We start from the raw sequence: 41,104 nt of genomic DNA on the forward strand, positions 1-41,104 counted from the left end.
CAGCCTCTGCCAATAGCTGCGCTTTGATCTCTGCACGGGTGCGTTTCATCTTAGATTCCTTTCTCTTGAGCTTCGATTCTTCCCTACATTATGCCCCAAATTTGCCCCCAAATTGAAATACACCCCTCTGCCCGATATGAATTCCATGCAGCCCGATTTGTCGGAAATGGACAGGCTATTGTACAATTGCAGCGCATGCAACCTGTGCCATTGCCAGGGAATAAACATCACGGGAGGAGACTACTAACGATGAAGGTACTCGTCTTTAATCCTCAACTGTGCGATGGCTGTCGCATCTGCGAGGAGACCTGCTCACAGACGTGGTTTAAGGAAACAAACGCAGAAAAATCAGCTATTCGCATCTCCCCATTAGAAGATCAGCCAGGCCGATATCAGGCAACCGTCTGCAACCAATGTGGTGAGTGCATAGATATTTGCCCTACGCTGGCTCTTACGCGGGACAGACACGGCATTGTGCGCGTCAATAAGAAGCGGTGTACTGGTTGCCTCTCTTGTGTCGGCTTTTGTCCAATCCTAGCTATGTACATACCCCCCGACTATGTCGTACCCTTCAAATGCGTTGCATGTGGTGAATGCGTCAAGGCATGCCCCACAGGAGCACTAGCCATAGAGGATTTACCTAAGGCGCCATTAACCGAAACAGAAAAACGAATGAAGGTGGTGGCATTATGAAAGCTACAGATAAGAAGCAAGTCGTGCTGGAAATCCTGGCAGAGTATCGCTACACCCCTCCGAAGGTAGAACGAGGCTATGCAAACCAGACGCTCTATGTCAATGTGTCGGATAACACTATCGCGGCAAAGCCCGTAGATGAAAAAATGAAACACACCTTTGTTGGCGGACGCGGATTTGGGCTATGGCTGCTCTGGAATGCGGTGCGGGGAACCACCAAGTGGAACGACCCAGATAACGAAGTGATCCTCTCCTCAGGCCCTATAGGCGGGACGACTGTTTATCCAGGATCAGGCAAATCCATTGCCGTTAGCTTGTCACCGCTCACGGGCACAGTAATGGATAGCAATGTGGGCGGACACTTTGGTCCCTTGCTCAAATTCTCAGGTTGGGACGCGATCGAGGTGCAGGGCAAAGCAGATAGAGAAGTAATTGTCTTCGTGGATGGCAACAAAGGCGTGGTACAGATCATAGCTGCTCCCGAACTGGCTGATGACAGCTATGCCTTGCCCGAGCAACTCCTGGATCTCTTTGCCGAGACCGACGAGGAACGAATCGGCATTTCTTCCGTCTCTACAGGCCCAGGTGCCCAACATACGCTGATGGGTTGTCTGAACGTGAGCTTCTACGATCCACGGCGCAAGTTCGTCCGCCTCAAGCAAGCCGGACGTGGTGGCATCGGCACCGTCTTTCGCCATAAGAAGATCAAAGCCCTGGTAGTAAAGTACATCGGGGTGAAGGGAGATTCGAATGGTCCGGCTAGCTGGGCCGAATTGACCGAAGTGGGCAAACGGATGCACCGCGAGATCTATGAACAAGATCCCATCATGAACGACATGCGCGGTAACGGCACGCCCTATCTAGTCAGCATCATGAACGAATTTGATTTGCTGCCGGTACACAATTTCCGCTATGGTTCGCACCCGGAGGCCAGCAATCTCTACCACACGGAATTCAGGAAACACTATAGCCTAGGCATCCCGGATGGTTGCTGGTATGGCTGTACACTGGCTTGCTCAAAATGCGTGGAGCGTTTTCAGCTACGCACCGGACCATATAAAGGCCAGTGGGTGCATGTAGATGGTCCGGAATACGAGACCATCGCTGGCGTTGGTTCGAATTGCGGCATCTTCGACCCATACGCCGTGCTGGAAATAAATTTTTACTGCGACACATACGGCATTGACACCATTTCCTTCGGCACGGCGATGGCTTTCTGCATGGAATGCTACGAGACAGGCATTCTCAACAAAGAAAGAACGAATGGGTTGGAACTGCGCTTTGGCAATGCAGAGGCCATGCTGGAAGCTCTGCACCAGATGGGTCGTGGCGAAGGCTTTGGCACTGTTGTGGGGCAAGGTGTGCGTCGCATGAAGCAGTTTTTTGCCGAAAAGTACGGCGCTGATCCCGCATTCTTGCAGGACATTGGCATGGAGTGCAAGGGGCTGGAATACTCGGAATACGTATCAAAGGAATCCGTAGCGCAGCAAGGAGGCTACGGCCTGGCCAACAAGGGGCCACAACATGACGAGGCCTGGCTCATCTTCATGGATGCCGTGACCAAGCAAATACCTACCTTCGAAGACAAGGCCGAGGCGTTACACTACTTCCCCATGTTCCGCACCTGGTTCAGCCTCAATGGCTTGTGCAAGCTACCCTGGAACGACGTAGAACCCGCGGATAACAAGAGGAAATATCCGCCGCGTATTGCAGCCAGAGTCCCTGAGCACGTGCACAACTATATCGAGCTATTCACTGCGGTGACTGGTCGCGAAGACATCAAAGAGCCAGAAGACTTGGTGCTGATGTCAGAAAGAGTCTACAATTTCCAGCGTATCTTCAACCTCAAGATGGGGTTTGGCACGCGGGAACACGATGCTATTCCTTACCGCTCGATGGGACCAGTCACGATCGAGGAGTATGAATCCCGCGCCGAACGCTATGATCAGCAACTGCGCGAGATTGGCTTCGATCCAGAAGCTAAGAGCACTAAGGAAAAGCTTGCCGCTCTGCGCCGGCACCGTGAACAACGCTACGAGTCGCTGATCGATGCAGTGTACAAACGCCGTGGCTGGAACTCGCAAGGCATCCCTACTCTGGAGACAGTAAAACGCCTGGGCATCGACTATCCTGATGTTGTGGCTTTGCTGAAGGAGCACCTCCAATGAGCGAGGCTGCTCTTCCTACAGTTGGTGCCACTGCAAAGACAGCACTGCCCATGAGAGAGCAAGAGTCTCTGCATTGGCGCCAGTGAACCCATATTCCAACCAAAGAACGTCCATGTCCAGAATTGCGGTTGCTTTGTTGCTACTTGTTATTTTGATCGCTGGTTGTGCGCTCAGCACTTCGACTCCTTTGCCTATTCCCACTTATACTCTTGCTCCCAGTGCAACCGCGACGGCTACTCCAATCCCGCCTACGCCTACCCCTGCTCCCTTGCGTATTTGGCTGGATCCAGCCGTGCCCGTCGCCATACGGGATGAGATTGCCGAAGCACTCACTCTCCCATCGAGTACGGGTCAAGAGAGACACAGTATCATCATCGGTTCCTCTGCAGAAGAAGCAGATTTGCGCGTGGGACTGAACCTCCCGATTACGCTGGCTCATTGGGTCTATGCGGTCGTGGCCCCGTTTCCAACGCTGGCAGACGGTGTGCGGTGGACCGACATAGAACGCTTCTGGGCGGGGGAACCTGACGCTCTAGCAGCGATCTCCAATAGCGAGACATCCCCTACCCTTTTCGTCTCGCCTGAGACGTTGGGGGTGCTTCATGCTCTGCTTGGGCCATCGAGTGCTAAGGTGCCCATCACGGTGACCGACGCCTCTGACCTGCTCGATGCGGCTTGGGCTGCCCGCCCCTATGCCTGGGCCATCGTGCCTTTCCACGAACTGGAGCCACGTTGGAAAGTGCTCACCGTGGACGAGGCAAGCGTACTCGACAAACAGCTCGATGTAGAGCACTATCCCCTGTCCGTGTCCATCGGTGTAGAAGGCGATGGAGCCGCAGAACTGGCCATGGCAATGCTCCAAGATGGAAAGCCTCTCACTAACCGCGCCACGGAGCGCATGACTGTGCTGGTGATGACCGGCGTAACTGCATTGGTACGCGGTATCGCACACCGCATGGAACTCAATGGTATCCTCTATCCCGCCGAAAAGATTGGCACAGTGCTCCGGGAGGCTGACCTCACCCACATCAGCAATGAGGTCCCTTTTACCGAAAATTGTCCAACGCCCGATCCGCAACAGAAATCGCTGGCCTTTTGCAGTGCGCCGCGCTATATCGAGCTCTTACGTGCTGTTGGTACGGACGTGGTTGAGTTGACCGGCAATCATGTAAAAGACTATGGCTCGGAGGCGCTGCTGTCCACGCTGGAAATATTGCGCAAGGAAGGATGGCCTTACTTCGGCGGTGGAGAAAATTTGGAAGACGCCCGCAAGCCACTGGTGATCGAACACAATGGTAACCGCTTCGCATTCATTGGCTGCAATCCTGTTGGCCCTGAGTATGCCTGGGCCACTGCAGATAGCCCTGGGGCAGCGCCATGTGATATGGATTACCTGCATACTAAGATTGCGACGCTAAAGGCCAAGGTGGACGTACCTATTGTAACCTTGCAGTACTGGGAATTCTACCAATATGAACCCACACCGCAACAGCAAGATGACTTTCGCAGCATGGTAGATGCGGGGGCTGTGATTGTCAGCGGAAGCCAGGCCCACCATCCCCAGGCCATCGAATTCTACAAAGGCAGTTTTATCCACTACGGCTTGGGCAACCTCTTCTTTGACCAGATGTGGTCACTTGGCACACGGCAAGAGGTGGTAGACCGACATGTAATCTACAATGGACGCCATATTGCAACAGAGCTGCTCACCTTCATGCTGGAAGACTACAGCCAGCCACGACCAATGACCAAGCAAGAGCGAAGGGCATTGCTCCAGGCTGTGTTCAAAGCCAGTGGGTGGTAAGGAAGCCGAGTGACGTGACAGGCTGCCTGGAAAAAGCAATGACAGGAATCACCCTCGCGGCTGCTGCTGGGTAATGCAGTGAATGTTGCCTCCACCTAGAAGGATCTCGCGTGAAGATACCCCGACCACTTTACGCGTGGGGAAAAGTTCTTGTAATCCCCGTAGCGCCTCCTCATCGTGAGGGTCATTAAAGGTGGGCACAATAACGCCATCATTGGCAATGTAGAAGTTGATGTACGACGCTGGCAAGCGGTCCCCCGCTTTGCGGCAGCGCGTGCCTTCCACAAAGTCAATGCCTTTGCTCTCTTCCTGGGTCACATACAGCGGCCCGGGCTGATGGATCTTGTGAATTTGCAGCCTACGGCCTTTGGCATCTGTAGCTGCCCTCAATCGTTCGTAGGCATCGCATGAGATCTCGTACTGTGGATCCGATCGGTCATCGGTCCAGGTAAGCGCTACCATACCTGGGCGAATGAAACAGCACAAGTTATCCACATGACCGCTAGTTTCGTCACCACAGACACCCCTGCCCAACCAGATAATCTTCTCAACACCAAGGTATCTCCGTAGATTTTCCTCAATCTCTTCTTTCTTCATGTGCGGGTTGCGGTTGGGATTTAACAGACATTCTTCTGTAGTCAGCAGCGTGCCTTCGCCATCTACGTGGATAGAACCACCTTCCAGCACCATGGGAGCCTTGTAGCGTTCTACTCGCTCGATTTCCAGCACTTTGCGCGCAACCAGCTCATCCTGATCCCAAGGGAAATAGGCACCGCCGTTCAGACCACCCCAAGCGTTGAACTCCCAGTCAACGCCTCGAACCTCGCCCTTATCATTCACGACAAAGGTAGGTCCACAGTCGCGCATCCAGCAATCGTTGTAAGATATCTCGACGACACGGATATGGCCAGGTAGAATACAGCGTGCATGAAGGAATTGTTTCGATGAGACTCCCACGGTTACCAGTTCATATTGGGCAATCGCTATGGCTACAGCGGCGAAAGCACGCTGTGCGGGCTTGGCACCTAATCTCCAGACATCTGGTCGCTCTGGCCATAGCATCCAACAACCAGCGTGCATCTCGAACTCGGCTGGCATGCGGAAACCGTCTTCTCTTGGCGTGCTGGCAAGGGTTACAGACACAGCCTGCTCCTTCGCGATCCCATCATTCAAAACAAGTCTGGTGCAGGCTTTAACTATTCCGATCTATTGTCGCTCTCGCGGCAAGCGCTTCTGCACCTGCGGCATGAGCCATGACAGAAAAGCATCTGAGCTGCGCGTCTGCATCAACATTCTGCCTGGCCCTGTTAGGTCCGCTACCAGACCCTCACCGCTGAAGAGGGTGGATTTCAGGCCACCTACTGTACGCACCTGGAAGCCTACATCTGCTCCGAAAGCAACAAGGTGACCTGTATCCACAGTGTACTTTTCGCCGTGACCGAGATTGCGCTCGTGGATTGCCCCATAACTGGACAAAATCAACGTTCCTGAGCCACTGCACTTGAGCAGGAACAACCCTTCGCTGGCAAAGAAGGTCTTTGCACCACCCCATTTGGTATCAATCTCGATGCCGGCCGAGGATGCGACATAGGAACCGGATTGCACCAGCAGTGTCTCATCCTTTAGCTCTAGCACCGCCATATCTCCGGGCAGAGGCGGCGCCAGCATGATTTCCCCACCAGAAGCTGGTGCCTTGTACTCGTTCACGAAAAAGCTCTCGCCACCCAACACGCTGCGCTTAAGCGAAGCAAAAAGTCCACCCGCTGCTTTCGTTTCCAAAGTCATCCCTGGTGACATCCCGACCATGGAGCCAGCCTCCACGCGAATTGTCTCGTTTGGTTCCAAGTGGGCAATGGCAATCGAATATGACGGTTGATATTTGATTTCTACTTTCACTCTGTTTTCCTTTCTGAATTGGTAAATTGTTCAGCGACTCATAATTTGGCTTCTACGTCCTGCAGAATCTTTTCCTTCAGTTCTGCTTTACCCTCTAAGAGCGCATTCAGCCGCGCGCGTTCCTGCTGCACAAACGCTTCGTCTTTGATACTACCCAGGTTGATCAGCACGTTGAGTGCAGCAGCGCGCAGCGCTGCTTCAGCCATCAACGCTCCTACGCCCACATCGCTGACGGCACGCACATTGCCTTTTTCTGCGCTTTCGGGACAGAGGCTCAGGATCTCAACGCAGACTTCTGCCAGCTCCATCGGCACGGCAGTGGCAGCCTTCAACGCCTTTTGGATGGCTGCGTTGCGCGTTGTCTTCTCCTCTTCCGTATCACGGGGCATTTTGTAGGCACGTGATACCTCGGTATACGCAGCTACATCGCTCTCCAATAACTCCAGGCATTTGTGGCGGAGTTCCTCGGAACGCTTCAGGATACGATGAATGTCATCCTGGACATGGGCATAGTCCTTCTTACCTACAGTCAGGTTAGCTACCATACTCACCAACGCCGCTCCAATAGCTGCGGCTAGTGCTGCCGCGCTGCCCCCGCCGGGGGCTGGAGCCGAACTGGCAAGTTCATCAAGAAAGACACGAACGGATTTTTCGCTGAGCATTTTGACCTCCTTTGTCTAGTGTTCGTCGTCTATGAATAACAAGCCTATCTCTGCCCTATTCTACAATCAAACTGATTTGCGAGACCAAGCTTTCATAACTCCAGCCTGAAGCGTACACGCGTATCCACAGTATACGGCGAGGGGCAATAGGTAAGACGTCAAGTAGATTCTCCGATTCATAGAAATACCATTTGTTCTGGGGTATCTCCTGACCATTCATGGTAGGGTTGTTGTTTTCGTTCTGGTAGTAAAAGCCGCGAATCCATTCGTTCTCACTGAGATACATGTCACGGTATCGGATGCGTATCATCAAGGGATATTCGGAACTGAGATAGCCCCCACCGGACAGACTTTGATGGACCAATTTGATGGTTGCACGCACTTTGAGTGTAGTCAAGGGATCGGGCAAGTCCCGGTTGAGCTCCTGTTCGATAATTGTTTCGCAGTGATTATACTCACCGCCGATGCGATAGAAGCGAACCGCACGACGCCCTTCGTCCACAACAAGCGACCACGTGCCATCCACTTCACCGCCATCCCCGCCCTGATCGTTGAATGCGGTCCAACCAGTGCTCAACGGGGCTGTAAAGTCGCCATTGATGAGCAAATCGCGCTCTGCCTTTAGTGGTGCCAGTGGAGGTTGGCCAATTTCCACAACCGTGCGCTGCCGCGAACTAAGCGTTACTTTGGCTGCTTCACTTGACGTTGACAGCGAAGCTGCTGCAACCTCTGCCATACCGCGATGCACGATGACTTCTGTGCGCTCGTTGCTCACTTCTATGGCATAGCCACCGTCTTCGGCGAGCAATGTATGCGCCTGCAAGCTTTCCACGCGGAATTCTACGGGCGAAGAACCGCGGAGCACTGTGTTTGCCCACAGCCTTCCCCCTTTGGCATAGACGATGATTTGTGCGGCGCGTGGGCTTGCACTGAAACGAGGCATCCGCATACGCTGTAGAGCGATGCTAGAGCGTGGGAAAAGACGCACAAACGATTGATCGAAGAAAGTGACCACGGCCTGGGCGTTTTCATCTACACTGACCACCGTGCCTTCCGGTACGGAGATCGTTTCACCTTTCAGCACAGGTTTTGCTGTAGCGTGGCGGGGATCTTCCACGACGGCTGTACCTTCGAGGCAGGTCACTTTGGCTTCGTATGCTCTAGTGGCATGGGTGAGGTACCAGCGGATGCTCAAAGGGATGGAGACAGTCAAGGTACAGAAGAGCGCGAAGGCGATCCACAGGACTGTCCAGGCTAAGCGTTCGGGGTTGCGACGCATTAGAATTGTACCTCAAACTGCCTGAATTCGCCCCGTGGTTTCTCCCATTCGAACTCGACTCGTTCCACTTCAGCAGAAGGTGGCCCTATGTGCAACCAGGACAGCAGTTGGTCTACTGCCTCGCGTTCGCCTTCTGCTACCACCTCGACTGTGCCATCCCAACGGTTCCGCACGAAGCCGGTTAGTCCCAGCGCTTGGGCTTTGCGTATGGTATAGTAGCGGAAATTCACACCCTGAACCAGGCCGTATACCTTGGCATGCAGTCGCACTATATCAGGCATATTCATCCTCTCACAACTGGTGAGGATTATAGCAAAGTTGCAGCTTCTTGCCAAAAGGGGTACAAGATCCAAGATACAGGACTTTTTCAATGTCTTTCTATGTCCACAGGAAAATCAATCTAGCTTGTCGGTCATCGAGTCGGTGCAAACCAGATTCCTGGGCCAGGCGAACTGCTTCAGCGTACTCATCCGATGTGATGCGGCGGTTCAGTTCCGGATATTCATGTGCTTTGTAGCAGGGGCGGTATTGATCCATGAGATTGAGATAGGTGTTCAGAGAAATTTCCTCGGCCAAAAAACGCACGATTTCCGCTGTTCCTGCTAATCCCCCAGGTAGCACCAGATGGCGTACCAGCAGACCACGCAAGGCGATGCCCCGCTCATCCAGATGCAGGTCTCCAACCTGCCGATGCATTTCGGCAACAGCAGCACGGTTGATAGCTGGATAGTCCTTGACCTTTGAAAGACGTTGTGCAGTGGCTTCATCGGAGTATTTCATATCAGGCATGTAGATATCGAACACACCATCCAGTAAGGCCAACGTTTTGAGCGAATCGTAACCACCTGTGTTATAGACTAATGGTACATGCAACCCAGCCTGAGCAGCAATTAGCACGCCTGCCAAAATCTGCGGCACGACATGCGTGGGTGAAACAAAGTTGATATTGTGGCACCCCATTTCCTGCAAGTGTAGCATCATTGCTGCCAATTGCTCTGGTTCGACTTCGCGGCCCTCGCCGAGTTGACTGATCTCATAGTTCTGGCAGTACTGGCATTTTAGATTGCACCAAGCGAAGAAAATGGTGCCAGAACCCCTCATTCCAACCAGGGGTGCCTCCTCGCCAAAGTGCGGGTTATAGCTGGAAACGAGAGCACGCTCTCCAGTGCGGCAAACAGCGCCTTTAGGGCTTTCCCGCCGGTTGATGCCGCACTCACGGGGGCAAATGTCACAGGCTTCCAAGCGACGATATGCCTCCATGACACGCTTTTTCAATTCTCCGCTGCGCAGTAGCCGCAGATAGGCAGGCTCGAAACCCATGGCTAACTCCCGAACGAACACGAGTTGGCTATTTTATATCTGCTCGCGACCCACGCCTCCAATTGAGATCACCAATTGACCAGAACTTTTTGTCGTTGGTATTGTTTATCCCAATAATACACGATTTTATGGCGCTGACCGTATTCGTATAATTGCTTTGTTATCTCCACATCATGCTGACAGTAGTCAAGCACCTTGTCAATCAGACCTTGGCGATACCACCGTATGGCCTGCAATCCGTCGGCAGACTTCTGAACTCCCAGTGTAGCAGTCGCAACGGATTGGAGTGAAGGGCGAAAGCCTAGCCGGTGCGCCAGGTGCTCCATCATATCCACAGTGGTCAACTCTGCGAAAGGCTCATTACTGTAAGCGCGAAGCACCTCATAGTCAAACTCCAGGATGTTATAACCTACTACTAAGTCGGCGGATTTGAGCTCTTGGATGAGTTCTTGGACCTGGTCCTCCGTGTAACGATGATAGGCAGCCAGCGCAGTGTTATAGGTTACTGCAGCAGCCATGCCTAGACTTCTTATGTTAGATCGTCCACCAACTTCGTCAATCGTGCGTTGTGTTTCGAGATCAAAATAAACAATGTAAATTGGTTAACCTCCATAGATACGTACGCGTCAAAATGAAAGCAGGACATCTACCAAAAGGTATGATACGGGAATAGAGTACAGGATGCAAATGTTACATGCTGTGTGTTGCATATCTTGTCTACAGAGGCTATATCTAGGCAAGCGGCAGGCCCAAAGAGGCTTAGCTCAGCTTCTTATAAAACACAATGAGGTCGTCGCCTGGACAATAGAAATCGGGGACTCGGGCGCTGCTCGTGTAGCCCATGCGCTTATAGAATCTGCGTGCGGGCCTGTACTGTGGCGTACTACTGGTCTCAAGGATCAAAAGCCGGGCGCCAGACGCCCGGAGATGCCTCTCTGTCCAATCAAGGAGTGCATGTCCGACTCCCTGCCGTTGGGCAGTTTTGTTAACCGCAATCCAGTAAAGGTCATAAGTACCCACCGTCAGTGGCGTGGGGCCAAAGCAGACATAGCCAAGGAGACAATCTGTTTGGTCATAAGCGCCCACGAAGGTATAGTCGCGCTGTCCGGATTTGTACAGATACACTTGTAAAAGTTCATCTATGCATGCCACTTCTTCCGGGGTGAATACCCCCACTTCTTGCGAAATGGCTAGGATGGCTTCACGATCTTGTTCTTCTACTAGACGAATAGTGAACAAAGAGGTCCTCCATGACAAACGAAAGTATTTTCAGAATCATGTGTGCATAATCAAAGCCCGCGGCAAGAGCGGCACGCGCAAAGCCAGCATCCGGTGCCAGCGAAGGGTTGGGATTCACTTCGAGTACATATACTTGTTCGTTGCGCACACGCATGTCTACACGTCCATATCCGCACCGTCCGCCTACGGCTTGCCATGCGAGCAGAGCCGTGTCTCGAATGCTTTGGGCTAATTCGTCCGATACGATAGCTGGGCAAATGACCGGGGTGTGCGTATACTCGAATGATGTTTCCTCCCATTTGGCGGCAAAGGAGACGATACGCTTTTCGGGACTGCCCAAAGCGCTCAGGTCCACTTCAGCCAGAGGCAGCACTTGAGGCGGATTGCCCCATATGGATATGTTGAACTCTCGACCATCAATGAATGTTTCTACCAGCACGTGCTGATGGTAGCGCTGGATGAGGTAAGCCACTCTAGCCCGCAGGGCTGATAGATCGTTCACTACCGCATTCTCATCAATGCCAAGGCTGCTGTCCTCGGCCACGGGCTTGACGATGACAGGAAAGGTCAAGCCTTCTACACTGCTTGCCGATACTTCATCCGGATGGGCAAAGACACACCAAGGAGGAGTGAGCACTCCGTGCCGTTGTAAGGTACGCTTGGCCTCCGCCTTGTTCAGAGCGAGACCTAATGTGTGACCATCAGCGCCGGTGAAGCGATAACCTAGTTCCTGCAAAGTGAAAGCAGCACGAGCTTCTTCGTCCCAAAAGCGCTCGCCTTCTACCTCTGCGGGGCTATCCAGGCCCTCAAAGAGATTGAATACCACATAGTCATCAGGTGGATATGCAGCTAACTTCCTTTCGACATGATGGGCAACGGGGAGCAAATGAACTTCCAGTTGAGTGTGTTGTTGGAGCACTTTAGCAACCGCCTGGGCAGTGGCAATAGTTTCCAGGTCAGCCAGGATGTCTTTTGAGCTATCCTCGGGTAACTTGTCTGCCGCACTATACAGGATGACAATGCCTCGAGGCAGGCTTAGGGCACGAGCCGAGGGCGACGCAGGGTCCTGTATTAAGCCTGGTTCACCTGGTCCGTTTGATGAGGAGGGCACAAGAGCAGAAAGCTTCTTGCCAGGGTTCCCCTGCTCGAGGGGAGGCTCTGTTTCTATGCTCTGCGCTATCAAGGAGCACGCCATGGCGGCTTCACAGGCCTTTCCTTTCGCATTTCGTGGACAAGTATAATGGCCATGGCTGGTTAGATACTGTAGTATAGGTGTAAGAGGTGCATATTTTCGGTGAAATTTTGGTGCAAAAATGCACTCGCTATTTCCTATCTATCATTTATTGTTGACCTTCCGCTTCTTTCAACTTATAATGGCAAACGTACAGGTGGGACAGAAATGGGCAAGATCAAGGAACCGCCGCCAGTCAAATTGATTGCCAGTATATTTACTGCAGATGAGACTCTGCTGGCTGTAGCCAGAGGGGCTCTGGTCAACCGCTTTGGGCCTATTGACTACCAGAGCGAATTATTGCCCTTCAACCACACTTCCTACTACGCCCGCGAGTTTGGCGAAGGATTGGTGCGCCAGATCATCGCTTTCACCGAACTAATCCCGCCAGATCGATTGGCGGAGATCAAACGTATCACCAACGATCTGGAAATGACCTGGGTCGTGGATGGGCGACGCCGTGTGAATGTGGATCCTGGCTATGTCTCATTGGGCAAGCTCGTGCTGGCTACCACAAAAGACTACTCACATCGTATCTATCTGGGGCAGGGCATTTATGCGGAAGTAACCCTGCAGTACCGGCACGGTGCTTTCCAGGCCTGGGAGTGGACCTATCCAGATTATGCCAGCCAACGCTATATCCAGATTTTCACAGAGATTCGGCGCATCTATGCCGCACAATTGCGCCAAGCTAAGAGCTCATGAAGCGTACAGAGTCGTTGGTTTGTAGGTCGTGGGGTTACGATCCTACAATTTTGGCCGTGGCAGCAGTCCCGCTAGCTCCAGAATCTGCGGCACAGCCTCTTCCCATTCGATGGCCATGACATGCACACCAGCGACGCCTGGAATTTCGCGTATCTCAGAGATGATGTCGGCACACTGCTTGATACCTTCTTGGCGCACTTGATCCTTCGGCACGCCCTTCAGACGGGCTACAATCTCTTCAGGCACATCCATGCCAGGTACGCTGGTCTGCATATAGCGTGCCATACCAACGCTTTTGATAGGGCCTACCCCCGCTAAAATGTAGCACTTTTCATGCAAGCCCAGATCACAGACTCGTTTCATGAATTCTCTGAACTTGGCCACGTTGTAAATGAGCTGTGTCTGGATAAAGTCGGCTCCTGCTGCTATTTTCTTGGCCAATCGGTAGGGTCGGTATTCAAATGGATCGGCAAAGGGATTTTCTGCTGCGCCGATGAAGAAGCGGGGCTCGACATCCATTTCTTCACCGCAGGCGAACTTTTTCTCATCGCGCATGATTTTGACTAGGTGGATCAACTGTATGGAATCCAGATCGTACACTCCACGCGCCGTGGGATGGTTGCCGAAGCGCTGATGGTCGCCCGTTAAGCAAAGCAGGTTCTTCACGCCATGGGCAGCAGCCCCCAACAAATCCGATTGAATCGCCAAACGGTTACGATCGCGGCAAGTCATTTGGATGGTAGGTTCCAGCCCCAATTGCAGGAGCATGATGCCTACCGCAATGCTCGACATGCGCACAATGGCCGTCTGGTTATCGGTAATGTTGACCGCATCCACATAACCCTTGAGCAAGCCGGCTTTGTGGCGGATCACTTCTGGGTTGGCACTCTTGGGAGGGCCTAATTCACCCGTAGCGGCAAAGTAGCCGCTAGTGAGCACTTTCTCGAGATTGCTGCCAACTTTCATAGTTTCAGATCCTCCCTAACAATCTTGCGCGGGCCACCGTCATAATCCTTCGACCAGTCCTTATACGGTATCAGGGTGGCCAGGCGGTCAAGTTGTCCCAATCGTGCTAGGCGATCATAGATGAGCTGCCAGGCGCAGTCAAGCTCTGAATTGACCTCGCACTTGCCATTCTGTGAACCACCACAGGGGCCATTGAGCAGATTCTTGGCACAGCGTGCGATGGGGCACACACCACCCGTTAGACCTAAGATGCAGTCACCACAGGCACGGCAACGTTCAACCAGGACACCATGCTCTACAGCCATGCCCAGGAAGGTGGTGTTCACACCGGGCAGGATCACCTTATCGGGATAGCGCTCTGCCAGGGCTTGCACGCCAATGCCACAAGCGAGAGAAAGGACGGCATCGGCTTGCTGAATCTGGTCAGCGACGGCGTCAATAAACTCCCATTCGCATTGGCGCTGCACGGTTGCTTCGGCAAAGATCTTGTCCTGACCCTCCATGGCTGAAGCAATACGCAGACTGGAAGCCAGCAATCCAACTTCTTTCTCGCCACCAGCGAAACTGATAGTAACGCATGTGCCGCAGCCGAGGATCAGGATCTTGTGGTACGAAGCAATCAATGCCTTGATCTCGGCGATGGGTTTTTGTTGTGCTTTGATCATATTAGCCTCTCCTCACAGGGCTGGGCCCCAGTTCTTTGACCTTCGTTGCCAGCGTGTCGACAATGTCCACCATGTTGGCGCATTGGGCTGGGGACATATGGAACATTTCCAACCGTGCGCTACCCAGGCCAATTTCGTCCAGCAATGCTTTCACATAGGCCACACGCTTTGCAGCATGTACATTGCCTTTGTCATTGTGGCATTCACCCTCCAGGCAGCCCGCCACAAACACTCCATCAGCGCCAAACTCGAAAGCTTTCACTAAGTACAATGCATCCACTTTCCCCGTGCACAGCACGTCAATGATTTTGACGTTCGTGGGCAAGCTGGTTTTGACAATGTTAGCATCCTCACCCGCATAGGCGCAGTAACGGCAGGCAAAGCCCACAATCGCTGGCGCACCATTGTACCTTGCACTATATACCGCATCGCGGATTTCTCTGATCATGTCTTCATCAGAATAGAGCTTCATCGAAATAGCTTTTGCTGGGCACTCTGTTGCGCAGATGCCACAGGCCTGACACTGATCTACCGGCACATTGGCGGTGCCCCGTGCCAGTACAGGCACTTCGTAGGGACAGACGCGGACACAAGTGAGGCAGGCAATGCACTTGTTCTCCTCCACTCGCGCGCCTGCACCACAGGTAAGGCAGCGATGAGCAGCGCGTATGGCCTGCGTTTCGGTATAGCCTAGGTATACTTCATCAAAGGTAAATTTGCGCTGCCCAGCATCTAGTATGGGCATCCCTTCGCGCTTGAGGTGGCGGATATGCGAGATGGTCTTTTCCTGTAGATCGTTCAGTTTCTGTGGTTCAGGAGGTTGCACGGAAGCTGGATCAAGGCCACGGAGGTAGGCATCTATGGAGCGGGCGGCGCGATGGCCAGCAGCGATGGCATCAATGATGAAGCCCACGCCAGTGACTGCATCCCCACCAGCAAAGACGCCTGGTCTGGTAGTAGCCAAAGTGACTGGGTTGACCTGAATGGTGCGCCGTGGTGTCTGGGCAATGGAACCATCTTGCGGCAGAAAGCTGAGGTCAGGCCCTTGGCCAATCGCAAATATGACCAAGTCCGCAGGAAGGGCGTGTTCCGTTTCTGGGAATTCATCCATGTCTGGCGCACCAGTTGGCAAAAAGCCGCGGAAATTCACTTTCACGCAACGCACACCCTTGACCTTGCCATTCTCGGCAACGATCTCCTTGAACGTGCGATCGTGGAACATCTGCACACCCTCTTCCAACGCTTCCTCGATTTCCCAGGGATGTGCCGGCTGTGTCGTGCAGCTTTCCAGGCAAGTCATAGAGACTTCGGCTGCGCCCAGGCGCAATGCAGTCCGTGCTACATCTATGGCTACATTGCCTCCACCCAGCACCAATACATGGCGCCCACTGAGGTCAATTTTCTCGCCCAAAGCTACTCGCCGCAGAAACTCGGTATTCAACCAGACATCGGGTAGGTCCGCGTTGGGAATGCGTAGCTTGCGGCCGACATGTGATCCCACGGCGAGGAACACTGCCTTGTAGCCGTCTGAGAGCAAGGCGTCTATATCTGTAATGCGCTGGTTAGTGACAAACTCAACGCCCAGCTCTTTGAGTGGTGCTACCTCAAGATCGATGGTCTCGCGCGGCAAGCGATACAGGGGAATGCCGTATTGCATCATGCCGCCAAGTTTTGGGTATGCTTCAAAGACGGTTACCTTGTAGCCCATGCGTGCCAGGTCATGGGCAGCAGTCAGGCCACCTGGACCTGAGCCTACGATCGCTACCTTTTCCTCCTTTGGCTCCGCGACAGTCAGCCCTGGTGCATGACCTTTGCTCAGGTCATGTTGCTCCGTAGCAAAGCGCTTCAACGCACAGATGGCGACAGGCTCGTCTACGTCACCGCGTCTGCATTCGGTCTCACATGGATGAGCGCATACCTTGCCACAAATGTAAGGCAAGGGATTAGGTTCGCGCGCCAACCGATAGGCCTCTTCAAAATCCCCGCGCGCGATGGCGTGGATATAGCCCCGTACGTCGGTGTGTGCTGGACAGGCAGCCTGGCATGGTGGAAGCGGTTCTACAAGCGAGATGGGTTGGTCGCTCTTGTTGCTCATACTCGGCTATCCTTTCTATCTTGGGGCGATATGTTGATCTGGCTGCTTAAGCAGCGAACAGCCAACGACATTGTACACAGCTTTGACTCCTTTGGCAAATAGTGCAAAAAAGCACAAATAGCAAAAATTGAAAGGAAAGCGGTCGTGCCTGGGGAATCCGGTGATAATAGGTCTGGAAAGGGGCAGTATTCATAGGCACCTATCTATATTTAAAGAGGAGCCTCGCAGTTCACAGCTCACTGTGTTATGCCTGGTTCCATCAGCGGTATTTCTTTTGGTTTTCCAGGTGTTCCTCAAACGTCTCGGCAAAAGCGTGTGTGCCATCGCCTTTGGCATGGAAGAAGAGGTATTTGGTATCAGCGGGGTTCAGCACTGCTTCGATGGAAGCCAACCCTGGGCTGCAAATTGGACCTGGGGGCAGGCCAGGATGGATGAAGGTATTGAACGGTGATTCTATGGCGCGCAGTTCTTCCAAAGACAGGTGAGGCCACCAACTCCCTGTTTGTGGATCATAGCCTTTAGCATATTGCACGGTGGGATCGGCTTCCAAGTAGATTCCCCGACGCAATCGGTTGAGGTACACGCTGGCGATAATAGGTCGCTCTTCAGGGACTACGGCTTCGCGTTCGACAATAGAAGCCAACGTGAGAACCTGGAACACAGTCAGTCCTTGATCGAGGGCTTGCTGGCGCATCTCCAACGTGATCCGTCGATCAAAGTTCTGCAACATGAGGTCAATCAAGGCCGTGGTAGTGATGTTAACCGGGAACTCGTAAGTATCAGGGAAGAGGAACCCTTCCAAAGTCTTAGGGGCACTTGCTGGCCGGTCGCGCAGGAAATCGTAGTGAAAGGCATCGTCGCGCACGAGACGGATAAATTCCTCCTGATCCACTAGACCCTCTACAGCCAGCAAGTGTGCGATTTCTTCGGCGCGTAGCCCCTCACGGATGGTCACTCTTTTGGCGCGCAGACGCCCGTGTTGTAGTTGGCTTACTACTTCGGGCATGGACATGTTGCGTCTCAGCAGGTAATCTCCTGCTTCGAGCTGTGCATCTACACCCCAATAGCGCAGCAAAAGTCGGAACAGCTCGGCATCGCGGATAATCCCCGAGCGTTCCAAACGCAACGCGACAGTGGTTCCGTTTTCGCCAGGTTGAATGGAGAATGGGACAGGGGTGTCATCCGCACTAAGAGGGGATTCGATTTCATCCCGACGCAGGTTCAGATAGATACCCAACAGGGTCTTTTCCAGCGAGGTCAAGTCTACTTGCGTGCCTGGTTGCAATGCCGTAGTACGCATCTGACGGACAAAAAACCAGACCATGCCTGCTGCAATGCTCAGGATAAGACTCACTCCAAGCAGGAAAAGCACAATCCGTATCAACGTGCGCTTGCTGCCTCCCAAATGGCTCCTCCTTTTTCAGAATGACTAACGGCAAACCAAGATAGAGTTATCCACCATGTCCATCGGTCACTGCCTCGCTGCATCTAGATAGCTTTGCAGGATTACAGCCGCTGCTAGGGCATCAATCCGCTCGCGCGGCACGCTTTTGCCTGTTTCGTGGATGAGACGCTCAGCCTGCGCCGTGGACAAGCGTTCATCCCACAAAATGACAGGCACCTGCAGACGGGCACGCAGTTGTGCTACAAATCTATCTACACGTTTGGCTTGTGGGCCAATGGTGCCATTCAAACTGCGTGGATAGCCTACAATTACCTGATCTACCTGGTGTGCACGCACCAATTCTTCGATGGCCGCGAGCACGGCCTCGATGTTTTTACATTTTAACACAGTCAGCGGTGTAGCTAGCCAACCGAGGACATCGCTTAGTGCGACGCCAATACGCTTCTCGCCCAGGTCCAAGGCCAGTATGCGCATGGTTTATCTTATGCTGATCCGCACACGGATGCGCGCTGCCCACCATGGCAGTCGCTGGAACAGACTATTGCTTAGCTGAATATGTGGTGTTGAGCTGAGTTTGAACTGATGCATAAGATACTCCTTAGCCGCCTCGATGGTCTTGCCAGCGATGGCGGTACTGACATCCTTAGCTTCAATGGCTGGTGCCATCCTGGCCTTTGCACTCATGCTAAACCGTGCTTTTTCTGGGGTAGCCTCAATCAGGTCACCCTGTTCAAAAGTAGCACTATCGTCAAGCAGGCAATAGCCGGGCTTCATACGTTGCTCCAGAAGGCGCAATAACAATTTTTCTCCGTGCGCACGGTCAACAGCCAGGCCGGTTACTCTCACTTTCATTCTCATTCCCAGCTCATCGGCCATGTCACCCACTTTGTGGTCGAATTCCTGGTCCAAGATCGCAATGCTCAAAGAATCAGGAGGAATGAACTCACTCTTGCTAAGAGCAGCGGTTAGCTCGCTGTAAGCTTCTTCCTGCAAGCGTTTCATCAGTTTAGCGCGTAGATGATCTTGATCCTCGCTGGCTACTACGGACATCCGTCGCAGAGTTCCACCGCTGGTGCGTGCATCGTTCAGCACATCCGCTTGTGCTGCCAACTCCCCCTCGATGACATTGATTCTGAGTGCAGGCACGTTGCCTATTGGACCGGGCTCTGCTGCCAGGATACCCACGCGCACTGTAGCAAATAACTCACCAGGGAGCCAGGCATCAGCCACTGTGTAAAAGCGCACATTCTCGCCAGAGCTAGTGCGCACTACCGTGCCCTTGGTGATCGTCACTGGAATGGTGGTTCTATTGGCAAACACAACAGTCCCTTGCGCGTGTGCGTCCGGGACATCACGTCTGTCCGTGGTGGCAATTTTATCGCTGCCCTCGCGTTCGACGGAAACTAGGCGTGCGGGCACTTCTGCCAAACCGTAGTTAATATCCTTCAATCCGGCCACGCCGACGATCTCCATAGAGGCTTCTACCGCTTCGCTGACTGGTGTAAGGGTAACCGTAGCGCTGGGCAAGACAAACAGCAAGAACAGCGCCAAGGTCAGGAAGGACAACACGCTTACCAAAATACCGACATAAACCCGAGAATCTTTTCGTCGGACAGCCCTGATAGGCACCTGTCGGGCTGGCTGGGGAAGTGTTGTAACTGGGCTAGGTCGTGGTGGCAAGCCCTCCAGCCGGCGTCGGCGGCGTTCGTATAGGTGCAGGTTAGCTTTCTGGGCCTTCTCGATGGAGGGCAGCAGGATAAATCCAGCTTGCCTGGCCATGACATGGGTGCCTCTGTCCTCTATAACTAGAGCGATGCGCAAAGCTAGATTGTCAGCCCAGCGACGCAGTACCCTGAGGTTAACCTCGTTCCGCTCCAATGCTTCACAACCTCTGGGTACAAAGAGCACTACCTCCTGGTCTGTAGCCCGCTCCAGGAGGTTACGAATGACTGTGATATTCTCATCGCCTTGAAGCTCAATGATTTGCATGAACGCCTACGCGCGAAGCGGTTCTTCCGTGTTACTTTTGCTCTAACTTCTCTCTGACTTTGTGTTCCACCAGAGCCAGAGCTTCCCTCAGCTTGACAGCATCACCACCCCCGGCCTGCCCTATCTCGGGGCGTCCGCCACCGCTGCCCCCCATGGCTTTGGCGACTTCACCTACGAGCTTGCCAGCATGCAGCCCTCGCTTTACCAATTCGGGCGTTACGGCAGCTACCAGGCTAGGGTGATTTTCGATGATGGTTCCTAGTACGATCACTGAACCTGCGGCTTCTTGGCCCATGCGCTCCGCATATTGGCGCAGACCTTCCCGTGAAAGGTCAATCATTTCCCGCAGTTGCTCGACACTGTCGGCCTCCACCTGTGCAGCCAACACGTGCACACCGCCAATATCTTTTACTTGCTCCAAGAGGCGTGCTGCATTCACTCGAGCTATCTGACTGCGTAATTGTGCGATCTCTCGTTGCTGTTCGTGCAATTGCTCCATTAGTTCTCTGGATTTTCGCACCACTTCACCGGGTCGGCATTGCAAGATAGCAGCCACTTGGGCAAGTGCATCTAGCTGCTGCTGCACCCAGGCTTCGGCGCCGCGCCCGGTTACAGCCTCGATGCGACGCAATCCTGCACCGACGCTGGATTCACTGAGGATGCGGAAAAAGCCAATTTGGCCAGTTCGGTGCAGATGTGTGCCCCCGCAGAGTTCGCGACTATAGCCATCTCCCACGCTGATCAGTCGTACGGTATCGCCGTATTTCTCGCCAAAGAGGGCCATCGCTCCGCTGGCCCGTGCCTGCTCAAAGGTGGTAACCCTTCCAACTACGGGCAGATCTGCGCGGATAGCCGCATTGACCTCACGCTCTATCTGGCGCAATTCCTCATGGGTGACTGGTTGCAGATGAGTGAAATCAAAGCGGAGGCGGTCTGGTGCTACGAGTGAGCCAGCTTGTAGTGCGTGTTCTCCCAACACTTTCTGCAGTGCACGATGCAGCAGGTGCGTGGCTGTGTGATTGCGGGCAATATCTAGGCGCCGCTCTTCATCCACCTGGGCTTCAACCTGCTCTCCTACAGCGACAATGCCTTCCACCACCTGGCCATAGTGCACCGTCAATTCAGGCAGGGGGTGGCGTGTATCTTGCACCTGGATGCGACCACGAGGTCCAATGATAATGCCTGTATCCCCGACCTGACCGCCACTCTCACCGTAGAAAGGAGTGCGATCCAATACCACCTGTACCTGCTGTCCTGGGCCAACCTCATCTTGCATCTGGCCATCCCTGACCAACGCTAGGACTTGAGCTGGGCATTTGGTCGTGTCATAGCCAACAAACTGGGTTGCTGGCAAGCCCATGTTACGGTACAACTCTTCTTCCTGCCCCATTTCGAAGCGCTGCGCTGCCCGTGCGCGCTCGCGCTGAGCTTCCAACGCGGCGCGGAAGCCTGCTTCATCCACGGTCAAGTTATGCTCTTTGGCGACATCCCGGGTCAAATCTAGCGGGAAACCATAAGTGTCGTAGAGACGGAAGGCCTTATCGCCAGGAATGATGGTTTGATTGGCCTTCTTGAGGCCAGCGATAATCTGGTCCAACAAGTTCATGCCTACATCCAACGTCTGCAGGAAACGCTCTTCCTCCAAGGTCGTGGCTTCCAGAATGAACTCGCGCCGCTGAATCAACTCACTATAGTACTCGCCCATGAGGTCTATCACTACTTTGAGTACCTCGGCCATGAAGGGTTGTGTAAAGCCCAACAACCTGCCGTGACGCGCAGCACGGCGCAAGATCAGGCGCAGCACATAGTTGCGTCCTTCGTTGCCTGGCAGCATGCCATCGGCAATAAGAAAAGCAATCGCTCGAGCGTGGTCAGCGATGACACGGTACGAAACGATCTGCTCCTCACGTTGGGCATCGCTGTGTCCGAGCAACTCTTGCGTGCGTTGGATAATCGGCCAAAACAGGTCCGTTTCATAGTTGCTGTTTGCACCTTGTAAGACTGCAGTAATGCGTTCCATGCCCATGCCTGTGTCAATGCTGGGTTTAGGAAGCGGGCGTGTAATCCCATCTGCAGTGGTTTCGAACTGCATGAAGACGAGATTCCACAGTTCCCACCAACGTTCGCATTCGATGGTCAGATTACAATCGGAGCGGCCACAGGTACAATGTTCTGGACCTCGATCATAGACGATCTCCGAGCAAGGACCGTTCGGGCCGGTGTCGCCCATGGCCCAGAAGTTGTCTTTCTTACCCATACGGGTAATGCGCGAGGCAGGCACTCCAGCCACTTCCTGCCACAATTCAAAAGCTTCATCATCCTCGAGATAGATAGTGGGATAAAGGCGGTTTTTGTCCAGCCCCAAGACCCCGGTCAGGAACTCCCAGGCATAGGCAATGGCTTCACGCTTGAAATAGTCACCAAAGGAGAAATTGCCCAGCATTTCGAAAAAGGTGTGATGGCGCGGCGAGGGGCCTACATTCTCCAAATCGTTGTGCTTACCGCTCACACGCATGCACTTTTGCGCCGTTGCAGCCCGTGTATAGGATCGCTTTTCCACCCCCAGAAAGATATCCTTGAATTGCACCATGCCCGCATTGGTAAAGAGCAGGGTTGGGTCATTTGCCGGGATAAGAGACGAGCTGGGCACGATCGTGTGATCTCTATCCTGGAAATAGGAAAGAAAAGTGCGACGGATTTCAGCACTGGTTATCATCAGAAATACTCCTAGGCGGTCTTTTCCATATCCCAGTCCACCAGCGGCTGTGGCCGCTTACGTTCACGGATGGTCTGGGCATCCACAATGACTTGTTTGATGTCATGGCGTGAAGGAATTTCGTACATGATTTCGAGCAGCGTTTCCTCGATAATAGAACGCAAGCCACGTGCACCCATGCGGTAGCGATAAGCTTCGCGCGCGGTCTCGCGCAATGCATCTTCAGTGAAGACGAGATCAACGCCATCGAGAGCAAAGAGTTTTTGAAACTGTTTGATAATCGAATTCTTGGGTTGCGTGAGGATAGCCATTAGCATGTCCTCGTCCAACGGATCCACGCTGACCACTACCGGCAAACGGCCAACGAATTCAGGTATCAGACCATATTCCAGTAAATCATCCGAAATGACATGCTTGAGCAGTTCCGTGCGCGTCCACTCGGCCCTCTCCCGGGCAGAGCCTTTAAAGCCCAAGGAGCGATGCGAGCCCAATCGCTTGGCCGTGATTTTTTCCAGCCCTTCAAAAGCGCCACCGCAGATGAACAAGATGTCGGTCGTATCAAGCTGGATGAACTCCTGATGCGGGTGTTTGCGCCCGCCCTGTGGGGGCACATTGGCTACTGTCCCCTCTAGAATTTTTAGCAACCCTTGTTGTACCCCTTCCCCAGAGACATCTCGGGTGATGGAGGGGCTATCCCCGCTCTTGCGGGCGATTTTGTCTATCTCATCAATATAGACAATGCCCTTGGCGGCACTCTCCAGGTTGCCGTCAGCAGCCTGGATGAGGCGCAGAAGGATGTTCTCTACATCCTCCCCCACGTAACCGGCCTCTGTCAGCGAGGTAGCATCAGCCATGGCAAAAGGCACGTTCAATATCTTAGCCAGCGTCTGGGCTAATAGCGTCTTGCCACAGCCAGTAGGGCCAATAAGCAGGATATTGCTTTTCTGTAGCTCCACGTCATCTGCTTCCTGCTTGGACATAGTGCGCTTGAAATGATTGTACACAGCCACAGACAGCACTTTCTTAGCCCGGTCTTGTCCTACCACGTACTCGTTCAGGCACTGGTAGATTTCCATTGGCGGAGGGATCCTCTTCCCCTCCATCTTCCTCACTGGCCTGCTCGGTATCAACTCCTGCTCCAGGATCTCTTGGCATATCTGTACGCATTCATCGCAGATATACACATTTCCCGGGCCGGCAATCAAATGCTGCACTTCGTATTGGGGCCGGTTGCAAAAAGAACAGTGTTGGATTAGAGGCTCTCTGCGCATCGTTAGCTTTCCCTCGCTGATGCTCCGTAATCACGGCTAGCTGCGTGCTACGAATTGCTGGGCTCTGTTTTTCTCAGTACTTCATCAATAATGCCATATTCTACTGCTTCTTCGGCATTCATCCAGAAGTTGCGATCTGTATCCTGGATAATTCGCTCCAAAGGCTGGCCGGTATGTTTCGCTAAAATCTGGTTGAGCCGTTCCCGCTCGCGCAGGATACGACGAGCTTCTATCTCAATGTCCACAGCCTGTCCCTGCACCCCGCCCCACGGCTGATGGATATGCACCGTAGCATTGGGCAGGGCATAACGCCGACCTTTTGTCCCTGCACAGAGCAGGATCGTGCCCATGCTGGCGGTCATGCCCACGGCAATAGTGGATACCGGAGCGGTGACCAGTTGCATGGTATCGTAGATGGCCAGGCCGGCACTGATCGAGCCACCCGGGGAGTTGATGTACAGGGAGATCTCCTTCTCCGGGTCTTCTCGCTGTAGGAACAGGAATTGTGCTACGATGAGATTTGCAACCGTGTCATCAATCGGCGTGCCTAGGAAGATAATCCTTTCTTTCAGCAGGAGGGAAAAGATATCATACCCTCGTTCCCCCCGGCCGGTGCTCTCAATCACCATAGGGATAACGGTATCATGTATTCGCTCGCTCATGTGCCTCCTTCAGTTGGGTCCGTTTCGCCGCTGGTTTCTGCTATCGGTTCTGTCAACTCTTGATTTGACAGATTGTCTGGCCGTTGCACATCCTGGCCGGTGGCTATAGCCAGCAGACGTTCCAAAGCCTTGCGTCGGCGAACGTCATTGGCGATGGAGCGCAGGGATCTCTCGCTGCTGAGGGCAGCTTTGACGGATTCTGCCCGCTGACCAAAGGAGCCAGACACGCGGTTCACTTCCTGTTCGATTTCCTCTGCCTCTGCTGTGATGCCTTCTGCCTCAGCAAACTTGTTCAGCACCAGGATGCGCTTCAGGCGTTTCTCTGCCTGAGGCTGAGTTTCCGCACGCAATTGCGGCAAAGTTTTCCCCGTGATCTGCAGGTAACCCTCCAGAGTGAAACCCTGCTGGCTTAGATTATCCGCTAAGGATTCGACCATTGCATCTATCTCGCGTTCAAGAGCAATAGCTGGATACTCCAGTACCGCTTGTTGGACTAGAGCATCCAGCGCCTCATCCAGCGCGTCATTCTTTGCTTCTTCTTCCTTGCGCTTGCGCAGTTCCTCTTCGATGCGGGCGCGTAGCTCCGCTAGCGTTTCGTAGGAGCCTACACTCTGTGCCAGTGCGTCATCCAACGGGGGCAATTCTTTCTCTTTGACCCCTTTGACCGTCACACGGAAGTGGACGCGTTTGCCAGCTAAATCCGCATCGCGAAAATCCGTCGGATATTCCACATCGAACTCCTTGCTCTCACCTGGCTTGATACCCACCAGGTTTTGGCCAAAGCCGGGCGGAGTGATTTCCTCGCTCACTTCCAGAGTCAGATCCAGTTGCTCCACTGTCCGCCCATCCGCGGTCGTCCCGACGGTGTCTATTAACACCTGATTGCCCATCTCGGCTGCATGTTCCACTGGTACCCAGACTGCGTGGCTCTCCTGAATCTGGGCCAGTGCCTCCTCTACCTCGGATGGGGTCACCTCTACCGCTTTTTGTTCCACGCGTATACTGCGGTAATCGCCAAGAGTGACCTCGGGCTGTACCGGCACACGGATCTTGAGCGTGAGCGGTTCCAGTTGCACGATCTCCATCTGACCCTGGGCATAAGGCTCGAGCCCGCTTTCCTGCAAGGCTTCCTGATACCAGCCATTGCCCATCTGGTTCAGCATTTCATCGTAGATCAGTTCCTTGCCATAGGTGCGTTCGACCAGGCGGTAAGGCGCCTTGCCTGGGCGAAACCCTGCAATAGGATGGCGCCGATTGAGACGTTGTGCCGCTTCACGCAACGGCGTTTCTAGACGTTCTGGTTCCACTTCGATGGTGAGCGCGTACTCGCACGGGCCTATCTTTTCTTTATTGATTTTCAACGGGTTAATGGCCTCCAGTTACAAAATGGGCGCGGCTTAGGCTAATATTCTACCCAAGCCATACAGAGAATGCTGGTTCGTGCGAACCAGCATTCTCGTGAAGAGCGGAAGACGGGATTCGAACCCGCGGCCCTCTCCTTGGCAAGGAGATGCTCTACCGCTGAGCCACTTCCGCTTCTAGCCTGACCGATGGGGAAGGAGAGACTCGAACTCTCACGGATTGCTCCACGTGATCCTAAGTCACGCTCGTCTACCATTCCGACACTTCCCCGCGCCGGCGCATCATTCATTCTAACCAATTTCAATCAAAAGTCAAGTATTGCGTGCGCTTGGCTCTCTGCTTGACATTTCTCATCCCTTGTGTCAAAATGTGGCTGCTTCATAGTTGTCTCGTTATACCTCTGATGCAGAGTTTTCTCGTCCTGGTCAAGGTGGCGAGTCTCGCTAAAGTCGGTAGTAAAGCTCAGGGCATGAGCTTGCTTTGTGATCTAGGCAGGTGACAAGTGATGATTCCCATGCCATATCTCAGCGTACTGCGCAAGATTTGTGAGCGCTTGGAAGGCAATCCAATTAACTGGGTTGTCACAGGGAGCTTGGGCATGGCCCTGCAAGGCGTGCCAGTGCCCATCCACGATATAGACATTCAGACCGATGAAGAGGGCGCATACGAGATCGAGCGCCGCTTTTCCGAATACGTCATCAAACCAGTACAATACTCAATATCTGAGCACATACGTTCCCACTTTGGCGCGCTTGAAATAGACGGCATCCAAGTAGAGATCATGGGCGCTGTTCAAAAGCATCTGGACATTCAGAGTTGGGAAGAGCCAGTCAGGATCGAATGCTATAGGCAGTGGGTAGAAGTTGAGGGGATGAACATTCCCGTTTTGTCGCTAGAATACGAGTATCAGGCATATCTCAAACTCGGCCGAAGCGACAAGGTAGAGATACTGAGAGATTGGTTGCTGAAGAACAAATAAGGCGCGAGAGGCTTCTGCGTTGGCTGATGGATCACCTCCTTTGCAATTATAGGCTACAATGCGCCTAGCCAGCCTTTCCAGCCGACGCTTTATGATCCCAATCCCCTTTTGAGGAGTTGACCTGATGTCCGCTGATATGCTCGAGGTTTTGAGGCAGTTATCCTTCCTGTCCAGTGTGCTGGCTGGTTTTGCACTCACTGCGGCTATCCAACTCATTCCATTTGCCAAAAAGAACTCCCTTGGAGTAGCCACCTTAGCACTTTTCCTCGCCTCCTCCATTGCCACGCTGGTTTGGACGTTTGTCTGTGTCATTATTATGATGGTCATCCTCTATCCGATGAGAAGCGGAATCACTGAGACACAGATTCGTCACTTCTTGGGTGGCGCTGGAGTCATCCCTATGATAGGTCTGATCCTGTTTCTTGCCGGCATAGGGCTGGTCGGTTGGTTGCACTCCAAGCCCCTGGGCATCATCACAACCGTATTGGCCCTGTTGGGGCTTATGTCAGTCCTGCGCTTCTTAATCGGCTTCATTGGCTCGTGATTGTTTCTCCCAATAGGGAAAGATAATACCATTCAGCAGAATGGATGCAGTCCTTCCTGTCAGGTTGAGGGCTATAGGATGATATAGGAGATATAAAATGAAATATTTGCTCCTGTTGGTAATCGCATGTCTTGCTGCGCTGTCCTGCACAACGCCCGGTGTATCCACAGAGCAAGGCAGACCAAGCGCAGAGACAACGCCTTCTGCAACATGGGAAACACCTCCTATTGCAGCCACCATACCGTCTGCAACGCGGGAGGAAGCTTCAGCCATAACTACAGGCAATGTCTACTACGTCGCCCCCAACGGCGACAACGCTAACCCTGGCACACGCGACCGCCCTTGGCGTACTCCTGGCTATGGCTCGCGCCAGCTCCACCCAGGCGACACGCTCATCATCCTCGGCGGGCGCTATATCCTGAGTGAATATGATGCTGACATCATCGCTCCACCCTCAGGTACCGCCACGGCTTGGATCATCATCCAGGGTGAAGTGGGACACCGCCCGGTCCTAGCTGGCCGCGACAATCTCATCACTGCTATTGACCTAACTGGCGTTCAATATGTTCGCATACGCCATCTGGGGATCACCCACGACGATACTGCCCGTGGCGAGGCGGCGTGGTTCCGCGAGGGAGTGGAGATCCTTGGTGCACCATCCGCCCATATTGTCCTAGAGGACCTCTACATTCACCACATAGATGAGTTTGGGATGAACTTTCAGGACGTTGACAACCTGTACATCCTCAACTGCCGCATCGAGTACGCTGGATTTGGCGCTCTGGGTGGCCCAGCCGGGGAGCACGGTGGTTGGCGTAACGTCTTTATCCGTAACTCATCGCTCTCCTGGAGTGGCCACTACTACCAGGGTGGTGATGGCTCGGATCGCCCCTACGATCGCCCCGATGGTTTCGGCATTGAGCCTTCCCAGGGGCCGATCTTGATAGAGGACACCGTCGCCGAGCACAACTACGGTGACGGGCTGGACTCCAAGGCTGCCAACACCACCATCCGCCGCTGCATCGTAGCGAACAACTCCTGCGACGGTGTGAAACTGTGGGGGCCAAACAGTCGCATTGAGAACACCCTCATCTATGGCCGCGGCGATGGTGATGCGAGCACGACTCCTTGGGCCGCTATCGTCATTGACCAAGAGCAGATGACAGGGGCATCCTTTGAGATCATCAACGTCACTGTTGATGATTTCGTGGGACAAAACTATCTGATGTACGTCCAATACGATGGGCTGCCCGTTCGCTTGGCCATTCGCAATTCTATCTTTCAAGGGCGCGGGCAGGATTGCCCCATCTACGTTGGTGGGGAAAGCACCTTGATCGCCGCGCATAACCTCTTCTACTTGCCGCAGGAGGAGCGGGTGCTCATCCATGGCGACATGACTTATACAGCAGCGAATATCGGCAAGTTAGGCCCTGGCAACCTCTATGGCGATCCGCGCTTCATGGCGCCGGCCTGGGGGCAGCAGGGGGATTACCACCTACGAGAGGGCAGCCCAGCCATCAACGCCGGGACTGTGGAAAGTGCTCCTTCCGTAGACCTGGAGAATCGTCCTCGCGATGCCCATCCCGACATCGGGGCGTATGAGTATTGGCAGCCAGCGGCAAGATTACATCTGGCTTTGGTGCTAGGGTCTCATTGATCTCATAATAGGCAATTTCGTGGCAGTGCTTGGCCTCGCTGCGGTTGCTTTTTGGGCATCTCAGCACGTCGCGCAACATTAGCCCGACTGGCTTCACTTTTGGAGGCTTCTAACCTGGACGATCTCCCGATCATGGGACACTCTATGCAAGGTTGTTTTATCCGCCGTTGGGCATAGTAGAAGCACGTGGCTGGAGGCTTGTTCAGAGAATGCTGCGCAGTGCTCAGTTGACAAAGGAACGGACCTGTAATAAAATTTTTCAAAACTATGGGTCTGCCCATTACGGTGTGGCTGTCCAAACGAACGGGGAAAATGGTTTGCCATGTACCGCATTTGTTGCTTGTTGGATGAAAGGAGGTGCTGAGGGGATAATCGCTCTTTCCATTCGCATAACTGTGGCAAACACGTGCTGATCTGTACAAAGAAAAGGAGAGAGGAATACCATGCCATACTGTGTCAATTGTGGTGCTCAAATTGCAGAGGGCGTTCGTTTCTGTAGTTCGTGTGGTAACCCCGTAGCGCAAGCAGCTACGGGATCTACCCCAGTGCCTCCACCAACAGCACAAGTGCCCCCAGCAGGACAGACGCCATATGCACCCCTTCCGACTTCCGAAGCCGCTGCAGGTATCGGGCAAGCGAAAATGCTGGTGTTGGCAGCAGGTGGGATCTATGTATTAGCCACTGTGCTGGCGCTAACGTTAGGCAACATGTTGGCCATTTTAACCGCTCTCATTGCTGTGGGGGTGATCTTCGGTTTGGGGTATATGCCGCTTAGCAAGGGTCAGATCCAGGAAGCGAGAAATGGGATCACTATTGCTGCAGGTCTCGCTCTGGCTTACCTCTTGATTAATCTCTTCACGGGAGAATTCCTGGCGGGAGTGATCAATTCCCTTGCAGCGGTAGCTCTTGGGTTGGCCCGGAATCAGATCAAATAGCAAGCGATGCGCCTATGGTCTCTGCATCCCTGCTATCTTGACGCTAAAGGATTGGTCGCGCTCTGGCGTGAAGGATTGCTCGCGCGCAAAGTATTGCCAGGCCAAACTACTGGATACCGAAATCATCCCCAGTTGGAACGGTTTCGTGCACAGGCAGATCCTATCGCAGCGATCGATCAGTACTTGCTAGCAGTATATGAAGAAGCATGCCATAGAGGGTATCGCTTCGATAGGAGCAAAATCCAACCACCGCCAGCATGGGGGAAACTGCTCGTTACTGACGGGCAATTGCGCTACGAATTTTGTCTGCTGAAGCAAAAACTGAAAAGGCGGGACCCAGCGCACTACGAAGCAATAGCAGAGATAGACTTGCCCAGGCCGCACCCTCTCTTCGTTGTGGTCAGCGGGGATATCGCGTCCTGGGAGAGGGCAAAACCTCTAGACCTGACAGGTTGCTAAAACCTGTCAGGTCTAGTGTCTAAAACGGGTCGAAACTTGTAACCATACACGATCAACCCGTTTTCGCCTTCTTCCTTGATCTTGCGTGTCACCATTTCCACAGGCATGCCGACATGCACTTGATCGTTGTCCACATCGGTAAGCTGTGCAGTCACCAGCGGACCCTCATCCAACTTGATCAGGGCCACGGTGTATGGTTGGTATTCCGTGTAGCCGGTTGGGGCGTCGTATATGGTCGAAAAGGAATACACCTGGCCCTTGCCACGAAAAGGGTGCACATCTTGCCCCTCTTCCGTACAATGTGGACAGACGTCACGTGGTGGGAAGATGGGCTTGCCGCATGCCCGGCATACTTCGCCGATAAGCCCATAGCGTGTTTGTTCTGTTCTCCAATATCTCGGTACGTTCATCTACTATCCAAACCTCCTTACAGTTGTTATCAAGTGTTATGTGATGTATACTGCTTCATGATGATGCTTCCAGGATATGGGTGATAGCAGTCGCGCCGCTTCCACCCAGGCCCTGGGCCATGCCCAGACGACAGTCAATCTGGTTAGCGCCAGCCTTTCCCCGTAACTGCATCACCAGTTCTACGATTTGATAAATTCCTGTTGCGCCTATCGGATGGCCTCGCGCTTTCAAGCCACCCATCGTGCTAATGGGAATGCGCCCATTGCGCGCGATCCCTCCCTCCTTGGCTAGATGCACGGCCTGGCCCCGATCAGCAAAACCACACGCTTCCAGGGATAATGCTGCCAGGATAGTGAATGCATCGTGCAGCTCAAAAAGGTTCACATCTTCCGGCCCCACCCCTGCCTGCAAATAGGCTTTCTGCGCCGAGAGGTAAGCTGCTTGCAGGAACAAGGGCTCCCGGCGGCTATGTACAGCTAGCCGATCCGTAGCCACAGCAGAAGCGCGGATACGCACCGGCCTGTTGCTGGAATCGCGCGTTCGCTCACTGGGACACAGGACCACTGCTGCAGCACCATCGCAGAGCGGTGCGGCATCGAACATGCTAATGGGATCCACTACCATGCCTGCCTTTGCATATGCGTCGGCTGAAATGGGCGAACGGAACATGGCGTAAGGATTGTTCGCTCCATTGGCATGCGCAGTCACTGCGAAAGGCGCAAAATCCTCACGCTGCACACCAAACTCATGCATATAGCGACGCATCAGCAATCCAGCCAATGCTGGCATCGTGACTCCCTGGAAAGCTTCATATTCAGCATCCAGCGCAGAACTCCAGGCAGCATTAGCAGTCTCTACATCCACATCGGTCATCTTTTCTACGCCGCATACCAATACATAGTCATGCACCCCACTGGCCACGGCAAGATAACCCATGCGCAATGCCGCTGCGCCGGAAGCATCAGCAGCTTCCACTCTCACTGCTTCGATATTGCCCAGACCACTCCAATCTGCGATCAGTGCTCCCAGGTGTTGTTGTGCAACGCACTCGCCTGAGAGCATGTTGCCCACATACAGGGCTTCTACCCATTCCAGATGAGCATCCTTCAAGGCCGCTTTGATTGCATCTACCGCCAGATCGCGCAGAGATCGTTCCCAAAGCTCTCCGACCTGGGTTTGACCAATGCCGATGATACTTACTTCGCGCAAGCGACGATGTCCTCCTGAGTTTTATTAGTGCATCTGCAATTTTCTGCGGTAGCGCGTGTACAAGGCATAATCAACTAGCTTACGTCGGGCGATGTACACTTGAGTCAGGGGAGCTAGATTCTGCTTTGCCCCGATTAGATCTGTAACGACGAAAGAGAAAGCATCGCTGCCGGCTCCGGAACCGAAGGAAGCAAGCAAGATACGATCGCCCGGCCTAGCCTCATCCAGAACAGCAGCCAGCCCAAGCAGGGACGAAGCCGCATATGTGTTGCCTATTTTAGGTGCCAGCAATCCAACCCGAATCTGCTCCTTGCTAAAGCCCAGCATTTGTGCTACCCGCTGCGGGAATTTGGTGTTCGGCTGATGAAAAACAGCTGCTGCGAAATCCTTCGGCGTGTAGCCTAGCTCGTGCAATAGCGCTTCGACGGCATGGGTGATGTGTTTGAAATAGGCGGGCTCACCAGTGAAACGCCCACCATGCTCTGGATAATGCTGGTAGGGACGCCGAAAGAAATCCGGCGTGTCCGTGACATAGGAATATGAGCCTTCCAAGTAAGCCAGGCTCTGCTCCCGTGGCCCAACGATATATGCTGCTCCCCCCGCTGCCGTTGTATACTCCAAAGCATCCCCTGGACGTCCTTGGGCTGTGTCGGCTCCAATGGCCATGGCATAGTCGGCCATCCCTGAGCCGACGAGAGCGATAGCTGCCTGCAGTGCCTCCGTTCCTGCTTTGCAGGCGAATTCCCAATCGGCTGCGCTGACCTGTGGCGTGGCTCCAATCGCTTCTGCCACGATGGTTGAGGTCGGCTTCACGGCATAGGGATGGGATTCACTACCAATCCATACAGCGCGGATTTCTTGTGCCGCAATGCCCGCACGGACCAGGGCGTTACGTGCTGCTTCGATGGCCATGGTTGCCGTATCTTCGTCCAGTCCCGGCACTGATTTCTCTTCGATGGGCAAGCCAGCATGCCCTTCCATCCAGACCCGCGAAACCTCGCTCGCCGGAAGGCGATAGCGGGGGATATATGCCCCATAACCTACAATGCCGACATCACGAAGTGGCTTCATTCTTCTGCCTTCAACCTCTTCAAAATTGCCTCCGCCCTATCCAGGCGGATCACTCTCTCTTCAAGCATAGCTTGCACCACGCGATCCACCAGTTCGCCATCTGCTCCTGCAGCAATCGCTACCTGGCGAGCGTGCAGTTTCATGTGGCCGCGTTGGATGCCCTCGCTAGCCAACGCCCGTAGCGCAGCCAGGTTCTGAGCCAATCCCACCGCTACGATGATTTCCGCCAGTTCGCGTGCGGTTTTGACGCCCAGGAGCTTTAGTGCCGCTTTGGCTGCAGGATGAACCCTGGTAGCACCACCGACAATACCTACAGCCATGGGCAATTCCAGTGTGCCGACCAGGCTGCCGTCCTCATCCAGGTGCCAAGTGCTCAGCGCAGTGTAGCAACCATTGCGTGCAGCATAACTGTGAGCCCCGGCTTCCACTGCCCGCCAGTCATTGCCCGTGGCGATGACTACTGCATCGATGCCATTCATGATGCCCTTGTTGTGCGTAGCGGCGCGGTAAGGGTCCGCTGCAGCAAAAGCCCAGGCTTCCACGATGCCCTGTGCTACTTCCTCGCCACTGAATTCGTCATGGGCTAAAGAAGAAACGGGAACGACAGCTTTGGCTCGCGCCAGGCGTCGATCGGCTAGGTTGGAAAGAATACGCAACAGCGTGCGCCCTCCGCTGATTTCCGCCACCAGTGGCGCAATCGCTTCGACAGCAGTGTTCACCGCGTTCGCACCCATGGCATCGCGCGTATCGTACAGGAGGTGCACAACTAACATGGGCCCAGTTGGACTCTGCTCAATCACACGCACTTCCAGGTCTCGTGCACCGCCGCCCAATTTCACAATGACTGGGTCCTGTTCATTGGCTAGACTCAGGATGCGTTCCTTGGCAGCCAATAATTCGAAGCGTGCTGCCCACGGGTCGCTGACATCCAGCACTTGGATCTGTCCAATCATCAATGGCTCATCGCTGCACGTCTTGAACCCGCCACCATCCCGCACTAGGCGTGCCGCAAAGCTGGCCCCGGCAACCACTGACGGTTCTTCGATGGCCATCGGTATCAGGTAATCGCGGCCATTGATTAGAAAGTTAGTAGCAATGCCCAAGGGCAGTCCAAAGGTGCCGATGGCATTCTCGATCATGTGATCTGCTTGTGCCTGGCTGAGACCTGCTATCCCACAGAGAGCTTCTGCCTCCGCATCGGTCAGGTCAGCGAACTGCTGCAGTAGATGGATTCGCTCTGTGAAACTGCGCTTGTAAAACCCGCTGAGTCGCGATGATTTATTCATTGCACCTCGACGCTTTTTGCAAATAGCACAAACAAGCCTACGACACACCCGGGCATAGGCTTGTTTGTGATATTAGTATATCACAATATTCCTATCAAAAACTATCAGGTTGATACCAAAAAAGGTGGTATAAAGGGGTTATGAGCATCCTGTGACTGGGGAGAGCAGTGGGTTTGTCGCGCCTTCAATGCGCTTTTTGCCGCTGCATTCCTAGCACAATGCAGGTGACGTCGTGTGCTGTAAATGCAAGCGGTTGGCAACCATTAGCCTGCTGGACGCCGGGAGACCCACTCTTCATTTACATCCACGTCGCGATCAAAGAGGAGGCGGCGAATGAGGACCTGGCGCCGTTCTGGCCCGGATGGCAGGGGTAGGCGGTTGGCTTCCAACCGTTTTATCACTGTAATCAACAGCATCCCAATGGAAGTTAGGATTACCACTGTGGGTTGCCGGGTTATGTAGGTCAGCAACGGGAGTGTGAGGATACCGCAGAAAGCCACTAGTGCAGTGAGTTTGAGCAATCGACCAGCGGCTAGAAACAAAAGCAGCCAGAGTACGCCCAGAGGGAAAACGACCAACATGACCCCCATGAAGGGACTGATCCCTCTGCCACCCTTAAACTTCAGATACAAGGGCCAGTTGTGTCCAATGACCGCCGCTAAACCAGCAAGCAAGCCGACTGTCAGCGAGGACCCTAACCGCAGAACCAGCCAGGTAGCAAGAGCTCCCTTGGCTACATCGAGCAGACCAGCCACTACACCAGCTCCGAGCCCAACGTGGTAGATGACACCCGTGCCGCTCACTGTTCCACTGCCATACTCGCGGAGATCAATCCCCTTGAGCCATCGTCCAGCAAGGTAGGCAGTGGGGATTGAGCCCAGCAGGTAGCCAACAATAATCAATAGCACACTCTGCATAGCGCTGTCCTCCATCCGTACTGATCCTCGCAAAGCCTCTTAGAGTGGGTTGGGTCATCTCGCTGTTGGTGTATATTCTTGCATTAGAGAGGGATGTCGGCCCCCTATCCTCATGATGACCTCTTATCAAATGACAGTTTAGCCACATTGCCTAGATAGGCGTTGCTTTCCTGCCTCACCTTGTCATGACGGCATGGCTTCTGTTTCACTCCACCAGGCCAGTCCAATCAGCCCCGGGCCGGTATGCGTACCCATCACAGGCGTGAACTCGGTGATGAACAATTCACGGCAGTTCAGGCGGGTAGCGAGTTCGTTCCGCAGGGCTTCCGCCTCCTCCGGTACATCGGCGTGCATGACAGCCGCATGGACTGGACGCTGACCAGCGTCGTTGCTGATGAGTTCTAGCAAGCAGGCTATAGCACGCCGGCGCGTGCGCGGCAATGCAACCAGACGCGCTTGTCCATTACCTACGCTGAGAATGGGACAAATCTTGAGCATGGACCCAGCCAAACTGGCGATACTGGGCACGTGACCGCCGCGATGCAGATAGTAAAGAGTTTCGAGGCTAGCATACACACGTGTCCTCTGAGCAATGTCGCGCGCCCTTTCCAGTACAGCAGGGGCATTAGCTCCACTTTCAGCCAACCGGGCAGCTTCCAAAGCGGCGAAGCCACAACCAAGGGCTGCGCTGCGGCAATCCAGCACGTGGATTGGAGCGTCCACTAGTTTGCTGGCCACCTCAGCAGTTTGGTACACTGCGCTTAATTCGCTTGCTAGGTGGATTGAAACCACTTCCTCCGCTTGTTGCAAGGCTTGTGTATAGACGCGGAGAAAATCCCCTACCGACGGTGTAGCTGTCTTGGGCAGGTTGCCATTACTGCTCAGGCGTAAGTACCGATATACGTCAGTAGGCATGATGTCTACACCGTCATGATACTCGCGTCCATCCAGGTATATCAGAACCGGCACGATAAAGATACGATATTTCTCGACGAGTTCACGGGGCAGATTAGCTGCTGAATCAGTAACAATCGCTATTTTGCGCATTTGGCACCTCACCATGAAGTTCTATCCATTGATTCTGAGTGAGTGACAACCATGAGCGTAACAATGTTTCTACCCCAAGTGTAACACAGCAAGGTAAATAGAACAGCAAATAGTGGCTAAAAAGTGGTTAAAAACTAAAGGAACAAATTGGAAAAAGCGTTGTATAGCTAGCACGATTTTCCTTTTTGGTCATCATGTGTGGTATAATAATCTATACTATGTGGCTACAAGACAATATTCCAGTACGGGTTACTCTTTGTGGACTGATAAAAACATGCGTGACCCAAATAAGCAACACAAAGGATACTCCATGTCCCTAAGCATTCTTGGGGCATTAACCGCACTGCTGACCAGTAGCGTTTTGTTAGCAGTGGTCTTTCCTGTGATTGCAGAAGGTTGGGCGACGCGCCCGCCGTTTCCACCGACCTCTAGCTTAAATCCGCTCACGGCCTTTGGGTTGACTTACTATGAAGTGGCTTTCCAGGCAGCCGATGGATTGACTTTGCGCGGTTGGTTGACCCCCGCCAAGTCGCGCGATGCGCCGGCAATCATATATGCTCATGGGGCAGGGCAGGATCAACGATCGGGGCTTTCACTTGTACCGGCTCTGCATCAGGCAGGTTATACGGTGTTGCTGTTTAGCTACCGCGGCCATGGTCATAGCGACAGTGATGGATGTGGCATCACGTACGGCTATCGGGAAAGCCAGGATATAGACAGCGCGGCGCGTTTCCTGCGTCAGACAAAACAAGTATGTCAGATTGGAGTGATTGGATACTCGATTGGTGCGAGCAGTGCGCTGTTGAGTGCAGCCCGCAATTTTGACATCCAGGCTGTAGTTGCGGTGGCGCCATTTGCCAGCCCCTTGGACGTGTGGGCAGCCAATCGGCCGTCGTTTCTGCCCCACTTTGTGCTGGATTGGATACGCAGAGTAGTGGAATGGCACAAGGACATCTCCTTGGCTGCGATAGACCTGACGCAGCTCATCTCCCATATCGCGCCACGTCCGCTCTTGTTGGTTCATGGCAGCAGCGATGAACGCATTCCACTTGCGCAAGTAAAGCGGTTATTTGCCGCCGCTGGTCAGCCCAAGACCTTGTGGCTTATCGAGGGCGAAACACACGGCTCCATTCGTTCTCACGGCTTGGAGGCGAACATCGCGGAGATCATCCACTTCTTCGATGAGGCATTCTCTCTAGAGAGTGTTCGAGGTGGGTGATGCCAGTCTCCAAACGATGCCGTTAGGTGCTGCAAATGTTAGGGAGGTAGGTTACGGAGAACTTTCGCCCTAGCGCTGAGGAGCACGAAAGCTATAACCAAAGCCGTATTCGGTGCGAATGTACTGAGGATGCTGGGGATCAAGCTCGATCTTGTTGCGCAATCGACTGATGTAGACTTTCAGATAATTGATTTCATCGGTATATTCATGACCCCAGACGCGGGCTAGCAGCGCCTCGTGGCTGAGGGGCCGGCCAGCATTGCGAACCAGGTGATATAGTAGCCGGTATTCCGTATTGGTTAATTCCACTGGTTTGCCCCTTACTGTCAATTGCCTTGTATCGAAATCTAAGTGTACATCGCCGCACACAAAGGGTTCCTCATGCGTTAATGGCAATCCTTCTGCCCGGCGCAGGACGGCACGGGCACGAGCCACCAGTTCCAGGGCGCCAAAGGGTTTCGCTACGTAATCATCAGCCCCTAGCTCCAAAGCAGTGACTTTGCTCACCTCATCATCGCGTACCGTTAACATAATCACTGGCACATTGGAGAAACGGCGGATTTCTTTGAGCACAGTGAAGCCGTCCATGTCAGGCAGCCCGACATCCAGGAGCACCAGGTTAGGTTTCTCGTGCTCGATGAGGTCGAGGGCTTCTTCTCCGCCGCTCGCGTTCAGGATCTCCCAACCTGGCTCCTGGGCACGGAAAGTTGCGCGCACAACCTGTACTACGCCTGGCTCCTCATCCACGATCAGCAGTTTCATCCTTCTTAACCTCCAAAGGAATGGTAAAGGCGAACGTGCTGCCTTGTCCAGGCGTGCTCTCCACAGTAATATGCCCTCCGTGCAGCTCAACCAATTGCTTGGCGAGATAGAGACCTAGCCCGATGCCAGAGGATGCCCTCCGCCCTGTGTAAAACTTGGTAAACAAGCGCTCTCGCTCCTCAGGTGCGATGCCAGGCCCGTTGTCGCTTACTGTCACGGCCAGTATCTTTTCATTAGGAATGTGCCGTAACGTCAAGCGAATGTGTCCGCCAGTGGGTGTGAATTTGATCGCATTAGAAAGCAAATTAGCAGCTACCTGCTCGATTCGCTCCCGGTCTATCCAAGCGCGAGGCAGCCCTTCAGGCAGGTCCAGCTCCAGAGATTGCCCTTTGCTCCTTTGCAGTGGTTCCAGCGCTGCTGCCGCTCGGCGTAACAATACTGCCAGATCGGTTGGCTGACGGGTGAGCTCCAATTGCCCCGCTTCTAGGCGTATCATCTGCAGTAAATCCGTCACCAGTTTTTCCAACCGTGCGGTATGATCGGCAATCGTCTGTAGGAGCGCACACTCATTCTCATCGGTTTCGTGCGCTTTGCTGGCCTGAAGCAATTCAATCGAGGTCTTGATGCAGGTCAACGGCGTGCGCAGTTCATGCGATATGGCAGAAATGAAACTGGATTGTGCTTCTAACAATGCTCGCTCTCGAGCAGTAGCCTGGTGTTCGACTCGCAGTTGCTCTAATAGCAGCGAGGAGATAAAGGCAATCAGCAAAAGCAGGATGAGCTTGGTGCCGAAAATATCCAGGGCCTGGGGTGCATTCAATCCGGCAGGATTGAGCAGACACGCGGCAACATAAAGGAAGCCGACCAGGTTCGCCAGCAACATGCTGCCGACTATGCTAAAACGAAACGCTGCGTTCAGCAAAACAAAGATGTAGAGGACAAAGAAGGCGCTATGGTAGCCGCCATTAAGGTATATAGCCAGTGTAGCCATTAGACCATCCAGCGCCATTACATTGAATGGCTGTCTCAGCCAGGGCAGCAAGCGGCCAATAAGCAGAATAGCCAGGTTATAGATTACCAGTATTCCGGCTAAGGGCAAAGAAGGGACAAACACGCCTTGTTTGGAACGGTCAATGAACGATAGCCCCACCGCTAATACTAGCATCGCCCAGCGTAGGGCCAGCAACGCGCGATCCATCGCAGTTATTGGCCAAACCGCCACTTTACGCTCATCCCTTAGAGGGGAAACAGAATGAGCAGACATGATCTAGATCCTCCTTACAGACTAATTATAGGATGCGCAGCCATATGTGCAAACCTGGTAGGCTAGGCATTCAGGTGGTTATATTGCTCGCTACTGGGAAATGGGGGAAGGAGCGTCCCACGACATTGCTTGCGCGGCCCATACCTTCTATCACGCGGCTAGTGTGCAGCATGGCATCTGGCAAGGTTTGGCTAATGCTGAGATTGCATGCCCCTCATTTTGCCACAGGCCCAGCCGCTTGCCATCCTTTCAAACTCAAGCGCAATATTTGCAAGCACATTGGCCAATTTGACACAGAACAAATGTTCGTGTATAATAAGGGTGTCTAAAGCAAGTTGTGCAGTCTGGAAAGGGGGGCAAATGGACCTATCGCCTAGGCAGAAAAATATTTTGGATTTTATCAGGAAGTTTGTGCAGGAGAACGGCTATCCACCAACGATTCGGGAGATCGGCCGAGCGGCAAACATTTCCTCCACCTCTGTTGTCAACTATAACCTCAATATTCTGCAAGCCAAAGGCTATATCCAGCGCGATCGAGAGATCTCACGTGGTGTGAAGCTGGTGGGAAGAAGCACGCTAGAGCAAGAACTCGTGTTCGACCAGGACATTGTCAGAGTGCCGGTGCTCGGACGCATTGTGGCAAGCGAACCAGTGCCGATTCCCGATGAGACCTTTTCTCCCCTGGATGTAGATGAAAGCATTGCCTTGACTCGTGACATTGTGCAAGAGCAAGGGCCTATTTATGCCCTGCAAGTCAAGGGAGATTCCATGATTGACGCCCTCATCTACGATGGGGATATCGTGATCATGAAAGCTCAGAAGGAAGCCCAGAACGGTGACCTCGTGGCGGCCTGGTTGAAAACAGAAAAGGAAACAACCCTCAAACGATTCTACTGGGAAAGCAAAAATCGCGTGCGCTTGCAGCCGGCGAATCCAAACCTCGACCCCATCTACGTTCACCCTGCTAACCTGGAGATACAGGGCAAGGTGATCGCTGTCATCCGCCAAGTCTAAGTCCATATAGCATTTGTAGAGGTAAAGGAAATCTTTTTGGGCTTCTTAATAGAACATTTGTTCTAATAGGAGGTGTAGCATGGAGCGCAAGTTGCTGGAGTTTCAAGCCAATCAAATCGAACTGGTCCTCGCCAGCCATCGCATCCCCTCGCGCGTCGTGGGCGGCACCGTCACCCCACACACGATCCGCTTCCAACTGGCC

Annotated in this window: 39 protein-coding genes and 2 tRNA genes; 12 read left to right on the forward strand and 29 right to left on the reverse strand. The window is 53.6% G+C overall.

The annotated features are described in order from the left end of the window. Nucleotides 1-249: 249 nt before the first annotated feature. The 3 genes from H5T67_10450 to H5T67_10460 all read left to right on the forward strand — a co-directional run bounded on the left by H5T67_10450 (nt 250) and on the right by H5T67_10460 (nt 4,665). Nucleotides 250-693, forward strand: a complete 444-nt coding sequence (locus H5T67_10450) for a 4Fe-4S binding protein (GenBank protein ID MBC7245733.1) — start codon at nt 250-252, stop codon at nt 691-693. After that, nucleotides 690-2,861 (forward strand): aldehyde:ferredoxin oxidoreductase, encoded by a 2,172-nt coding sequence (locus H5T67_10455; GenBank protein MBC7245734.1) that lies wholly within the window; start codon nt 690-692, stop codon nt 2,859-2,861. The genes H5T67_10450 and H5T67_10455 overlap by 4 nt, the downstream gene beginning before the upstream one ends. A 112-nt stretch (nt 2,862-2,973) precedes the next feature. Continuing rightward, nucleotides 2,974-4,665 (forward strand): CapA family protein, encoded by a 1,692-nt coding sequence (locus H5T67_10460; GenBank protein ID MBC7245735.1) that lies wholly within the window; start codon nt 2,974-2,976, stop codon nt 4,663-4,665. A gap of 48 nt (nt 4,666-4,713) precedes the next feature. On the opposite strand, the gene aguA is transcribed toward H5T67_10460, so the two are convergent. The 9 genes from aguA to H5T67_10505 form a co-directional block, all read right to left on the reverse strand. Beyond that, nucleotides 4,714-5,808 (reverse strand): agmatine deiminase, encoded by a 1,095-nt coding sequence (gene aguA, locus H5T67_10465; GenBank protein MBC7245736.1) that lies wholly within the window; start codon nt 5,806-5,808, stop codon nt 4,714-4,716. Nucleotides 5,809-5,871: 63 nt separating this feature from the next. After that, nucleotides 5,872-6,561, reverse strand: a complete 690-nt coding sequence (locus tag H5T67_10470; protein MBC7245737.1) for a TIGR00266 family protein — start codon at nt 6,559-6,561, stop codon at nt 5,872-5,874. A gap of 38 nt (nt 6,562-6,599) precedes the next feature. Then, nucleotides 6,600-7,223, reverse strand: coding sequence for a cyclodeaminase/cyclohydrolase family protein (locus H5T67_10475; GenBank protein MBC7245738.1), 624 nt, complete (start codon nt 7,221-7,223; stop codon nt 6,600-6,602). A 55-nt stretch (nt 7,224-7,278) separates the two neighbouring features. Continuing rightward, the gene (locus tag H5T67_10480) at nt 7,279-8,502 is read right to left on the reverse strand and encodes a hypothetical protein (GenBank protein MBC7245739.1); all 1,224 of its coding nucleotides are present in this window, start codon (nt 8,500-8,502) and stop codon (nt 7,279-7,281) included. Then, nucleotides 8,502-8,783, reverse strand: coding sequence for an acylphosphatase (yccX, locus tag H5T67_10485; GenBank protein ID MBC7245740.1), 282 nt, complete (start codon nt 8,781-8,783; stop codon nt 8,502-8,504). Before yccX ends, H5T67_10480 begins: the two co-directional genes overlap by 1 nt. A gap of 97 nt (nt 8,784-8,880) precedes the next feature. Further along, nucleotides 8,881-9,822, reverse strand: coding sequence for a radical SAM protein (locus H5T67_10490; GenBank protein ID MBC7245741.1), 942 nt, complete (start codon nt 9,820-9,822; stop codon nt 8,881-8,883). Between the two features lie 68 nt (nt 9,823-9,890). After that, nucleotides 9,891-10,421 carry a ribonuclease H-like domain-containing protein gene (locus H5T67_10495; protein MBC7245742.1) on the reverse strand — a complete coding sequence of 177 codons (531 nt, stop codon included), beginning with the start codon at nt 10,419-10,421 and terminating at the stop codon, nt 9,891-9,893. A gap of 160 nt (nt 10,422-10,581) precedes the next feature. Continuing rightward, entirely contained in the window at nt 10,582-10,941 is a 360-nt protein-coding gene (locus tag H5T67_10500; GenBank protein ID MBC7245743.1) for a GNAT family N-acetyltransferase, read from the reverse strand. Between the two features lie 82 nt (nt 10,942-11,023). Continuing rightward, complete coding sequence (locus H5T67_10505) at nt 11,024-12,172, reverse strand: ATP-grasp domain-containing protein (protein ID MBC7245744.1); 1,149 nt, start codon at nt 12,170-12,172, stop codon at nt 11,024-11,026. A gap of 288 nt (nt 12,173-12,460) precedes the next feature. On the opposite strand from H5T67_10505, the gene H5T67_10510 reads away from it, so the two are divergent. After that, nucleotides 12,461-12,997, forward strand: a complete 537-nt coding sequence (locus H5T67_10510; protein ID MBC7245745.1) for a DUF4416 family protein — start codon at nt 12,461-12,463, stop codon at nt 12,995-12,997. Nucleotides 12,998-13,039: 42 nt separating this feature from the next. On the opposite strand, the gene H5T67_10515 is transcribed toward H5T67_10510, so the two are convergent. The 12 genes from H5T67_10515 to H5T67_10570 form a co-directional block, all read right to left on the reverse strand. Then, nucleotides 13,040-13,963 (reverse strand): methylenetetrahydrofolate reductase, encoded by a 924-nt coding sequence (locus H5T67_10515; GenBank protein MBC7245746.1) that lies wholly within the window; start codon nt 13,961-13,963, stop codon nt 13,040-13,042. After that, nucleotides 13,960-14,628: a methylenetetrahydrofolate reductase C-terminal domain-containing protein gene (locus H5T67_10520; GenBank protein ID MBC7245747.1), complete on the reverse strand. Its 669-nt coding sequence runs from the start codon at nt 14,626-14,628 to the stop codon at nt 13,960-13,962. Before H5T67_10520 ends, H5T67_10515 begins: the two co-directional genes overlap by 4 nt. A gap of 1 nt (nt 14,629) precedes the next feature. After that, entirely contained in the window at nt 14,630-16,723 is a 2,094-nt protein-coding gene (locus H5T67_10525) for a hydrogenase iron-sulfur subunit (protein MBC7245748.1), read from the reverse strand. Nucleotides 16,724-16,982: 259 nt separating this feature from the next. Continuing rightward, entirely contained in the window at nt 16,983-18,128 is a 1,146-nt protein-coding gene (gene mltG, locus H5T67_10530) for an endolytic transglycosylase MltG (protein MBC7245749.1), read from the reverse strand. A 66-nt stretch (nt 18,129-18,194) separates the two neighbouring features. After that, complete coding sequence (ruvX, locus tag H5T67_10535; protein ID MBC7245750.1) at nt 18,195-18,602, reverse strand: Holliday junction resolvase RuvX; 408 nt, start codon at nt 18,600-18,602, stop codon at nt 18,195-18,197. A 3-nt stretch (nt 18,603-18,605) separates the two neighbouring features. Further along, nucleotides 18,606-20,117, reverse strand: a complete 1,512-nt coding sequence (locus H5T67_10540) for a baseplate J/gp47 family protein (GenBank protein ID MBC7245751.1) — start codon at nt 20,115-20,117, stop codon at nt 18,606-18,608. Between the two features lie 31 nt (nt 20,118-20,148). Continuing rightward, a complete protein-coding gene (gene alaS / locus H5T67_10545; protein ID MBC7245752.1) occupies nt 20,149-22,833 on the reverse strand; it encodes an alanine--tRNA ligase in 2,685 nt (894 codons plus the stop codon). An 11-nt stretch (nt 22,834-22,844) separates the two neighbouring features. After that, entirely contained in the window at nt 22,845-24,104 is a 1,260-nt protein-coding gene (gene clpX, locus H5T67_10550; GenBank protein ID MBC7245753.1) for an ATP-dependent Clp protease ATP-binding subunit ClpX, read from the reverse strand. A gap of 47 nt (nt 24,105-24,151) precedes the next feature. Then, complete coding sequence (locus H5T67_10555; GenBank protein MBC7245754.1) at nt 24,152-24,766, reverse strand: ATP-dependent Clp protease proteolytic subunit; 615 nt, start codon at nt 24,764-24,766, stop codon at nt 24,152-24,154. Continuing rightward, a complete protein-coding gene (gene tig / locus H5T67_10560) occupies nt 24,763-26,127 on the reverse strand; it encodes a trigger factor (GenBank protein ID MBC7245755.1) in 1,365 nt (454 codons plus the stop codon). The genes H5T67_10555 and tig overlap by 4 nt, the downstream gene beginning before the upstream one ends. 103 nt (nt 26,128-26,230) lie before the next feature. Further along, nucleotides 26,231-26,302 (reverse strand) — tRNA-Gly (locus H5T67_10565). A 15-nt stretch (nt 26,303-26,317) separates the two neighbouring features. Continuing rightward, nucleotides 26,318-26,398 (reverse strand) — tRNA-Leu (locus H5T67_10570). Between the two features lie 235 nt (nt 26,399-26,633). Here H5T67_10570 and H5T67_10575 point away from each other — a divergent pair. The 5 genes from H5T67_10575 (at nt 26,634) to H5T67_10595 (ending at nt 30,702) form a co-directional block, all read left to right on the forward strand. Next, entirely contained in the window at nt 26,634-27,107 is a 474-nt protein-coding gene (locus H5T67_10575) for a hypothetical protein (protein ID MBC7245756.1), read from the forward strand. Nucleotides 27,108-27,231: 124 nt separating this feature from the next. After that, the gene (locus tag H5T67_10580; protein ID MBC7245757.1) at nt 27,232-27,651 is read left to right on the forward strand and encodes a hypothetical protein; all 420 of its coding nucleotides are present in this window, start codon (nt 27,232-27,234) and stop codon (nt 27,649-27,651) included. A gap of 97 nt (nt 27,652-27,748) precedes the next feature. Beyond that, nucleotides 27,749-29,308 (forward strand): right-handed parallel beta-helix repeat-containing protein, encoded by a 1,560-nt coding sequence (locus tag H5T67_10585; protein MBC7245758.1) that lies wholly within the window; start codon nt 27,749-27,751, stop codon nt 29,306-29,308. A gap of 443 nt (nt 29,309-29,751) precedes the next feature. Beyond that, nucleotides 29,752-30,243 (forward strand): zinc ribbon domain-containing protein, encoded by a 492-nt coding sequence (locus H5T67_10590; GenBank protein ID MBC7245759.1) that lies wholly within the window; start codon nt 29,752-29,754, stop codon nt 30,241-30,243. A 6-nt stretch (nt 30,244-30,249) separates the two neighbouring features. After that, nucleotides 30,250-30,702 (forward strand): DNA lyase, encoded by a 453-nt coding sequence (locus tag H5T67_10595; protein MBC7245760.1) that lies wholly within the window; start codon nt 30,250-30,252, stop codon nt 30,700-30,702. Here H5T67_10595 and H5T67_10600 read toward each other — a convergent pair. From H5T67_10600 to H5T67_10625, 6 genes are all read right to left on the reverse strand, one after another. Then, nucleotides 30,699-31,112, reverse strand: a complete 414-nt coding sequence (locus H5T67_10600; GenBank protein ID MBC7245761.1) for a Zn-ribbon domain-containing OB-fold protein — start codon at nt 31,110-31,112, stop codon at nt 30,699-30,701. The two genes, H5T67_10595 and H5T67_10600, sit on opposite strands and share 4 nt — an antisense overlap. Nucleotides 31,113-31,167: 55 nt before the next feature. Then, complete coding sequence (locus tag H5T67_10605) at nt 31,168-32,322, reverse strand: thiolase domain-containing protein (GenBank protein ID MBC7245762.1); 1,155 nt, start codon at nt 32,320-32,322, stop codon at nt 31,168-31,170. 24 nt (nt 32,323-32,346) lie between these two features. Then, on the reverse strand, nt 32,347-33,393 hold the full coding sequence (locus tag H5T67_10610; protein ID MBC7245763.1) for a hydroxymethylglutaryl-CoA synthase: 1,047 nt from the start codon (nt 33,391-33,393) through the stop codon (nt 32,347-32,349). Then, on the reverse strand, nt 33,390-34,679 hold the full coding sequence (locus tag H5T67_10615) for a hydroxymethylglutaryl-CoA reductase, degradative (GenBank protein ID MBC7245764.1): 1,290 nt from the start codon (nt 34,677-34,679) through the stop codon (nt 33,390-33,392). Before H5T67_10615 ends, H5T67_10610 begins: the two co-directional genes overlap by 4 nt. Before the next feature lie 263 nt (nt 34,680-34,942). Then, the gene (locus H5T67_10620) at nt 34,943-35,596 is read right to left on the reverse strand and encodes a glycerol-3-phosphate acyltransferase (GenBank protein ID MBC7245765.1); all 654 of its coding nucleotides are present in this window, start codon (nt 35,594-35,596) and stop codon (nt 34,943-34,945) included. Between the two features lie 183 nt (nt 35,597-35,779). Continuing rightward, complete coding sequence (locus tag H5T67_10625; GenBank protein MBC7245766.1) at nt 35,780-36,643, reverse strand: DegV family protein; 864 nt, start codon at nt 36,641-36,643, stop codon at nt 35,780-35,782. A gap of 310 nt (nt 36,644-36,953) precedes the next feature. Here H5T67_10625 and H5T67_10630 point away from each other — a divergent pair, with 310 nt between their 5' ends. Then, nucleotides 36,954-37,862, forward strand: a complete 909-nt coding sequence (locus tag H5T67_10630; protein MBC7245767.1) for an alpha/beta fold hydrolase — start codon at nt 36,954-36,956, stop codon at nt 37,860-37,862. A 69-nt stretch (nt 37,863-37,931) separates the two neighbouring features. On the opposite strand, the gene H5T67_10635 is transcribed toward H5T67_10630, so the two are convergent. After that, complete coding sequence (locus H5T67_10635; GenBank protein ID MBC7245768.1) at nt 37,932-38,624, reverse strand: response regulator transcription factor; 693 nt, start codon at nt 38,622-38,624, stop codon at nt 37,932-37,934. Next, on the reverse strand, nt 38,602-39,888 hold the full coding sequence (locus tag H5T67_10640; GenBank protein MBC7245769.1) for a HAMP domain-containing histidine kinase: 1,287 nt from the start codon (nt 39,886-39,888) through the stop codon (nt 38,602-38,604). Before H5T67_10640 ends, H5T67_10635 begins: the two co-directional genes overlap by 23 nt. Before the next feature lie 360 nt (nt 39,889-40,248). On the opposite strand from H5T67_10640, the gene lexA reads away from it, so the two are divergent. Together lexA and H5T67_10650 are read left to right on the forward strand one after the other, a co-directional pair. Then, the gene (lexA, locus tag H5T67_10645) at nt 40,249-40,902 is read left to right on the forward strand and encodes a transcriptional repressor LexA (GenBank protein ID MBC7245770.1); all 654 of its coding nucleotides are present in this window, start codon (nt 40,249-40,251) and stop codon (nt 40,900-40,902) included. Nucleotides 40,903-40,981: 79 nt separating this feature from the next. Next, nucleotides 40,982-41,104, forward strand: a 123-nt coding sequence (locus H5T67_10650) for a DNA translocase FtsK (protein ID MBC7245771.1), incomplete at its 3' end; no start/stop codon positions are given.

Source organism: Chloroflexota bacterium, from assembly GCA_014360905.1.
GTDB lineage: Bacteria > Chloroflexota > Anaerolineae > UBA2200 > UBA2200 > JACIWX01.

Coding starts and splice junctions, on each gene's coding strand:
- H5T67_10460 (MBC7245735.1), top strand. CDS start 2,974: ATGTCCAGAATTGCGGTTGCTTTGTTGCTACTTGTTATTTTGATCGCT.
- H5T67_10610 (MBC7245763.1), bottom strand. CDS start 33,393: ATGAAGCCACTTCGTGATGTCGGCATTGTAGGTTATGGGGCATATATC.
- H5T67_10515 (MBC7245746.1), bottom strand. CDS start 13,963: ATGAAAGTTGGCAGCAATCTCGAGAAAGTGCTCACTAGCGGCTACTTT.
- H5T67_10455 (MBC7245734.1), top strand. CDS start 690: ATGAAAGCTACAGATAAGAAGCAAGTCGTGCTGGAAATCCTGGCAGAG.
- H5T67_10525 (MBC7245748.1), bottom strand. CDS start 16,723: ATGAGCAACAAGAGCGACCAACCCATCTCGCTTGTAGAACCGCTTCCA.
- H5T67_10450 (MBC7245733.1), top strand. CDS start 250: ATGAAGGTACTCGTCTTTAATCCTCAACTGTGCGATGGCTGTCGCATC.
- alaS (MBC7245752.1), bottom strand. CDS start 22,833: ATGATAACCAGTGCTGAAATCCGTCGCACTTTTCTTTCCTATTTCCAG.
- ruvX (MBC7245750.1), bottom strand. CDS start 18,602: ATGCGCATACTGGCCTTGGACCTGGGCGAGAAGCGTATTGGCGTCGCA.
- H5T67_10630 (MBC7245767.1), top strand. CDS start 36,954: ATGTCCCTAAGCATTCTTGGGGCATTAACCGCACTGCTGACCAGTAGC.
- clpX (MBC7245753.1), bottom strand. CDS start 24,104: ATGCGCAGAGAGCCTCTAATCCAACACTGTTCTTTTTGCAACCGGCCC.
- H5T67_10480 (MBC7245739.1), bottom strand. CDS start 8,502: ATGCGTCGCAACCCCGAACGCTTAGCCTGGACAGTCCTGTGGATCGCC.
- H5T67_10580 (MBC7245757.1), top strand. CDS start 27,232: ATGTCCGCTGATATGCTCGAGGTTTTGAGGCAGTTATCCTTCCTGTCC.
- H5T67_10555 (MBC7245754.1), bottom strand. CDS start 24,766: ATGAGCGAGCGAATACATGATACCGTTATCCCTATGGTGATTGAGAGC.
- H5T67_10590 (MBC7245759.1), top strand. CDS start 29,752: ATGCCATACTGTGTCAATTGTGGTGCTCAAATTGCAGAGGGCGTTCGT.
- yccX (MBC7245740.1), bottom strand. CDS start 8,783: ATGCCTGATATAGTGCGACTGCATGCCAAGGTATACGGCCTGGTTCAG.
- H5T67_10620 (MBC7245765.1), bottom strand. CDS start 35,596: ATGCAGAGTGTGCTATTGATTATTGTTGGCTACCTGCTGGGCTCAATC.
- H5T67_10540 (MBC7245751.1), bottom strand. CDS start 20,117: ATGCAAATCATTGAGCTTCAAGGCGATGAGAATATCACAGTCATTCGT.
- H5T67_10575 (MBC7245756.1), top strand. CDS start 26,634: ATGATTCCCATGCCATATCTCAGCGTACTGCGCAAGATTTGTGAGCGC.
- H5T67_10490 (MBC7245741.1), bottom strand. CDS start 9,822: ATGGGTTTCGAGCCTGCCTATCTGCGGCTACTGCGCAGCGGAGAATTG.
- H5T67_10585 (MBC7245758.1), top strand. CDS start 27,749: ATGAAATATTTGCTCCTGTTGGTAATCGCATGTCTTGCTGCGCTGTCC.
- H5T67_10625 (MBC7245766.1), bottom strand. CDS start 36,643: ATGCGCAAAATAGCGATTGTTACTGATTCAGCAGCTAATCTGCCCCGT.
- H5T67_10640 (MBC7245769.1), bottom strand. CDS start 39,888: ATGTCTGCTCATTCTGTTTCCCCTCTAAGGGATGAGCGTAAAGTGGCG.
- H5T67_10475 (MBC7245738.1), bottom strand. CDS start 7,223: ATGCTCAGCGAAAAATCCGTTCGTGTCTTTCTTGATGAACTTGCCAGT.
- H5T67_10510 (MBC7245745.1), top strand. CDS start 12,461: ATGGGCAAGATCAAGGAACCGCCGCCAGTCAAATTGATTGCCAGTATA.
- H5T67_10615 (MBC7245764.1), bottom strand. CDS start 34,679: ATGAATAAATCATCGCGACTCAGCGGGTTTTACAAGCGCAGTTTCACA.
- lexA (MBC7245770.1), top strand. CDS start 40,249: ATGGACCTATCGCCTAGGCAGAAAAATATTTTGGATTTTATCAGGAAG.
- H5T67_10520 (MBC7245747.1), bottom strand. CDS start 14,628: ATGATCAAAGCACAACAAAAACCCATCGCCGAGATCAAGGCATTGATT.
- H5T67_10600 (MBC7245761.1), bottom strand. CDS start 31,112: ATGAACGTACCGAGATATTGGAGAACAGAACAAACACGCTATGGGCTT.
- H5T67_10635 (MBC7245768.1), bottom strand. CDS start 38,624: ATGAAACTGCTGATCGTGGATGAGGAGCCAGGCGTAGTACAGGTTGTG.
- H5T67_10595 (MBC7245760.1), top strand. CDS start 30,250: ATGCGCCTATGGTCTCTGCATCCCTGCTATCTTGACGCTAAAGGATTG.